53 protein-coding genes (1 of these 53 running past the window's edge) are annotated in these 55,546 nt (G+C 73.1%); 18 read left to right on the plus strand and 35 right to left on the minus strand.

The window, feature by feature from the left end; translation table 11 throughout:
• Positions 1-92 precede the first annotated feature (92 nt).
• The 3 genes from ACFW3D_RS26275 to ACFW3D_RS26285 are packed head-to-tail and all read right to left on the minus strand — an operon-like array spanning position 93 to position 2,793.
• A complete protein-coding gene (locus ACFW3D_RS26275) occupies positions 93-881 on the minus strand; it encodes an amino acid ABC transporter ATP-binding protein (protein WP_500331162.1) in 789 nt (262 codons plus the stop codon).
• Positions 878-1,825 carry an amino acid ABC transporter permease gene (locus tag ACFW3D_RS26280; protein ID WP_500507728.1) on the minus strand — a complete coding sequence of 316 codons (948 nt, stop codon included), beginning with the start codon at positions 1,823-1,825 and terminating at the stop codon, positions 878-880. Before ACFW3D_RS26280 ends, ACFW3D_RS26275 begins: the two co-directional genes overlap by 4 nt.
• A gap of 26 nt (positions 1,826-1,851) precedes the next feature.
• The gene (locus ACFW3D_RS26285) at positions 1,852-2,793 is read right to left on the minus strand and encodes an ABC transporter substrate-binding protein (RefSeq protein ID WP_500507730.1); all 942 of its coding nucleotides are present in this window, start codon (positions 2,791-2,793) and stop codon (positions 1,852-1,854) included.
• A gap of 496 nt (positions 2,794-3,289) precedes the next feature.
• Here ACFW3D_RS26285 and ACFW3D_RS26290 point away from each other — a divergent pair, with 496 nt between their 5' ends.
• Together ACFW3D_RS26290 and ACFW3D_RS26295 are read left to right on the plus strand one after the other, a co-directional pair.
• Positions 3,290-4,537: an NAD(P)-dependent malic enzyme gene (locus ACFW3D_RS26290; RefSeq protein WP_500507732.1), complete on the plus strand. Its 1,248-nt coding sequence runs from the start codon at positions 3,290-3,292 to the stop codon at positions 4,535-4,537.
• Between the two features lie 74 nt (positions 4,538-4,611).
• Positions 4,612-5,574: a zinc-binding dehydrogenase gene (locus ACFW3D_RS26295; protein WP_500507734.1), complete on the plus strand. Its 963-nt coding sequence runs from the start codon at positions 4,612-4,614 to the stop codon at positions 5,572-5,574.
• 46 nt (positions 5,575-5,620) lie between these two features.
• On the opposite strand, the gene ACFW3D_RS26300 is transcribed toward ACFW3D_RS26295, so the two are convergent.
• The 3 genes from ACFW3D_RS26300 to ACFW3D_RS26310 form a co-directional block, all read right to left on the minus strand.
• Positions 5,621-5,899, minus strand: coding sequence for a hypothetical protein (locus ACFW3D_RS26300; protein WP_500507736.1), 279 nt, complete (start codon positions 5,897-5,899; stop codon positions 5,621-5,623).
• A gap of 195 nt (positions 5,900-6,094) precedes the next feature.
• The gene (locus ACFW3D_RS26305) at positions 6,095-7,000 is read right to left on the minus strand and encodes a PadR family transcriptional regulator (RefSeq protein ID WP_500507738.1); all 906 of its coding nucleotides are present in this window, start codon (positions 6,998-7,000) and stop codon (positions 6,095-6,097) included.
• 1 nt (position 7,001) lies between these two features.
• The gene (locus ACFW3D_RS26310; RefSeq protein WP_500507740.1) at positions 7,002-7,871 is read right to left on the minus strand and encodes a DUF4097 family beta strand repeat-containing protein; all 870 of its coding nucleotides are present in this window, start codon (positions 7,869-7,871) and stop codon (positions 7,002-7,004) included.
• Between the two features lie 260 nt (positions 7,872-8,131).
• Between ACFW3D_RS26310 and ACFW3D_RS26315 the strand changes: the two genes are divergently transcribed.
• Positions 8,132-8,716 (plus strand): DUF4232 domain-containing protein, encoded by a 585-nt coding sequence (locus ACFW3D_RS26315; protein ID WP_500507742.1) that lies wholly within the window; start codon positions 8,132-8,134, stop codon positions 8,714-8,716.
• A gap of 39 nt (positions 8,717-8,755) precedes the next feature.
• Here ACFW3D_RS26315 and ACFW3D_RS26320 read toward each other — a convergent pair whose 3' ends face one another.
• From ACFW3D_RS26320 to ACFW3D_RS26365, 10 genes are all read right to left on the minus strand, one after another.
• Positions 8,756-8,932 carry a DUF6104 family protein gene (locus ACFW3D_RS26320; RefSeq protein WP_500507744.1) on the minus strand — a complete coding sequence of 59 codons (177 nt, stop codon included), beginning with the start codon at positions 8,930-8,932 and terminating at the stop codon, positions 8,756-8,758.
• 160 nt (positions 8,933-9,092) lie between these two features.
• A complete protein-coding gene (locus tag ACFW3D_RS26325) occupies positions 9,093-12,935 on the minus strand; it encodes a multifunctional oxoglutarate decarboxylase/oxoglutarate dehydrogenase thiamine pyrophosphate-binding subunit/dihydrolipoyllysine-residue succinyltransferase subunit (RefSeq protein ID WP_500507746.1) in 3,843 nt (1,280 codons plus the stop codon).
• Positions 12,936-13,139: 204 nt separating this feature from the next.
• Positions 13,140-14,237 carry a HAMP domain-containing sensor histidine kinase gene (locus ACFW3D_RS26330; RefSeq protein WP_500507748.1) on the minus strand — a complete coding sequence of 366 codons (1,098 nt, stop codon included), beginning with the start codon at positions 14,235-14,237 and terminating at the stop codon, positions 13,140-13,142.
• Positions 14,234-14,980, minus strand: coding sequence for a response regulator transcription factor (locus tag ACFW3D_RS26335; protein ID WP_431967385.1), 747 nt, complete (start codon positions 14,978-14,980; stop codon positions 14,234-14,236). The genes ACFW3D_RS26330 and ACFW3D_RS26335 overlap by 4 nt, the downstream gene beginning before the upstream one ends.
• A 61-nt stretch (positions 14,981-15,041) precedes the next feature.
• Entirely contained in the window at positions 15,042-15,725 is a 684-nt protein-coding gene (locus tag ACFW3D_RS26340; RefSeq protein ID WP_500507750.1) for a spermidine synthase, read from the minus strand.
• Positions 15,726-15,768: 43 nt separating this feature from the next.
• Entirely contained in the window at positions 15,769-16,380 is a 612-nt protein-coding gene (locus tag ACFW3D_RS26345) for a hypothetical protein (RefSeq protein ID WP_500507752.1), read from the minus strand.
• Positions 16,381-16,412: 32 nt separating this feature from the next.
• Entirely contained in the window at positions 16,413-17,738 is a 1,326-nt protein-coding gene (locus ACFW3D_RS26350) for a hypothetical protein (RefSeq protein WP_500507754.1), read from the minus strand.
• A complete protein-coding gene (locus ACFW3D_RS26355) occupies positions 17,735-18,520 on the minus strand; it encodes an ABC transporter ATP-binding protein (RefSeq protein ID WP_500507756.1) in 786 nt (261 codons plus the stop codon). Before ACFW3D_RS26355 ends, ACFW3D_RS26350 begins: the two co-directional genes overlap by 4 nt.
• Positions 18,517-19,446, minus strand: a complete 930-nt coding sequence (locus ACFW3D_RS26360; protein ID WP_500507758.1) for a zf-HC2 domain-containing protein — start codon at positions 19,444-19,446, stop codon at positions 18,517-18,519. Before ACFW3D_RS26360 ends, ACFW3D_RS26355 begins: the two co-directional genes overlap by 4 nt.
• A complete protein-coding gene (locus tag ACFW3D_RS26365; RefSeq protein WP_500507760.1) occupies positions 19,440-20,006 on the minus strand; it encodes an RNA polymerase sigma factor in 567 nt (188 codons plus the stop codon). The genes ACFW3D_RS26360 and ACFW3D_RS26365 overlap by 7 nt, the downstream gene beginning before the upstream one ends.
• 209 nt (positions 20,007-20,215) lie before the next feature.
• Here ACFW3D_RS26365 and lon point away from each other — a divergent pair, with 209 nt between their 5' ends.
• Together lon and ACFW3D_RS26375 are read left to right on the plus strand one after the other, a co-directional pair.
• Complete coding sequence (gene lon, locus ACFW3D_RS26370; protein WP_500507762.1) at positions 20,216-22,684, plus strand: endopeptidase La; 2,469 nt, start codon at positions 20,216-20,218, stop codon at positions 22,682-22,684.
• Positions 22,685-22,930: 246 nt separating this feature from the next.
• On the plus strand, positions 22,931-23,359 hold the full coding sequence (locus ACFW3D_RS26375) for a MarR family winged helix-turn-helix transcriptional regulator (RefSeq protein ID WP_245938932.1): 429 nt from the start codon (positions 22,931-22,933) through the stop codon (positions 23,357-23,359).
• Positions 23,360-23,398: 39 nt separating this feature from the next.
• On the opposite strand, the gene ACFW3D_RS26380 is transcribed toward ACFW3D_RS26375, so the two are convergent.
• Entirely contained in the window at positions 23,399-24,244 is an 846-nt protein-coding gene (locus ACFW3D_RS26380; RefSeq protein WP_500507764.1) for a hypothetical protein, read from the minus strand.
• Positions 24,245-24,600: 356 nt separating this feature from the next.
• Between ACFW3D_RS26380 and ACFW3D_RS26385 the strand changes: the two genes are divergently transcribed.
• From ACFW3D_RS26385 to ACFW3D_RS26405, 5 genes are all read left to right on the plus strand, one after another.
• Complete coding sequence (locus ACFW3D_RS26385; RefSeq protein WP_500507766.1) at positions 24,601-27,240, plus strand: sensor histidine kinase; 2,640 nt, start codon at positions 24,601-24,603, stop codon at positions 27,238-27,240.
• Complete coding sequence (locus ACFW3D_RS26390; protein ID WP_500507768.1) at positions 27,240-27,755, plus strand: roadblock/LC7 domain-containing protein; 516 nt, start codon at positions 27,240-27,242, stop codon at positions 27,753-27,755. The genes ACFW3D_RS26385 and ACFW3D_RS26390 overlap by 1 nt, the downstream gene beginning before the upstream one ends.
• The gene (locus ACFW3D_RS26395; RefSeq protein ID WP_500507770.1) at positions 27,755-28,180 is read left to right on the plus strand and encodes a DUF742 domain-containing protein; all 426 of its coding nucleotides are present in this window, start codon (positions 27,755-27,757) and stop codon (positions 28,178-28,180) included. Before ACFW3D_RS26390 ends, ACFW3D_RS26395 begins: the two co-directional genes overlap by 1 nt.
• 1 nt (position 28,181) lies before the next feature.
• A complete protein-coding gene (locus ACFW3D_RS26400) occupies positions 28,182-28,784 on the plus strand; it encodes a GTP-binding protein (protein WP_500507772.1) in 603 nt (200 codons plus the stop codon).
• A gap of 73 nt (positions 28,785-28,857) precedes the next feature.
• Positions 28,858-30,093 (plus strand): styrene monooxygenase/indole monooxygenase family protein, encoded by a 1,236-nt coding sequence (locus ACFW3D_RS26405; RefSeq protein ID WP_500507774.1) that lies wholly within the window; start codon positions 28,858-28,860, stop codon positions 30,091-30,093.
• Here ACFW3D_RS26405 and ACFW3D_RS26410 read toward each other — a convergent pair.
• The gene (locus ACFW3D_RS26410) at positions 30,066-30,272 is read right to left on the minus strand and encodes a hypothetical protein (RefSeq protein ID WP_500507776.1); all 207 of its coding nucleotides are present in this window, start codon (positions 30,270-30,272) and stop codon (positions 30,066-30,068) included. The genes ACFW3D_RS26405 and ACFW3D_RS26410 overlap by 28 nt on opposite strands.
• A gap of 261 nt (positions 30,273-30,533) precedes the next feature.
• Between ACFW3D_RS26410 and ACFW3D_RS26415 the strand changes: the two genes are divergently transcribed.
• Positions 30,534-31,967, plus strand: a complete 1,434-nt coding sequence (locus tag ACFW3D_RS26415) for a selenium-binding protein SBP56-related protein (RefSeq protein WP_500507778.1) — start codon at positions 30,534-30,536, stop codon at positions 31,965-31,967.
• A 643-nt stretch (positions 31,968-32,610) separates the two neighbouring features.
• Here ACFW3D_RS26415 and ACFW3D_RS26420 read toward each other — a convergent pair.
• The 7 genes from ACFW3D_RS26420 to ACFW3D_RS26450 form a co-directional block, all read right to left on the minus strand.
• Entirely contained in the window at positions 32,611-33,636 is a 1,026-nt protein-coding gene (locus ACFW3D_RS26420) for a zinc-dependent alcohol dehydrogenase family protein (RefSeq protein ID WP_500507780.1), read from the minus strand.
• Positions 33,637-33,724: 88 nt separating this feature from the next.
• Entirely contained in the window at positions 33,725-34,309 is a 585-nt protein-coding gene (locus ACFW3D_RS26425) for a TetR/AcrR family transcriptional regulator (RefSeq protein ID WP_500507782.1), read from the minus strand.
• 133 nt (positions 34,310-34,442) lie between these two features.
• On the minus strand, positions 34,443-35,591 hold the full coding sequence (locus ACFW3D_RS26430; protein WP_500507784.1) for a C40 family peptidase: 1,149 nt from the start codon (positions 35,589-35,591) through the stop codon (positions 34,443-34,445).
• A gap of 126 nt (positions 35,592-35,717) precedes the next feature.
• Complete coding sequence (locus ACFW3D_RS26435; protein WP_500507786.1) at positions 35,718-37,298, minus strand: chitinase; 1,581 nt, start codon at positions 37,296-37,298, stop codon at positions 35,718-35,720.
• Between the two features lie 152 nt (positions 37,299-37,450).
• A complete protein-coding gene (locus ACFW3D_RS26440; protein WP_500507788.1) occupies positions 37,451-37,717 on the minus strand; it encodes a DUF8847 domain-containing protein in 267 nt (88 codons plus the stop codon).
• A 34-nt stretch (positions 37,718-37,751) separates the two neighbouring features.
• Positions 37,752-38,504 (minus strand): TetR/AcrR family transcriptional regulator, encoded by a 753-nt coding sequence (locus ACFW3D_RS26445; RefSeq protein ID WP_500507790.1) that lies wholly within the window; start codon positions 38,502-38,504, stop codon positions 37,752-37,754.
• Positions 38,505-38,534: 30 nt separating this feature from the next.
• Positions 38,535-39,437 carry an AurF N-oxygenase family protein gene (locus tag ACFW3D_RS26450; protein ID WP_500507792.1) on the minus strand — a complete coding sequence of 301 codons (903 nt, stop codon included), beginning with the start codon at positions 39,435-39,437 and terminating at the stop codon, positions 38,535-38,537.
• Positions 39,438-39,489: 52 nt separating this feature from the next.
• Here ACFW3D_RS26450 and ACFW3D_RS26455 point away from each other — a divergent pair, with 52 nt between their 5' ends.
• Positions 39,490-40,575: a ferritin-like domain-containing protein gene (locus ACFW3D_RS26455; protein ID WP_500507794.1), complete on the plus strand. Its 1,086-nt coding sequence runs from the start codon at positions 39,490-39,492 to the stop codon at positions 40,573-40,575.
• A gap of 18 nt (positions 40,576-40,593) precedes the next feature.
• Here the strand turns inward: ACFW3D_RS26455 and ACFW3D_RS26460 are convergent, their stop codons facing one another.
• On the minus strand, positions 40,594-42,057 hold the full coding sequence (locus ACFW3D_RS26460; protein ID WP_500507796.1) for a penicillin-binding transpeptidase domain-containing protein: 1,464 nt from the start codon (positions 42,055-42,057) through the stop codon (positions 40,594-40,596).
• Complete coding sequence (locus tag ACFW3D_RS26465) at positions 42,054-43,436, minus strand: FtsW/RodA/SpoVE family cell cycle protein (RefSeq protein ID WP_500507798.1); 1,383 nt, start codon at positions 43,434-43,436, stop codon at positions 42,054-42,056. The genes ACFW3D_RS26460 and ACFW3D_RS26465 overlap by 4 nt, the downstream gene beginning before the upstream one ends.
• Positions 43,437-43,523: 87 nt before the next feature.
• Here ACFW3D_RS26465 and ACFW3D_RS26470 point away from each other — a divergent pair, with 87 nt between their 5' ends.
• The 3 genes from ACFW3D_RS26470 (at position 43,524) to ACFW3D_RS26480 (ending at position 46,227) form a co-directional block, all read left to right on the plus strand.
• Positions 43,524-44,219 (plus strand): pentapeptide repeat-containing protein, encoded by a 696-nt coding sequence (locus tag ACFW3D_RS26470; protein ID WP_500507800.1) that lies wholly within the window; start codon positions 43,524-43,526, stop codon positions 44,217-44,219.
• A gap of 59 nt (positions 44,220-44,278) precedes the next feature.
• Positions 44,279-44,866, plus strand: a complete 588-nt coding sequence (locus ACFW3D_RS26475) for a pyridoxamine 5'-phosphate oxidase family protein (RefSeq protein ID WP_500507802.1) — start codon at positions 44,279-44,281, stop codon at positions 44,864-44,866.
• A 143-nt stretch (positions 44,867-45,009) separates the two neighbouring features.
• Positions 45,010-46,227 (plus strand): transglycosylase family protein, encoded by a 1,218-nt coding sequence (locus ACFW3D_RS26480; protein ID WP_500507804.1) that lies wholly within the window; start codon positions 45,010-45,012, stop codon positions 46,225-46,227.
• An 81-nt stretch (positions 46,228-46,308) separates the two neighbouring features.
• Here the strand turns inward: ACFW3D_RS26480 and ACFW3D_RS26485 are convergent, their stop codons facing one another.
• Both ACFW3D_RS26485 and ACFW3D_RS26490 read right to left on the minus strand, forming a co-directional pair.
• Positions 46,309-46,749 (minus strand): SRPBCC family protein, encoded by a 441-nt coding sequence (locus ACFW3D_RS26485; protein ID WP_500507806.1) that lies wholly within the window; start codon positions 46,747-46,749, stop codon positions 46,309-46,311.
• A 60-nt stretch (positions 46,750-46,809) separates the two neighbouring features.
• Positions 46,810-47,844 (minus strand): ATP-grasp domain-containing protein, encoded by a 1,035-nt coding sequence (locus ACFW3D_RS26490; protein WP_500507808.1) that lies wholly within the window; start codon positions 47,842-47,844, stop codon positions 46,810-46,812.
• A gap of 284 nt (positions 47,845-48,128) precedes the next feature.
• Between ACFW3D_RS26490 and ACFW3D_RS26495 the strand changes: the two genes are divergently transcribed.
• Positions 48,129-49,112: an alpha/beta fold hydrolase gene (locus ACFW3D_RS26495; RefSeq protein ID WP_500507810.1), complete on the plus strand. Its 984-nt coding sequence runs from the start codon at positions 48,129-48,131 to the stop codon at positions 49,110-49,112.
• A gap of 46 nt (positions 49,113-49,158) precedes the next feature.
• Here ACFW3D_RS26495 and ACFW3D_RS26500 read toward each other — a convergent pair whose 3' ends face one another.
• A complete protein-coding gene (locus ACFW3D_RS26500) occupies positions 49,159-49,863 on the minus strand; it encodes a 4'-phosphopantetheinyl transferase family protein (protein ID WP_500507812.1) in 705 nt (234 codons plus the stop codon).
• Positions 49,860-50,285, minus strand: a complete 426-nt coding sequence (locus ACFW3D_RS26505) for a RidA family protein (protein WP_500507848.1) — start codon at positions 50,283-50,285, stop codon at positions 49,860-49,862. Before ACFW3D_RS26505 ends, ACFW3D_RS26500 begins: the two co-directional genes overlap by 4 nt.
• Positions 50,286-50,428: 143 nt before the next feature.
• Here ACFW3D_RS26505 and ACFW3D_RS26510 point away from each other — a divergent pair, with 143 nt between their 5' ends.
• On the plus strand, positions 50,429-50,644 hold the full coding sequence (locus ACFW3D_RS26510) for a DUF6296 family protein (protein WP_500507814.1): 216 nt from the start codon (positions 50,429-50,431) through the stop codon (positions 50,642-50,644).
• 219 nt (positions 50,645-50,863) lie between these two features.
• The gene (locus ACFW3D_RS26515; protein ID WP_500507816.1) at positions 50,864-51,694 is read left to right on the plus strand and encodes an acyl-CoA thioesterase; all 831 of its coding nucleotides are present in this window, start codon (positions 50,864-50,866) and stop codon (positions 51,692-51,694) included.
• A 115-nt stretch (positions 51,695-51,809) separates the two neighbouring features.
• Here ACFW3D_RS26515 and ACFW3D_RS26520 read toward each other — a convergent pair whose 3' ends face one another.
• From ACFW3D_RS26520 to ACFW3D_RS26535, 4 genes are all read right to left on the minus strand, one after another.
• Complete coding sequence (locus tag ACFW3D_RS26520; RefSeq protein WP_500507818.1) at positions 51,810-52,904, minus strand: S1 family peptidase; 1,095 nt, start codon at positions 52,902-52,904, stop codon at positions 51,810-51,812.
• A gap of 355 nt (positions 52,905-53,259) precedes the next feature.
• Positions 53,260-54,198 carry a serine hydrolase gene (locus tag ACFW3D_RS26525; RefSeq protein ID WP_500507820.1) on the minus strand — a complete coding sequence of 313 codons (939 nt, stop codon included), beginning with the start codon at positions 54,196-54,198 and terminating at the stop codon, positions 53,260-53,262.
• 128 nt (positions 54,199-54,326) lie between these two features.
• Complete coding sequence (locus ACFW3D_RS26530) at positions 54,327-54,956, minus strand: alpha-ketoglutarate-dependent dioxygenase AlkB (protein ID WP_500507822.1); 630 nt, start codon at positions 54,954-54,956, stop codon at positions 54,327-54,329.
• A gap of 33 nt (positions 54,957-54,989) precedes the next feature.
• Positions 54,990-55,546, minus strand: the 3' portion of a protein-coding gene (locus ACFW3D_RS26535; RefSeq protein WP_500507824.1) for a sigma-70 family RNA polymerase sigma factor. Its footprint extends 334 nt past the window's final position; only the last 557 of its 891 coding nucleotides appear in the window; its start codon lies beyond the right edge, outside the window; it ends in the stop codon at positions 54,990-54,992.

A 55,546-nucleotide genomic window follows, 5' to 3' on the forward strand; every position in this document is an offset into this window, starting at 1 on the left:
CTCCCGCCCGGGGCTTTTCGCCCCCCCCCCCCGGGGGGGGGCTCCGGGGGGGGGGGGGCCCCCGCCCGCCCCCCCCCCTCACGCACGCGCGGTCAGAGGACCTTGGAGAGGAAGGCCTTGGTGCGGTCGTGCTGCGGGTCGGTGAGCACGTCGCGCGGGTGGCCGGACTCGACGACGACGCCGTCGTCCATGAAGACCAGGGCGTCGCCCACCTCGCGGGCGAAGCCCATCTCGTGGGTGACCACGATCATCGTCATGCCGTCCTCGGCGAGGCCCCGCATGACGTCCAGGACGTCGCCGACCAGCTCCGGGTCGAGCGCCGAGGTGGGCTCGTCGAAGAGCATCAGCTTCGGCTCCATCGCCAGCGCGCGGGCGATGGCCACCCGCTGCTGCTGGCCACCGGAGAGCTGGGCGGGGTAGTGCCCTGCCTTGTCGCGCAGGCCGACCCGGTCCAGCAGGGCCAGCGCCCGCTCCCGGGCGACGGCCTTGGCCTCCTTCTTCACCCGCACCGGGGCCTCGATCACGTTCTCGATCGCGGTCATGTGGGGGAAGAGGTTGAAGCGCTGGAAGACCATGCCGATGTCGCGGCGCTTGGCGGCGACCTCGCGGTCCTTCAGCTCGTAGAGCTTGTCGCCCTTCTGCCGGTAGCCGACCAGCTCGCCGTCGACCGAGAGCCGGCCGCCGCTGATCTTCTCCAGGTGGTTGATGCACCGCAGGAAGGTGGACTTGCCCGAGCCCGACGGGCCGATCAGGCAGAACACCTCACGCGGGGCGACCTCCAGGTCGATGCCCTTGAGGATGTGGGCCAGGCCGAAGTGCTTGTGCACCGCCTCGGCCTTGACCATCGGGTGGGCGCCGGTGCCCTTGCTGAAGTCGGTCATCGTGCCACCTCCGGGCGGCGGAAGGTGCCCAGGTTGGCCTTGACCCGCTGCCACGGGGTGGGCGGCAGGTTGCGGGTCGTGCCGCGGGCGTAACGGCGCTCCAGGTAGTACTGGCCGACCGAGAACACCGAGGTGAGGACGAGGTACCAGACCGCGGCGAGGAAGAGCATCTCGACGGTGGCACCGGTGGTGTTGCCGATGTCGGTCGTGGAGCGCAGCAGTTCGGCGTACTGGGCGGCCTGCGCCGCCAGCGACGAGGTCTTCAGCATGTTGATGAACTCGTTGCCGGTCGGCGGGACGATCACCCGCATCGCCTGCGGCAGCACCACACGGCGCAGGTTCTGGCCCTGGGTCATGCCGAGCGCGTGCGACGCCTCGGTCTGGCCCTCGTCGACGGACTGGATGCCGGCCCGCACGATCTCGGACATGTAGGCGGCCTCGTTCAGACCCAGGCCGAGCAGCGCGGCCATGAAGGGGGTCATGAACTGGTTCATCTCGTCCTTGTAGAAGCCGAGATTGATGACCGGGAAGATCAGCGCCAGGTTGAACCAGATCAGCAGCTGGACGTAGACCGGCGTGCCGCGGAAGAACCAGATGTAGCCCCAGGCCACCGAGGAGGTCACGGGGTTCTTGGACAGCCGCATCACCGCGAGGACGATGCCCAGGACCAGGCCCAGCGCCATCGAGACCACGGTGATGATGACCGTGTTCCGCAGGCCCTTGAGCACCGCGGAGTCGAACAGGAAGTCCGGGATCGCCCCGTAGTTCACGTTCGCGTTGGCGAACGCGTTGACCAGGAGCCCGAGCACGACGAGCACCAGGATCGCCGAGATCCAGCGGCCGTAGTGCCGTACGGGGATCGCCTTGATGGCCTCCGGGCGGGAGGCGGCGGGCGGGGTCCCGGCCGGGGTGCCGGCCGGGACCTTGTCATTCGCTTCGGACATGGAGGGAAGCCTCTTGCTGTCGTGACTCAGGAGCCGCCGTTGATCTTGGCCTCGGTGACGGCGCCGTCGGTGACGCCCCACTTCTCCAGGACCTTGGTGTAGGAGCCGTCCTGGATGACGGCGGTCAGCGCGGCCTGCAGCGCGTCGCGCAGCTCGGTGTTGGTCTTGGAGACCGCGATGCCGTACGGGCCGGCCTCGACCTGCTCGCCGGCGAGCTCGAAGTCGTTGCCGCCGCCGGAGGTCTTCACGGCGTACGCGGCGACCGGGAAGTCGGAGACGTCGGCGACGACGCCGCCGGCCTTCAGGCGGGTCTGCGCCTCGGTGTCGGTGTCGAAGGGCTCGATCGACATCGGCTTGTCGCACTTCTGGGCCTTGAGCAGGTCCTGGGAAGTGGTGCCGCGCTGCACGGCGACCTTCTTGCCGCACAGGTCCGCGAGGGACTTGATGCCCTCCGGGTTGCCCTTCTTCACGATGACGGAGGAGCCCGCGGTGAAGTAGTCCACGAAGTCGACGCCCTCGCCGACCTTCTTGCCGGTGGAGGAGTCGACACCCTCCTGGCGGTCCTTGGTGTCGCTCATCGCCGACATCACCATGTCGTAGCGCTTGGCGCGCAGACCGGTCAGCAGGGTGTCGAAGGTGCCGTTGTTGAACTCGACCTTCACGCCCAGCTGCTTGGCCATGGCGTCGGCCAGGTCGGGGTCGATGCCGACGTTCTTGCCGTCCTTGACGAACTCCACCGGCGGGTACGCGATGTCCGAGCCGACCTTGAGCACGCCCGCCGACTGCACCGACTTCGGCAGCTTCTCGAAGAGGGGCGCCTTGGACGCGCCGCTCGACGCGGACGGGGAGCCGCCCTTGTCCGTCTGGTCGCCGCAGCCGGTGAGGACGAGGGCACCGGCGACCGCGATCGCTCCGACCGCGGCGAAGCGGCTCGTCACGGTCGAGCGACGGGTGGTACGTGCGGTCATGCTGGTTCCTCCTGCGGGAATCCTGGGAGCAGCCGATCTTCCGGGCACACGCGTTCGTGTGTCGCGTACGCGTGTGATCTCCGCATCTTGCCATCCGGACACGTCCTCATGGGGGTCCGGATGTGTCAAAATCGCATAACGGGCGATCCCCTGGCCCCCACCAGGCCGGTACACCAAGGCCGGACCCCGGTGGGGCCGTGCCGCGAAGTTGCGTGCATCACTTTCCTTGTCCCGCTATTCGGACGACTTGTTGCGTTGTGCGCGGAAGCTCCCGATGTGCGACGCCGTGGTGCGGCGAACGGACTCGTCAGCGGAAACCGTCTTCCGGTACAACAGACCCTCACCCCTCACCGGGGGCCCCTCGGCGTGCGTGCGGCGCGCCTGGCCTCCGTCGCGCCCGGGACCACTCGAGTCCGGGAGTACGGAAGCCGAGCCCACCTATCCCCTGTTGTAGGGGGTAGTACCCTCATAGACAATTCGGACAAAGGGGTCAACAGTGGCAGCGGAGATTGTCAATCCTCGCACCGACAGCACGGACAGCACCGACAGCACCGAACGCACGGAGAGCACCGACGGCGACGGCCCGGATAGCCCCGTGGACCCGGTGTTCGCCCTTCACCGCGGCGGCAAGATGGAGGTGACCGCGACCGTCCCGGTGCGCAACGCCGACGACCTGTCGCTCGCCTACACGCCGGGCGTCGCCCGGGTGTGCACCGCCATCGCCGAGCAGCCCGAGCTGGTCCACGACTACACGTGGAAGTCCAAGGTCGTGGCCGTGGTCACGGACGGCACGGCGGTGCTGGGCCTCGGGGACATCGGCCCGGAGGCGTCCCTGCCGGTGATGGAGGGCAAGGCGATCCTCTTCAAGCAGTTCGGCGGCGTGGACGCGGTCCCGATCGCGCTCGCCACCACCGACGTGGACGAGATCGTCGACACCGTCGTGCGCCTCGCCCCCTCCTTCGGCGGGGTGAACCTCGAGGACATCTCCGCCCCCCGCTGCTTCGAGATCGAGCGCAAGCTGCAGGAGCGCCTGGACATCCCGGTCTTCCACGACGACCAGCACGGCACGGCCGTCGTCACCCTGGCCGCGCTGCGCAACGCCACCCGGCTGACCGGCCGCGCGCTGGGCGAGCTGCGCGCGGTGATCTCCGGGGCCGGTGCCGCCGGTGTCGCCATCGCCAAGATCCTCGTTGAGGCCGGCATCGGGGACGTCGCCGTCACCGACCGCAAGGGCGTGGTGCACGCGGGCCGCGAGGACCTGAACGCCGCCAAGCGCGAGCTCACCACGTACACCAACCGGGCCGGGCTCACCGGGACGCTGGAGGAGGCGCTCGCGGGCGCGGACGTCTTCATCGGCGTCTCCGGCGGCACGGTGCGGGAGGAGGCCGTCGCCACCATGGCGAAGGGCTGCTTCGTCTTCGCCATGGCCAACCCCACCCCTGAGATCCACCCCGACGTGGCGCACAAGTACGCGGCCGTCGTCGCCACCGGGCGCAGCGACTTCCCGAACCAGATCAACAACGTGCTCGCCTTCCCCGGCATCTTCTCGGGCGCGCTGCAGGTGCGGGCCTCCCGCATCACCGAGGGCATGAAGATCGCCGCGGCCGAGGCGCTGGCCGCGGTCGTGGACGGCGAGCTGTCCGCCGACTGCGTGATCCCCTCGCCGTTCGACGGGCGCGTGGCCCCCGCGGTCTCCGCCGCCGTCGCCGCGGCCGCCCGCGCCGAGGGCGTCGCCCGGCGCTGAGCGCCGCCGTACGCCCGCAGACCACGCCGCCGCGCGGTTACGCCGGGGCACCACACGGCGCTAGCGTCAAGGTCATGTTCGCTGCCTACGCCGCCCGAATCGACCGCGACCAGCCGCTGAACGGCCTCGAACTCGGGGAGCGCCCCGAGCCGGAGGCACGGCCCGGCTGGAGCACCGTCACCGTCAAGGCCGCCTCCCTGAACCACCACGACCTCTGGTCGCTGCGCGGGGTGGGGCTCGGCGAGGAGAGCCTGCCGATGATCCTCGGCTGCGACGCCGCCGGGATCGACGAGCACGGCAACGAGGTCGTCGTCTACCCCGTCGTCGGTCTGAGCGGGCACGGGGTCGGCCCCGACGAGCCCCGCAGCATCCTCACCGAGAAGTACCAGGGAACCTTCGCCGAGAAGGTCTCCGTTCCCACCTGGAACCTGCTGCCCAAGCCGAAGGAGCTGTCCTTCGAGGAGGCCGCCTGCCTGCCCACGGCCTGGCTGACCGCCTACCGGATGCTCTTCACCAACGCGGGCGTGCGCCCCGGTGACTCCGTGCTCGTCCAGGGCGCCGGCGGCGGTGTCGCCACGGCCGCCATCGTGCTGGCCAAGGCCGCGGGCCTGCGGGTCTTCGCCACCAGCCGGGACGAGGCCAAGCGCAAGCGGGCCGAGGACCTCGGCGCCGACGCCGCCTTCGAACCGGGCGCCCGGCTGCCGCAGCGCGTGGACGCGGTCATCGAGACCGTGGGCGCCGCGACCTGGTCCCACTCGGTCAAGTCGCTGCGCCCCGGCGGCACGCTGGTGATCTCCGGCGCCACCTCGGGTCCCGACCCGAAGTCCGCCGAGCTGAACCGGATCTTCTTCCTGGAGCTCAAGGTCGTCGGCTCGACCATGGGCACCAAGGACGAGCTGGCGGACCTGCTGAGCTTCTGCGCCCTCACCGGGGTGCGTCCGGTCGTCGACACCGTGCTGCCGCTGGACCGGGCCCGCGAGGGGTTCGAGAGGATGGCGGGCGGCGAGCTGTTCGGGAAGGTCGTTCTGACGTTCTGACGCTCTGACGCTCTGATGGTTCGGCGGCCCGGCGGCCTCGCGCCGGTCAGGGCCGCCGAGCCCGCCGGCTGAGGGGGAAGTGGGCGAGCACGCACAGCAGGGCGGCTGCGAACAGGACGTCCGCCGTCGTCACCGAGGCGTCTTTCGACAGAACCGCCACGACGAGTGCGGCCGTCAGGCACAGTTGCCCCGCGCCCCACAGCTGCGGGCGCAGCACCTGCCAGGCCCGCCACGCGAGCACCCGGCCGGTGGCGATGGCCACGGCACCCGAGACGAAGCCCCAGAGCGCGCACAGGCCCACCACGGCCAACATGGTGATCTTCACGGGGCAGATCCTGCCGCGGCTCCCGGCGCTGCGCCAGAGGGGTTGCCCGCTGCTGGCCGGGCGTCCACGCGGACGTCGGCGGCGAACGGCGGGAACAGGCGCGGCAGCGGGTTCCCCGGACCCGCGGGACGGCGCGGGTGACGGAGCGTCCCCGGCGGTACGGGGCGACCGTGCGGCCGCCCCGTGCGCGGGGCCCTAGTCCCGGTCCTTGTGTCCGCCGCGCAGCACGACGCCGATGTGCGCCGCCGCCGTGGAGAGGTGGCGGCGCACCTCGCGCAACTGCTCGGCGTCCACGCCGTTGTCGCGGGCCGCGTCACGGACGTCGTCACGGAAGCGGTCCAGCAGGCGTTCCAGGTCCCGGGCCGGGTCCTCGGTCACGGCGGCGTCCTCCGCGCCCCACTCGGGGGCCTCTGCGGGTTCGGGCTTCACGTACGGCGGCCAGGCGGACGTACGGCCGCCGAACTGGCCCAGCTCCCGGGTGAGTTCCGCCAGCCCCTCACGGACGCCGGTCTGCCAGTCGCCGCGCCGGACGTGGTCCTGGACCTCCTCCTGGACGCGGCGCGCGATGCGCTGCATCTCGACCCGGGCGGCGTCCTGGGCGTCCCTGGCGGCCCGTTTGGCGGTGCGGGCCTCCTCGCGGGCCTGCCGGATCTCCTCCTTCGAGCGGCGCATCTGCTCCTTCCAGTCCGCCGGGGAGGACTTGGGCTGGGTGCGCGACGCCTGCTGGGCGGCCGCCCGGATCTCGCGCCGCAGGTCTCCCGCCGCGCCGCGGACGTCCTCGCGGATCTCGGCGGCGAGCGTGGAGACGGAGTCGCGGATCTCGTTCTCCAGGTCGGCGATCTCATCGCTGCGGGAGGCGAGTTCGGCCCGGCCCGCGTCGGTGATGGAGTACACCTTGCGGCCGCCCTCGGTGGAGTGGGTGACCAGGCCCTCCTTCTCCAGCTTGGCCAGCCGCGGGTAGACGGTGCCGGCGGAGGGGGCGTACAGGCCGTGGAAGCGCTCCTCCAGGAGCCGGATCACCTCGTAGCCGTGACGGGGGGCCTCGTCCAGCAGCTTGAGCAGGTAGAGGCGGAGCCGGCCGTGGGCGAAGACGGGGGCCATCTCAGACGTCCTTCCGGAACGGATCCGTGTCCGCGGGCCCGTGGTCCTCCTGCGGCGGACGGCGCAGCAGCGCGATCGCGCCGGAGACCGTGGTGGCCTTCAGCCGGGAGCCGCCGGACCCCATCCGGCCGGAGATCCGCTTGGCCCCCCACTGCCCGCTGACCCGCAGCTCGTCGAAGGCGCAGGAGACGTCGCCGCTGGTGGTGTTGGCGTCCACCTCGGCGTCCCCGGGGTCGGGGATGCGGATCGCGATCTCCCCGGAGACCGAGGTCAGACGGACGTCGGTACCGCTGCGCGGGTCCAGGTCGAGCACCATGTTGCCGCTGACCGAGTCGGCCTTGACGGTGGCGCCGCTGCCCTCGACCACGGTCAGGTCGCCCGAGACGGTGTTGACCCGCAGGTCGCCGGAGACCGCCTGGGCCTCCACGTTCCCCGCGACCGTCTCGGCGGTCACCGGGCCGGCCTGGCCGACCAGCGTGATGTCGCCGTTGACGCCCCGTACGGCGGTGCGGTCGGAGATCCCGGAGACCACGGCGCTCGCCCCGACCACCCCGACCGACACGTTGGTGCGCTGCGGGACCGCGAGCGAGACGACGGCGTGGCGCCGCCAGCCCTTGCGGTCGAGCCACTTGAGCAGGCCCTTCCAGGGCAGGTCCTCGTAGGTGACGGTGAGCGTGCCGCCCTCCTGCGACACGATCAGCGGCGGGCCGTCGAGCTCGCTCACCTCCAGCCGGGCCGGGCCCTCGTCGACGCCGACGACGTTGACGGCGCCGTTGACGATCCGGACGTGCAGGGTGTCGACGTATCCGTCGAAGACCATCTTGTGCGGCTCGGTGACCGTCCACTCCCGTGAGCCGGGTGTTCCGCTCATTTCGCCCCTCCTTGGGATCACCCGGGCACGCCGGGGCAACGCCGACAACGCAACATATCGCGTCTCTCCGATAGACACGATATATCGCGTAGATCGGAAGTCAAGGGAGCACTGTGCGCGCCCCCATGGCGGTTCGGGGCGGAACGGCGCCCCCCTGGCGGCCGGTTGTGCGGCGTACGGGTGAGGTCCTTCACGCGGGACGCGGCGCCGTGCGCGCCGTGACGGGCCGTACGGGGTGCCGGGTGATGTGCTCGTCCCTCATGCGCCCCTCGCCCCCCACGCGCCCCCGCGCCGCCGCCACCGTGGCCACCGTCCTGCTCCTGACGGGCCTCGGCGCCGCCGCCTGCGGCACCCGGGCCGAGCCCGGCGCGCCCGCCGCCGAGGTGAGCCCGGCACACGCCCGGGCGAGCGCCTGCACGGCCGGCACGACCGAGGTGCGTTTCCTGGTCGCCGCCGTCCACGCGACGGAGTGGCAGCCCGCGGTCGCCAGGGTCGAGGTCACCAACACCTCGGGCGCCACCTGCACGCTGGCCGGTGCCACGACCCTCACCGCGAAGGACGACCAGGGCAAGGCCGCGCCCGTGCGGACGGACAACGCCGCCGCCGGCACCGAGCCGGTGGACCTCGGCCCCCACGCCACGGCCGTCGCCGACGTCCGCTACACCGACCTCAACTTCGAGGGCACCCCCTCGGCGCGCGAGGTCTGCGCCGTCCAGGCCTCGCGCGTGGAGATCGCGCTCCCCGACGACGTGGCCCGGACCGTCGCGGTCACCGGGGCCGACGGCGCTCCGGCCGTCCTCAGCGTCTGCGGGGAACAGGTGAGCTTCGGCGCCTTCCGCGCCTGAGGCCGGGGGCCCGGTGGCGGAGGGCCCTGCGGCGTGGGGTCACTCGTCCTCGTCGTCGAGCCGGGCCAGCCAGGTCGCCAGCCGCTCCACCGGGATCTCGAACTCCGGGTTGAGGTCGACGAACTCCCGCAGCCGCTCGGCGAGCCACTCGAAGGTGACCTCCTCCTGGCCGCGCCGGTTCTCCAGCTCCTCGATGCCGCGGTCGGTGAAGTACAAGGGGTGCTCCGGATCAGGGTCGAAGGATGACGTACCAGGCCAGGATAGGTACTCCCGCGCTCCGGACCCGGGGGCTCCCCCTCCTCGCGGACCCGCGTACGCGGAGGGCCCCGCACTCGGTGAGTGCGGGGCCCCTCGCGTGGTACGGCTCAGCGGTGCGTCAGAGCTCGAAGACCTCGTGCACCAGCTGCTCCTGCTCCTGCTGGTGCCGCTTGGCGGAACCGACCGCCGGGGACGAGGAGGACGGACGCGACACACGACGCAGCCGGTCGGCGTTGTCGGGCGCGGCGCCGAGCACCAGGTCGAGGTGGTCGATCAGGTTGAGGGCGATGAACGGCCAGGCACCCTGGTTGGCCGGCTCGTCCTGGGCCCAGACGTACTTCTGGGCCTTGGTGAACGGGGCCAGGGCGGCCTGGATCTCCAGGCCCGGCAGCGGGTAGAGGCGCTCGATGCGGATGAAGGCGGTGTCGAAGGCGCCGCGCTTCTCGCGCTCGGCGACGAGGTCGTAGTAGACCTTGCCGGAGCAGAAGACGACCTTGCGGACGTCCTCGGGCTTGACGGTCGTGTCGCCGATGACCGGCTGGAACTGGCCGGAGGTGAACTCGTCCGTCCGCGAGGTCGCCGCCTTCAGGCGCAGCATCGACTTCGGGGTGAAGACGATGAGCGGCTTGTGGTGCGGGTTGTGGACCTGCCACCGCAGGAGGTGGAAGTAGTTCGCCGGGGTGGTCGGGACCGCGACCGTCATGTTGTTCTGCGCGCACAGCTGCAGGAAGCGCTCGATGCGGGCGGAGGAGTGGTCCGGGCCCTGGCCCTCGTAGCCGTGCGGCAGCAGCAGGGTGACGCCGGAGGTCTGGCCCCACTTCTGCTCGGCGGAGGAGATGAACTCGTCGACGACGGTCTGGGCGCCGTTGACGAAGTCGCCGAACTGGGCCTCCCAGGCGACCAGCGCGTCCGGGCGGGCCAGCGAGTAGCCGTACTCGAAGCCCATCGCCGCGTACTCGCTGAGCAGCGAGTCGTAGACGTTGTAGCGCGCCTGGTCCTCGGACAGGTACAGCAGCGGGGTGTAGTCCTCGCCGGTCTCCCGGTCGACCAGGACGGCGTGCCGCTGGCCGAAGGTGCCGCGACGGGAGTCCTGGCCGGCGAGACGGACCGGGGTGCCCTCCATCAGCAGGGAGCCGATGGCGAGGGTCTCGCCCATGGCCCAGTCGATGGTGTCGTCCTCGACCATGGCCGCGCGGCGCTGCAGCTGCGGCATCAGACGCGGGTGGACGGTGATCCGCTCCGGGATGTTGACCTGCGAGGCGGCGATCCGCTTCACGGTCTCCTGGCTGATCGCGGTGCCCACCGGCACGGGGAACTCCGGACCGGCGGCCTGGGTCTCCTCCTGCTGCGCGGCGGCCGGCGCGGTCGCCTCGCGGACCTCGGTGAAGACCTTCTCCAGCTGGCCCTGGTAGTCCTGCAGGACCTGCTCGGCCTCTTCCAGGGTGATGTCGCCGCGACCGATGAGGGACTCGGTGTAGAGCTTGCGCACCGAGCGCTTCTTGTCGATCAGGTCGTACATCAGCGGCTGGGTGAAGGACGGGTTGTCGGCCTCGTTGTGACCGCGGCGGCGGTAGCAGATGAGGTCGATGACGACGTCCTTGTTGAACGCCTGGCGGAACTCGAAGGCGAGCCGCGCGACGCGGACCACGGCCTCCGGGTCGTCGCCGTTGACGTGGAAGATCGGCGCCTCGATCATGCGCGCGACGTCGGTGCTGTACATCGACGAGCGCGAGGACTCCGGGGCGGCGGTGAAGCCGACCTGGTTGTTGATCACCACGTGCACGGTGCCGCCGGTGCGGTAGCCGCGCAGCTGCGACATGTTCAGGGTCTCCGCGACGACGCCTTGGCCGGCGAAGGCCGCGTCGCCGTGGAGCACGACCGGCATGACGGTGAAGTCCGTGCCGCCCTTGCCGATGACGTCCTGCTTGGCGCGGGCGATGCCCTCGACGATCGGGTCGACCGCCTCCAGGTGCGAGGGGTTGGCGGCCAGCGAGACGGTGATCTGCTCGCCGTCCAGACCGGTGAAGGTGCCCTGGGCGCCCAGGTGGTACTTCACGTCGCCGGAGCCGTGCATCGACTTCGGGTCGAGGTTGCCCTCGAACTCGCGGAAGATCTGCGCGTACGACTTGCCGACGATGTTGGCGAGCACGTTGAGGCGGCCGCGGTGGGCCATGCCGATGACGACCTCGTCCAGACGCGACTCGGCGGCGGCGTCGATGACGGCGTCGAGCAGCGGGATGACGGACTCGCCGCCCTCCAGCGAGAAGCGCTTCTGGCCGACGTACTTGGTCTGCAGGAAGGTCTCGAAGGCCTCGGCGGCATTGAGCCGGCGCAGGATGCGCAGCTGCTCGTCGCGCTCGGGCTTGGTGTGCTGGCGCTCGACCCGGTCCTGGATCCACTTGCGCTGCAGCGGGTCCTGGATGTGCATGAACTCGATGCCGACGGTGCGGCAGTACGAGTCGCGCAGCACGCCGAGGATGTCGCGCAGCTTCATCAGCGACTTGCCGGCGAAACCGCCGACCGCGAAGTCGCGCTCCAGGTCCCACAGGGTGAGCCCGTGCTCGGTGATGTCCAGGTCGGGGTGCTTGCGCTGCTTGTACTCCAGCGGGTCGGTGTCGGCCATGACGTGGCCGCGGACCCGGTAGGAGTGGATCAGCTCGAAGACGCGGGCGGCCTTGGTGACGTCGTCGTCGTGGCTGGCGTCGATGTCCTTGAGCCAGCGGACCGGCTCGTAGGGGATGCGCAGCGCCTTGAAGATGTCGTCGAAGAAGTTGTTCTCGCCCAGCAGGAGCTGGTTCATGATGCGCAGGAACTCGCCGGACGCGGCACCCTGGATGACCCGGTGGTCGTAGGTGCTGGTCAGCGTCATGACCTTGGAGATGCCCAGCTTGTTCAGGGTGTCCTGGGAGGTGCCCTGGAACTCGGCGGGGTAGTCCATCGAGCCGACGCCCAGGATCACCGACTGCCCGGGCATCAGGCGCGGCACCGAGTGGACGGTGCCGATGCCGCCGGGGTTGGTCAGCGAGACGGTCACGCCGGAGAAGTCGTCCATCGTCAGCTTGCCGACGCGGGCGCGGCGGACGATGTCCTCGTAGGCCTGCCAGAACTCGAAGAAGTTCAGGGTCTCGGCCTTCTTGATGGCCGCGACGACCAACTGGCGGTCGCCGTTGGGCTTGACCAGGTCGATGGCCAGGCCCAGGTTGACGTGGTCGGGCTTGACCAGCGTCGGCTTGCCGTCCTTCTCCGCGAACGACCAGTTCATCGCCGGCATGATCTTCAGCGCCTGCACCATGGCGTAGCCGATGATGTGCGTGAAGGAGACCTTGCCGCCACGGGCGCGCTTGAGGTGGTTGTTGATGACGATGCGGTTGTCGAACAGCAGCTTCACCGGGATCGCGCGCACGGACGTGGCCGTGGGCAGCTCCAGCGAGGCGTTCATGTTCTTCGCCACGGCCGCGGACGGGCCGCGCAGCGTCACGTACTCCGGACCCTGGGGCGCCTCGGTGGCCGGGGCGGCCTTGGCCGTCGGCTGCGGCTGCGCCGGAGTGGGCTTCTCGGCGACGGGCTTCGCGGGGGCAGCGGCGGCGGGCGCGACCGGGGCCGGGGCGACCGGGGCCGGGGCCACCGGAGCGGCGGCGGGCGGAGCCGGAGCGACCGGAGCGGCGGCGGGCGTCACGGGCGGCGCGACCGGTGCTGCGGCAGCGGGCGCGGCCGGAGCGGCCGGCGGCGCTGCGGGGGCCGCCTGAGGCTGGCCCGAGGCGACTGCGGAACCCGTATCCGCCCCCGGCTTGTAATCGGCGAAGAAGTCCCACCAGGCTCGGTCGACCGAGTTCGGGTCCTGGAGGTACTGCTGGTAGATCTCATCGACAAGCCACTCGTTAGGCCCGAATCCCGCGGCAGGGCCCTGGCCCTGCCCATCGGTTTCGGTCGGGACGCTCGAGCTACTGGGGTGTGGCGACACGGCGGCAACCGCCCTCTTCCGCTTCACAAGGTGATGGACAGCGGAAATAAAGGCTACGCCTACCTGAGCGTTTCCTGCAGGCGGGGAGGCCAGTCGTCGCCTAAGTCACATCGGAAAGGCGGTTTCGGGGCGGAGTTTGGCGGGAATGGGGTGCTGAATCGACTGGTCCGGTTGCCTCTGGCAACGTCTGCCCTGGCAGGAGCGTCAAGCCGATGCCGCGGCGGACCCCGGGAGGGTGACCCGGATCCGGCAGCCGCGAGGCGATTCGGCCACCGCGATCCGTCCGCCGTGGAGGTCCACGGCCCAGCGCGCGATCGCCAGCCCCAGCCCCGTCCCGCCGTCGCCCGGTCCCGCGGTGCCGCGGTTGAAGCGTTCGAAGACGCGGGTCCGCTCGGCCTCCGGTATCCCCGGGCCCTCGTCCAGGACCTCCAGGTCGAGGCTGCCGGGACCGCCGCCGCGGCGGGCGCGGATGGTGACCCGGCCGCTGGGCGGGCTGTGCTTGACGGCGTTGTCGATCAGGTTGGCGACCACCTGGTGCAGCCGCTCGGCGTCCGCGTACGCGGTCAGCTCCGGCGGCGAGACGTCCAGGTGGAGGTGGACGTCCTTGCGGGCCCGCCGGCCCGGCGCCTGGCCGTCCTGCAGGCCGAGGCCGGCGGTCTTGATCACGGCCGACAGATAGGGCCAGACCTCGAAGCGCTTGGCGTCCAGCGGCACGATGCCGTTGTCCAGGCGGGAGAGGTCCAGCAGGTGGGCGACGAGCAGGCTCAGCCGCTCCGCCTGCTGCAGCGCGGTGCGCATGGTCTCGGGGTCGGCCTCGGAGACCCCGTCGACGACGTTCTCCAGGACCGCGCGCAGCGCCGCGATCGGGGTGCGCAGCTCGTGCGAGACATTCGCCACCAGCTCCTTGCGGTGCTGGTCGACGGCCTCCAGGTCGGCGGCCATCCGGTTGAAGGTCTCGGCGAGCTCGCCGACCTCGTCGCGGCGCACCGCGGTGACCCGCCGGCTGTAGTCGCCGCGCGCCATGGCGCTGGCGACCGAGGTCATCTCGCGCAGGGGCGCGGTCAGCCCGTGCGCCACCAGTTGCGAGATCAGCAGCGAGGCGATGATCGAGAAGATCGTGATGATCCGGATCTCGGTCGCGGAGTGCATCGCCACGAAGATCAGGCCCGTGGTGATCAGCACGGAGGCGAGCACCAGGTACTGCAGTGCCGCCTTGATCGACCGGAAGGGGTCGTACGGCCTCAGCGCGGCCCAGACACGTTCCCGCAGCTTCGGCGGGCGCGGCGCGCCGTAGGGGCTCACGGCGTGGGCGTCTCGAGCGCGTAGCCGACGCCGTGCACGGTACGGATGCGCTCCGCGCCGATCTTCCGCCGCAGCGCCTTGACGTGGCTGTCGACGGTACGGGTGCCGGAGGCGTCCGCCCAGTCCCACACCTCGGCGAGCAGCTGCTCCCGGGAGAGCACCGCGCGCGGCTGCTGGGCCAGGCAGACCAGCAGGTCGAACTCGGTCGGGGTGAGGTGCACATCGGCACCGCGGACCCGGACCCGGCGCTGGGCGTTGTCGATCTCCAGGTCGCCGAGCTGCATGTTGGCGCCGCGCGGGTCGCGGGCGGCGATCGTGGCGCGCTCCACGCGGCGCAGCAGCACGTGCACCCGGGCGACCAGCTCGCGCAGCGAGAAGGGCTTGGTCATGTAGTCGTCGGCGCCGACGCCGAGCCCGACCAGCATGTCGGTCTCGTCGTCGCGGGCGGTCAGCATCAGCACCGGGACCGGCCGCGAGGCCTGCACGCGGCGGCAGACCTCCAGGCCGTCGTAGCCGGGGAGCATGACGTCCAGGACGAGGAGGTCGGGCTGCCAGGAGGCGGCGGTCTCCACGGCGGCGGGGCCGTCGCCCGCGGTGCGGACCTGGAAGCCCTCGGCCCGCAGGCGCACCGCGATGGCGTCCGCGATCGTCGCGTCGTCCTCCACCACCAGCACGCGGCGCTGTGCGCCGGGGGTGGCCGCCACCGCTGCGGCGTCGGCGGTCGTCGGCTGTGTGCTGTCCATGTGGGGTCCCCCATGGTCGTTTGCGTTGCGCAGCAGCGTACGGGGCGGGACGACGCCGCGGCTATGCGGGATTGATTGCCAGGTGCACGACATCCGGAACGCCCCGATTCACCGGGATCTCGATGGTCCGGACCTGCGTGAACTGCGCCGACCTCAGTGCGTCGTCGAACGCGGCGGACGGCTGCGCCGACCATACCGCCAGTACGCCACCGGGTTCGAGCCGCGCCCTGCAGGCCGCGAGGCCCGCCGGACCGTACAGCCCGGCGTTGCCCTCGGTGACCGTCCAGTCGGGGCCGTTGTCGATGTCCAGGCACAGCGCGTCGTACCTCACGTCCGCGTCCCGGACGTACGCCACCAGATCGCCCTCGACCACGCGGACCCGCGGGTCCTGCAGCGCGTTCCCGGAGAAGGCCCCCAGCGGGCCGGCGCGGTGCCAGTCGACCACGGCCCGCTCCCGCTCGGCCACGGCGATCCGCGTCCAGCGCGGCTCGCCCGCCGCCCGCGCCAGAGAGAATCCCACCCCGAGCCCGCCGATCAGCACCGACAGGTCCGCCCGGTCCGCAGGGAGGGCGGCCAGCGCCGCGTCGACCAGCAGCCGTTCCGAGCGGCCGTCGGAGGTGTCCATCAGGAAGGTGCCGTTGGCGATGATCTCGTAGCGCCCGCCGCTGCGCCGCAGCGCGATCTCCCCGTACGGCCCGTCACGACGGTCGAGCGTGACGGGCCGTTCCTCATCGTTCGCGTACATGGACCCAGCGTAATGAGGTGATCCTCCGGGCCGGACGGGGTTTTTACCCGCGGCCGTCCGGGGCCGGTCCCCGGAAGGCCACCAGGGCGGCGCCGCCCGCGAAGAGGACGGCGGCGGTCGCCCAGGCCGCGGGCTGCGCGCCCGGCTGCATCGACCAGGCCCACACCGCGGCCGCCCCGCCCGGCGTACGGGGAGCCGCGAGATAGACGCCGCCGCCGTAGAACACCGGCGGCAGCCAGCTCAGCCGGGCACCCAGGACGGCGGCGCCCGCGGCCGCGAGCCCGGTGAAGCCGAGGACCCCCCGGACCATCGTCGGAGCGCCGAAGTGGTCCGGGTCCCCGGGGAGCGCGGCGCCCAGCCAGAGCACCGCGGGACCGGTGAGGGCGAGCAGGTGCACGGCCCGCCACCGCCACCACGGCAGCGGCGCGCCGCGGTCGACCTCCCGGGAGTGGGTGTGGAGCGAGACGCCGATGACGGCCGCCGCGAGGACCGGGGCGAGGACGACCACCGGGACGCGGGAGCCGGTGTCGAAGAACGGCCGGCCGACCAGCCAGTCCGCGCTCCACCGGGAGGCGGCGAAGAGGACGGCCAGCGCGGCGGCGGCGCCGGTCAGGCCGCGCGAACGGACATAGAGCGACAGAAGGGAAGGGGTCATCGTCAGGGCTCCTCGACGGGTCCGTTGGGGGCTCACGGCGCCGGGACCGCGCCGGTGTCGCAGGCCCGGACGCCGGCCAGGTAGCGGCCCAGCCATGCGCGGCGGTCGTCGGGCGTCATGGCGCGCAACCGCTCCGCCGCCGCCCGCGCGAGACGGTTCCCCGCCCGGTCGGCGGGGAAGAGGGGACGCCCGAGGCGCAGCCACTCCTGGGCGGCGTACTCGTTGGCGTAGGCGCGCGTATCGGTCCGTTCCCTCTCGCACGGCACCGTGGAAGTGACCGCGTACACGAAGTCCCGGTAGAGCATGCCGTCGTCGCCGAGGCGGCCTCGGAAGACGCCGGCGTACAGCTCGAACCGGACCTCTCCGGCCGGTATGGCGCCGCCGGTGCCGCCCTCGCGGTACCGGACGGGCGCCCCCGGGACGCCGTCCAGCCTGGCGTCGATGCGGTCCACCACCGCCCGCACGGCGGGCAGCGCCGAGCCGTGCACCGCGCGGACGCACACCGCGGGGGTGCCCTCGTCGCACACGAGCGCGGAGGCGGCGGGGTCGGGGCGCCACACGCCGTCGCCGCTCCGGTACAGGACCGACGCGGCGGCGACGGCGACGACCAGAGGCAGGACGGCGAGCACCCGCCGCCGGGCGTGACCGGCCAGCAGCGCGGCGGCGGCCGGCCCCGCGTACCACACCGCCGCGACGGGGGCGGCCCACCAGACCGCGACGTCACCGCCGGGTCCGGCGTACGCGGGGCTGAGCAGCGCGGCGCCCGACTCGGCGTAGGCGCCGATGGCGAGCAGCAGATACCCGGCGATCGCGAGCAGCGGCGCCGTGAACCGCCAGGGCAGTGCCCGCCCCGCCGCGAAGCCGAGCGCGCCCATGGCCCCGAGCGCCACGGCGTCCGCGGCGGCCAGGTCCCAGGCGGGGTGCCCGTAGGACGCGTACGGCAGCAGCACCCCCAGGCATACGGCGGTCGCCGCCAGGTGGCCCAGCACCGGCCAGACCATCGACGGCAGGGCCGCCGTCAGCGCCCTGCTCAGCGGCGACCGCGCGGCCGAGGCGAGCAGGTCGCCGGTGCCGCGCCGCCGCTCGCGACCGCCCTGCCAGCAGCCCGCGGCGAGGGCGAGCGGACCGCCGAGGAGCAGGCCCGCCCCGCGGAGCGCCGCCTGGGTCGTCGTCCAGGTGTCGAACAGCGAGTACCGCCTGGCCAGCACGGCGACGATCACGGTCACGGCCAGTACGGCGCCCGTCCACGGCCCGGGACCGCGCAGCAGCTCGGTACGGCGGGCCCGGGGGACACGCTGCGCGCGGGGCGCGGCGGGAGGCGTCCGCGGAGGGGTGGTCAGGGTGTCCGTGGCGCTCATACGGCGGCCTCCCGGACGGTGGAGGTCGCGGAGCGGTGGCGGCGCAGCGCCGAGGTGTAGCCGCGTTCGATCGGGCTGTCCCCGGCCGCGTCGTCGTCCCCGGCCGAGGCCAGTTCGGCCGGGGTGCCGCGGAAGGCGATCCGGCCGCCGTCGAGCAGCGTCACGTCGGTGCAGGCGGTGGCCACGTCCTCGACGAGGTGGGTGGAGACCAGGACGGTCGCCGTGGCGCCCACTTCCCTGAGCAGGGCGCGGAACGCCACCCGCTGCTCCGGGTCGAGGCCGGCGGTCGGCTCGTCGAGCAGCAGCAGGTACGGGTCGTTGACGATGGCCTGGGCGATGCCGACCCGGCGCACCATGCCGCCGGACAGGGTACGGAGCCTCGCGTCGGCGCGGTCGCCGAGGCCGACCCGTTCCAGTGCGCGGTCGACGGCCGCCGGTACCGCGGCCGCGGGCATCTCCTTCAGCCAGGCCACGTACGCCACGAACTCGCGCACGGTGAAGCCCGGGTAGTAGCCGAACTCCTGCGGCAGGTAGCCGAGGCGCCGCCGGATCGCGGTGCGGCCGGGCCCGGTCGCCGGATCGTGGCCCAGCAGTTCCAGGCGGCCCGCCTGGTGTCCGGCCACGGTGGCCAGCACCCGGATCAGCGAGGTCTTCCCGGCGCCGTTGGGGCCGAGCAGCCCGTGGACCCCGCGCCCGACGCGCAGGTCGAGGGCGTCCAGCGCGGTGGTCCTGCGGTGTCTCACGGTCAGACCGTCGACGGAGACCGTCGTTTCGGTGCTCATGTGCGCTCCAGGTGGTCGAAGGCGGTACGGCGAAGGGTCAGGAGAAGGGCGCAGGCGGCGCCGGCCGCGGCCCAGGCGGGCTGCGCGGAGGAGGAGAGCAGCAGGGGTGCGGACGCGGGCGGGAGTCCGCAGAGGACGACCGCGCCCAGCCAGCCGCCGGTCACCACGGCGGCGGCCCGGTGGCAGCCGGTCCAGCTGCCCAGCGCGAGCGTGGCCCCGGTGAGCACGAGGCCCGGCAGCAGCCACGCCACCGCCGCACCCGTGCCCGCCAGGACGCCTCCGGCGGCGGTCAGCAGCGGTACGCACACCGCCAGCACGGCTCCGGTGCGCGTCAGCAGCAGCCGCAGCCCGCCGGAGGGCGTCGACGCGGCCAGTTCGTGGGCGGGGTCGCCGTACCTCCCGTACGCGAGGGCCACACCCACCGGCGGCAGCGCGGGGGAGAGCACCAGCAGCCAGGGGCGCCCCTGCGGCGCCCCGCCGAAACGCGTCAGGGCCACGGCCACCGCCAGTGTCAGCAGCACCGACCCCACCCAGGCTGGACGCAGCGTGCGCGCGGAGCGGATCGCGGCGAGCCAGGGCCGGGCAGCGGCCGTCCGAGGCCGGGCCTCCGCCGTCAGGACCTCGGCCGTCCGGGCTTCGGCCGTCCGCGGCGCGGTGCGCGCGGCCGCGGTGAGCAGGGCGTCCCGGACCTCGGAGAGGACCGCTCCGCCCGCGCCGGCGCGGACCAGCGCGGAGATCCGGGCGGAGCAGGCCGCGCACGACTCCAGGTGCTTGTCCACCGACCAGGCGGCGGTGTCGGCGAGGGTGCCGTCGGCGTAGGCGGCGGCCGTGTCCTCGGGTACGTGCCAGGCGCCGCGGTTCCGGCGCGGAGCCGAGCGAGGGGTCGACGGCGAACGCCGGGGGCGCCCCCGGGCAGGGGTCAGCATGCGGTTCCTCCCGCGGGGTCGAGGGCGGCGAGGGCGGCGCGCAGTTCGCGGCGCGCCCGCGAGGCCCGGGTCTTGACGGTGCCTTCGGGTATCCCGAGCAGGTGCGCGGCCTCCCGCGTGGTGAGGCCGTCGATCACGGTCGCCCGCAGGACGGCCCGCAGTTCCGGGGAGATCCGGTCGAGCGCGGCGCCCACGTCGCCGTACTCCAGCCCGGCGAGGACGTGCTCCTCGGCGGAGGGCGCGGTGCCGGGCTCCTCCGCGGCCAGCAGTTCGCGGGTGTCGGCCCGCACCGCGGCGCGGCGGGCGTCCGCCAGCCGACGGGCGGCGATCACCCACAGCCAGCCGCCCGCGGTCCCGCCGCGGTGGGTGCCCGCCGAGCGCCAGGCCGCCATGAAGGTGTCCTGCAGCACCTCCCGGACGGTCTCCGGGTCCGGGCAGCGCCGCGTGAGCCGGGCGTGCAGCCATCCGGAATGGCGGTCGTACAGATCTGCGAGGGCCTGCGTGTCGCCCCGGGCGATCGCGCGCATCAGCGCGTCGTCCCCGGGCGGCTCGTGGCTCATGGGCCGGAAGAGTCTCACGCCCCTCTATCGCCACCGCTGCCCCGCGCGGTTCTCGGCAGGGGGCGGCCAGGACGCCCGACGGCGCCCGCGCGGGGCCCGGGAAAGGTGCTCCGCGGCCGATCGCTCAGAGCGAACACGGCCCAGGGAACACCGGGGGCATCAGATGCATTGAGTCTGCATAGCTCAACTTGATTGCTTAGGGAGAGATAATGGCTCAGTCGTCTTCGTCGGCGTTCGCGCCGCTCACCCTGCCCGTCCTGCCCCTCGACGACTCGGTGGTCCTGCCCGGCATGGTCGTGCCGGTGGACCTGACCGACGCCGAGGCGCGCGCCGCGGTCGAGGCGGCACAGGCCGCCCAGCGGTCCGGACAGCCCGGACTCGGCAACAAGCCGCGGGTGCTGCTCGTTCCCCGGGTGGACGGGGACTACGCGGGCGTGGGCACGCTGGGCACCGTGGAGCAGGTGGGACGTCTGTCGGACGGCGATCCCGGTGCCGTCATCCGCGGTGTGAGCCGCGTGCGCATCGGCGCCGGCACGACCGGTCCCGGCCGTGCCCTGTGGGTGGAGGGCACCGAGCTCTCCGAGCCCGCGCCCGCCGAGGCTCCCGGCACCGTCGCGGAGCTCATGAAGGAGTACAAGGCCCTGGCCACCAGCTGGCTGCGCAAGCGCGGCGCCTGGCAGGTCGTGGACCGCGTCCAGCAGATCGAGGACGTCTCGCAGCTGGCGGACAACGCCGGCTACTCCGGCTTCCTCACCACCAGCCAGCGCATCGAGCTGCTGGAGACCCTGGACCCGGTCGCCCGGCTGAAGCTGGCCACGCAGTGGCTGCGTGACCACCTGGCCGAGCAGGACGTCGCGGAGACCATCCGCAAGGACGTCCAGGAGGGCATGGAGAAGCAGCAGCGCGAGTTCCTGCTGCGGCAGCAGCTGCAGGCCGTCCGCAAGGAGCTGGCCGAGCTGAACGGCGACCCGGAGGACGAGGCGGACGACTACCGTTCCCGCGTCGAGGCCGCCGACCTGCCCGAGAAGGTGCGCGAGGCCGCCCTGAAGGAGGTCGAGAAGCTGGAGCGGTCCAGCGACGCGTCCCCCGAGGGCAGCTGGATCCGCACCTGGCTCGACACCGTCCTGGAGCTGCCCTGGAACACCACGACCCAGGACGCCTACGACATCCCCGGCGCGCGGGCGGTGCTGGACGCCGACCACGCGGGTCTGGACGACGTGAAGGAACGGATCACCGAGTACCTGGCCGTGCGCAAGCGCCGCACCGACCGCGGTCTCGGCGTCGTCGGCGGGCGCCGCGGCGGCGCGGTGCTGGCCCTGGTCGGCCCGCCCGGCGTCGGCAAGACCTCGCTCGGCGAGTCCGTGGCCCGCGCGATGGGGCGGAAGTTCGTGCGCGTCGCGCTCGGCGGCGTCCGCGACGAGGCGGAGGTCCGCGGTCACCGGCGCACGTACGTCGGCGCGCTGCCCGGCCGCATCGTCCGGGCGATCAAGGAGGCCGGGTCCATGAACCCGGTGGTCCTGCTGGACGAGATCGACAAGGTGGGCTCCGACTACCGCGGCGACCCGGCCGCGGCCCTGCTGGAGGTCCTCGACCCGGCGCAGAACCACACCTTCCGGGACCACTACCTGGAGGTCGAGCTGGACCTGAGCGACGTGGTGTTCCTCGCTACCGCCAACGTCCTGGAGGCCATCCCGGAGCCGCTGCTGGACCGCATGGAGCTGGTGCGGCTGGACGGCTACACCGAGGACGAGAAGGTCGTCATCGCCCGTGACCACCTGCTGCCGCGCCAGCGGGAGCTGGCCGGGCTCGGCGAGGAGGAGGTGACGGTCGACGAGGCGGCCCTGCGCAAGCTGGCGGGGGAGTACACCCGCGAGGCGGGCGTGCGCACCCTGGAGCGGTCCCTCGCCCGCATCCTGCGGAAGGTCGCCGCGAAGCACGAGCTCGGCGAGCGCGAACTGCCGTACACCGTCACGCCGGAGGACCTGCGGGCGCTCATCGGGCGGCCGCACCACGTGCCGGAGTCCGCGCAGGACCCGCAGGAGCGGCGCACGGCGGTGCCGGGCGTGTCCACGGGCCTGGCGGTGACCGGCGCGGGCGGCGACGTCCTCTACATCGAGGCGTCGCTGGCCGACCCGGAGACCGGCGGCAGCGGGCTGCAGCTCACCGGTCAGCTGGGCGACGTGATGAAGGAGTCCGCGCAGATCGCGCTCTCCTTCCTGCGCTCGCACGGCGCCGAACTGGAGCTGCCGGTCGGCGATCTGAAGGAGCGCGGCGTCCACATCCACGTCCCCGCGGGCGCGGTCCCGAAGGACGGTCCGAGCGCGGGCGTCACCATGACCACCGCTCTGGCCTCGCTCCTGTCGGGGCGCCGGGTCCGCACCGACGTGGCGATGACCGGCGAGGTGTCGCTGACCGGGCGGGTGCTGCCGATCGGCGGCGTCAAGCAGAAGCTGCTCGCGGCGCACCGCGCCGGGATCACCACCGTGGTGATCCCCAAGCGGAACGAGGCGGACCTGGACGACGTCCCCGCCGAGGTCCTGGAGAAGCTGGAGGTTCACGCGGTCTCGGACGTCCGGCACGTGCTGAAGCTCGCCCTGGAGCCCGCCGTCACCGGCGCGGACTCCGGCCTGGAGGACGGCCCCGCGCCGTCGGCGGCGGAGCCCTCGGTCGCGGCCTGAGCGAGGCCCCGACCGGGTGAACGGAGAGCGGCCCCTCCCACGGCCTGAGGAGGGGCCGCTCTCCGCGCGTGCGGCCGTCGGCGGGACACCAGATGTGGAAGTGCCCCTGGTCACGTGGTTGGTCCGCGCCTGCGAAATACTGGGGGCGCTGCGCACAGGGCGGCCGGAGACGAGACGTTTTCACGACGGAAGGCGGGTGACCAGGTGGCCGGAACCGCCGGCTCCCCCAGGGAGGCGGATCCCGTGATGGAGGCGCTCGAACGCGAGCTCACCGTCCTGTTGCGGCGTGCCCGTGCCTCCTCCGGCGAGATGGCCCGCGAGGTCCATCCCGACCTGGAGCCCGCCGCGTACGGGATCCTCGCCCGGCTCGCCGAGACCGGACCCGAGCGGGCCACCGTGCTCGCCGGCTACTTCGGCGTCGGCAAGGCCACGATGAGCCGTCAACTGCGCGCCCTGGAGGACCTCGGGCTCGTCCGGCGCGAACCGGACCCCGCCGACGGACGGGCCTTCCTGGTGCAGCTGACCACGGAGGGCGCCGAGCGCTTCTCGCGGGTCCGGCAGGCGCGCCGGGCCCGCTACGTCAACCGGCTCAGCGGCTGGGACCGCGACGAACTGCGCGAACTGGCCCGGCTGCTGGGCCAGCTGAACTCCTCGCAGGAGCAGGAGGGCGCGTAACCCGCGCGGCCGTCCGCCCGGCGTGCGGCCCCGCCGCCGTCACCACTGCGCCAGCACCGCGGTCGCGTCGTCGCGCACCTTGCCGCGCGGGAAGCGGGTGCCGTCCGGGTCCGCGGACTCCGCCGCGCGCACACGGCGCAGCAGTTCCCCGGCTCCGGCCTTGCGCAGCAGGGTGAACGTGCCCTGCCAGTCCTGCTCGTGGAAGACCTCGACCAGACGGGCGGCGCCGTCCGTCAGGGCCGCGACCGCGCGGACCCGGGAGCGCGGCCGGGTGCCGGTGACGGCGCGGTCCGCGACCGCGGGGTCGGCCGCCGCGGTGAAGAACCCGCCCTCGGTGTTGCGCAGTGCCTCCACCGCCCGTCCGTACTCCGCGGCGGCCCCGGCGCGGGCCGCCGTGCCGCGCGGCAGGGCGCGCACCGCGGCGCGCAGCGCGGGCACCGGAGCGGGCAGCCGGTCCAGCCGGTCGTCGCGTACGGCACCGACCTGACCTGCGGTGTCCTCGATGAGCAACACCGAGTCGGATAGCACCAGATGCTCCACGCTGTCCGCATTCCACCGGACCGCCACCACGGTGGCCTGCGGGGTGCGGCGGTGATAAAGGTCACAGGTGTCGCGGTGCGCGTCGGCGGTGCGCAGGACGGCTTCCGCGAGACACTGCGCCAGGCTCGGGGCCGCGGGCGAAACGGACAGTTCGATCATGGATCCGCCCAGCCGGGCGACGTACCAGGGCACGTCGTGCCGGCATCCCGTGGGGCCGTCGGGAGGGGTGACGCCGTCCAGCAGGACCAGTGAACCGCCGCCGCCTGACGCGGGCATGGCCACGGCCACGAAGTCCTCGTTGGGGCGTCCGGGGCTGCCGGGCTCGGTCGCCGTCTCGATGCGCATGCGGCCAGTCTGCAGCAGCCGCCCGGGGGAGCTGTTCGAACCCCGGGGGTGCCCGCCGGCAGTTACCGGTGAGTGAAGGGGCGCATCCTGCCAGGGCGGCGGCTCCGATGCCAGTTTCGGGACCGGCCGACGGGGGACGCGCGCGCAACGATCCCGCGGGGGAGTTGAACGTCAACTTGTCCGTGCGATTCACTCGTTCGAGTGTCGAGGCGGGGGACGCACATCTGCAGTCCGGGCCGGCCTGAGAAGGTCGGGACGATGCCGGGATGGGGCCAGACGTTGCCGTGCTCGGCGCTCGGCCGATGTGTCGTCATCTCGGGACCAGTGGACCAGGCGAGACGGGATAGCGAGCACCGGTGCGAACACGACGTAACCCGCGGACCAAGCGCGTACGGCAGAGACTGCTGGGCGCCCTGCTGATCTGCGCCGTCACGGTCCTGGCCGCCTCCGCTCCTGGCATTGCCACGGGCGTGCGCGATCTGGCCGAGGCACAGCGGCTGGTCGGCATGGCGCGGCTCGAGGCCCAGGCGGTCTCGTTGTCCCACGCCCTGGCCGACGAACGTGACGACATGGCCGTCTTCGTGGCCGGCGGCCGCTCCACCGAGGGCGGCACCGGCGTCTCCGAGACGCAGCGGGAGCGGGTCGACCGTCAGACCGAGGAAGTGCTGACGGCGGCGGCCGAGGCCGACACCGACGACGCCCCCGCCTTCGCCGACGCGACCGCCGAGGTCGTCCGGCGGCTCGGGGAACTCCCCGACGTCCGGCAGAAGGTGCTCTCCGGTCCCGGCTCCGCGGAGGCCGCCGTCGCGGCCTACGACCCGGCGATCCGGGCGCTGAACGGGGTCGGTTCCGCCGTCGCCCGCTCGCTGCCCGCCCGTGGTGCCTCCGCCGACACCACCGTGCTGCCCGAGCTCGCCCGCGCCGTCGACCAGGCCTCCGTCCAGCGCGGCCTGCTGGTGGGCGCGCTCACCGCGGGCGGCGGGGAGTCCGGCCTGGTCGGCGCCGCGCGGACCGCCGCGGTCAGCGAGCGGTCCGCGCTCGCCGACTTCCGCGGCGGGGCCTCGCAGGCCGCGGTCGAGCAGTACGACCAGACGGTCACCGGCTCCGACGTCAAGGCCGCCGACAAGCGGCTGAGGCAACTGCTGGACGGCTCCTCGCTGTCCGCCGCCGACCGCGCGCTCAAGCCGGCGACGGTCCGGGCGGCGCTCTCCGCACGGATCGACATGATGCGCGGCGTGGAGTCCTCGCTCGCGGCGGCGGCCGCCGACCGCCTCGCCGCGCTGCGCGACGACGACGTGACGGCCCTCGAACTCCACGTCGCCCTCGCCTCGGTGTGCTTCCTGCTCGTCCTCGGCGTCGGCGTCTCCACGGCACGCTCCATCACCCGCCCGGCCGCCGCGCTCAATCGCTTCGCCCGCGGGGACGTCCCCGCCGGCGAGCAGGTCAGGATCGTCGGCTCCGACGAGTTCGCGGCGACGGCCCGGGCGATCAACGCGCTCCGCGCGGAGACCGCCGGGCTGCGCGGGCGCGTCGCCACGCAGGACGCGGAGCACACCAAGCTCCAGGGCGTACGGGACGCCCTCGCCGCGGAACGCGATCTGCTGCACGGGCGGCAGGACGCGCTCACGACGCGCCTGGGCACCCTGCAGGACAACGTGCACGGTACCTACGTCAACCTGACGCTCCGCACCCTCGGTCTGGTCGAGCGCCAGCTCACGCTGATCGAGCGGCTGGAGGATCTGGTCCACGACCCGGACGAGCTCTCCCAGCTGTTCAAGCTGGACCACCTGGCCACGCGCATGCGCCGCAACAGCGAGAACCTGCTGCTGCTCGCGGGCGCCGAGCACGGCCACGCGCACCCCAAGCCCGTTCCACTGGTCGACGTGGCGCGCGCCGCCGTCTCCGAGATCGACAAGTACGAGCGCGTCCGCATCCACCAGCTGCCCGCGGGACGCATCGCCGGGTTCGCCGCCGACGACCTCAGCCACCTGATCGCCGAGCTCCTGGAGAACGCGTCCGCGTTCTCCCCGCCGGAGACCGAGGTGGAGCTGTCCGGCTGGATGCTGGAGAGCGGCGAGCTGATGCTGTCGGTGGAGGACCAGGGCATCGGCATCCCCACGGCCCGGCTGGACGAGCTCAACACCCTGCTGGCGCAGGCCGATCCGGCGGAGCTCACCTCCGTCGCCGAGGCCACCGGCATGGGCGTGTACGTCGTCGCCCGGCTCGCCGCCCGGCACGGCGTCCGCGTGCAGCTCCGCGACGCCAAGCGCGGCGGCACCACGGCCGTGGTGGTCGTCCCGACGGCGCTGACCGCGCCCGCGGAGGACCCGGACGGCCCGCAGACCCCCGTGGAGGCGGCCGTCGCGGGCGAGCCGTGGCAGCCGCGCAAGGCGCTGCGCCGGGCCCGCGAGGAGCGGGCCGGGGAGCCGGAGCACACGGCGCCGGCGCCCGTGGCGGGTGTGGCGTCCGAGAAACGCGAGGTGCCCGCGGCGGAGCCGGCCGGCGAGGCATCCGCTGCGGCGCCCGACGAGGTGGCCGTCGAAGGGACCGGCGGAGCCGCCGAGCCCGGCGGCGACGCCATCGAGCACGCCCGCGCCGACCGGTCCGCCCCGGCCGTGACGCCGGCTCCCGAAGCCGCGCCGGCTCCGGCACAGGCGGCGGCCGCGGCCGCCGCGGAGGTGCCGGAGGACGGGGTCGCCCTCACCGCCAAGGGGCTTCCGCAGCGGGTGCCGCGGTCCACGGGGCTCTCGGGCGAACCGCAGGACCGCGGACGGACCCGCCAGGGGGGCGGGGTGGACCCGGAGGAACTGCGGCGCAAGCTCGGCGGCTTCGCCCAGGGCCTGCGCGACGGCCGGGCGGACGCCCGGGCCGAGACGCAGGAGATCCGGCGCGGCCTGCCCGCGCCGAGGAAGGCCGCGGACGCGGCCGCAGCAGAGGGCAGTTCGGGGGGACACCAACAAGTCGAAGCCGAAGGCGTCGAGGAGGCACGCGGTTGATGTCGGCCGGTACGGACACCCAGAGTGAACGGGGCCTGAGCCACGAGGCACGTAACCTCCAGTGGCTGCTGAGCAATTTCGTGGAGGACGTGCCCGGGGTCCGCTCCGTGGCCGTCGTGTCCTCGGACGGACTGCTGCTGCTGACCTCGGAACCCGAGGACGAGGCCGACACGGCGGACGAAGGAGCGGCGGACGGCACCGCCGGACGGCCCAAGGGCCCGGCGGGCACCTCCGCCGACCTGGCCACGGTGGTCTCCGGCATCGCGTCGCTGACCGACGGCGCCGCGCGTCTGATGGACGGCGGCGGTGTGCGGCAGACGGGCGTGTCGATGGAGAACGGCAGCGTGTTCGTGATGACGATCGGGGACGGTTCGCTGCTCGGCGTCCACGCGGACGCCGAGTGCGACATGAGCGTGGTGGCCTACCACATGGCCCTGTTCGTGGGCCGGGCCGGCCATGTGCTCACCCCCGCGCTCCGCACGGAGCTGCGCCAGGCGATCGAGGAGAGCCGCTGATGCGCCGTCCGGTGATCCCCGCGGCCCAGGCGGCCGCCGTCCTGCCGGTACGGGGTGCCGGGCGCAGGGCCGCCCGCGTGCGGCCGTACGCGCTGACCGGGGGCCGTACGTCCTTCGGCCACGTGCTGCTGGTGGAGACCTTCGTCGCGACGATCGACGGCTCCGCCGAGCGCCGGGAGCTGACCTCGGGCAGCTGGGCCGAGCGCGTCATGCCGGAGATGCGGGCCATCGTGGAACTGTGCCGCCGGATGCGTTCGGTGGCGGAGATCTCGGCGCTGCTGCGCATGCCGCTCGGTGTGGTCCGGGTGCTGCTCAGCGACCTGGCCGATCAGGGAAGGATCCGCGTGTACGGGACCGGGCACGGGCCCGGCGCCCCGGATCGCGCGCTGCTGGAGAGGGTGCTCGGTGGACTTCGCAGGCTCTGACATGTCGTCCCTCGCGGAAGAAGACGGCCTGCAGGAGTGGCAACTGGACGTGAGCCACGCCCCCACCTCGACCAAGATCGTGGTGGCGGGCGGCTTCGGGGTGGGCAAGACCACCTTCGTCGGCGCGGTCTCGGAGATCACCCCGCTCACCACCGAGGCGGTGATGACCCGGGCCAGCGAGGACATCGACGACCTCGGTTCCACCCCGGACAAGACCACCACCACGGTGGCGATGGACTTCGGCCGCATCACCCTCGACCGGGAGCTGGTGCTCTACCTGTTCGGCACCCCCGGCCAGCAGCGGTTCTGGTTCATGTGGGACGACCTGGTGCGCGGGGCGATCGGCGCCGTCGTCCTCGCCGACACCCGCCGGCTGGCCGACGCGTTCCCGGCGCTGGACTACTTCGAGAGCAGCGGGCTGCCCTACGCCGTGGCGGTCAACCGCTTCGAGGGCACCACGGCCTACGAGGAGATCGACGTCCGCGAGGCGCTCGCCGTGCCCGACGAGGTCCCGGTGGTGATATGCGACGCCCGCGACCGCCAGTCGGTGATCCAGGTGCTGCTGGCCCTGGTCAAGCAGGCCCTCGTCGCCCAGCCGGAGTAGCAGTCTTCCGGGGGAGTCGTGGGGACGCCCGCCGGACGCACCCAAGCCGCACCGCACGAGAGAGCATGCCGCCTTGCGCAAGATACTGATCGTGGGAGCCGGCCAGTCCGGGCTCCAACTGGCCCTCGGCCTGCAGTCCCGGGGATACGAGGTCACCGTCATGTCCAACCGCACGGCGGACGAGATACGCCAGGGGCGTGTCATCTCCACCCAGTGCATGTTCGGCACGGCGCTGGCGCACGAGCGCGATCTCGGCGTCAACTTCTGGGAGGACCAGACCCCCCGGATCGAGGGCCTGGGCGTCTCCGTCGCCGCCCCCGACGGATCCCGGCCCATCGACTGGGTCGGACGGCTCGACGCGTACGCGCAGTCCGTCGACCAGCGGGTGAAGATGGCCGGCTGGCTGGAGACCTTCGTCGAGCGCGGCGGCAAGCTGGTCGTCCACGGTGTGACCGTCGGGGACCTGGACTACTTCGCCCGCGCCTACGACCTGGTGATGGTCGCGGCGGGCAAGGGCGAGCTGGTCTCCATGTTCGGCCGGAACGCGGAGCGCTCCCCGTACGACAGCCCGCAGCGGGCGCTGGCCGTCGCCTATGTGCACGGCCTCGCCCCGCGCCCGGAGCACCCCGACTTCCACGCGGTGCGGCTCAACATGGTGCCCGGCGCCGGTGAGCTCATCGTGATCCCGGCGCTCACCACCTCCGGCCCCTGCGACATCCTCTTCTGGGAGGGGCTGCCGGGCGGTCCGCTCGATGTCTTCGACGGCGTGAAGGACCCGCAGGAACACCTGCGCATCACCCTGGAGCTGATGGAGCGTCATATCCCCTGGGAGTACGACCGCGCCCGCGGGGTCGAGCTGACGGACGCCGGCGGCACCCTGGCCGGGCGTTTCGCGCCGGTGGTCCGGCACCCCGTCGCGGAACTGCCCTCCGGCGGGCTGGTGCTGGGCGTCGCGGATGTCGTCGTCGCCAACGACCCGATCACGGGGCAGGGCTCCAACAGCGCCTCCAAGTGCGCGGCCGCCTACCTGGACGCCATCGTCGAGCAGGGCGACAAGCCGTTCGACCGGGACTGGATGGAGTCCGCCTTCGCCCGCTTCTGGGCCACCGCCGAACCGGTGACCAAGTGGACCAACGCCCTGCTCGGCCCGCCGCCGGAGCACGTCCTGGGCCTGATCGGCGCCGCCGGGCAGCTGCCGGCCGTGGCGAACCGCTTCGCCAACGGCTTCGACGACCCGTCGGACTACGAGGCGTACTTCTACGACCCGGAGGCGACCAGCGCCTACCTGGCCTCCGTCGCCGGAGCCTGACCGCTCCACGGCGCCGGCGGCGCACGCCGCCGGCGCAGGAGGACGATCCCGGTGAGCGCGAAGGTGAGACGGCTCAGACCGGTCAGGGTGACGACCTCGTCCTTCCGCACCAGCAGGGCGTCCGAGCCGGCGGCGGCGATCGAGTAGCACAGCCGGTCGACGGGGAGCGCGGCGTTCACCGGTACACACGTCACGAGCGGGGCCGCGACGAGGACGGTCGCGGCCCTCGGGCCGAAGGGACGTGGCGGCACCCGGTCCCGGCCCCGGGGCGGCCGTGGCGGGCCGCTCCCCTTCCGCCGTGGCAGGGTCCGCGGGGCTGTGAAACGCTCGTCGTAGGGGACATCTGTCCGGCGTCCGCACAAAGATCCCGCACGGGTGGGCCCGGCCGTGCGCCGCGCAAGGCCCCTGGCCGGGGCTCCTGTACGGGAGAGGGAACGGCCATGACGACGACCGAGCACGACCGCGACGGCCACCTCGACCCCACCCTGTACCGCACCCCGGCGGACGCGGTCGCCGCGCCACCCGAGGGGCTCGCCTACGTCGTCGGCTTCGACCCGGCCGGCGCGCTCCCGGACGCGCTGTTCACCGTCGTCACCGACCCGGGGTCCCCGGCGTACGGCCGGGTGGCCGCCCGGGTCGATCTGCCCGACCGGGGCAACGAACTGCACCACTTCGGCTGGAACGCCTGCTCGAGCGCGCTGGCCCACGCCGGCCACAGCCATGCCGCGCGGCGCTACCTCATCGTCCCGGGACTGCGTTCCTCCCGGCTGCACGTCCTCGACACCGTCCCCGATCCGGCCCGCCCGCGCCTGGTCAAGGTGGTGGAGGCGGGGGAACTGGCCGCCCGGGCCGGGTACTCGCGGCCGCACACCCTCCACTGCGGTCCCGACGGCGTGTTCCTGTCCTGCCTGGGCGGCGCGGACGGCGCGGACGGCGCGGACGGGCCCGGCGGCGTCGCACTGCTGGACCACGAGACCTTCGACGTGCTGCGCGCCTGGGAGAGCGAGCGCGGACCGCAGCGGCTCGCCTACGACGTCTGGTGGCACCTGCGCCAGAACATCGCCGTCACCAGCGAGTGGGGCAGCCCCTCGATGATCGAGGACGGGCTCGTCCCCGAACTGCTGCTGGACCGCCGCTACGGGCACGCGGTGCACTTCTGGGACCTGGAGAGCGGCCGGCACCTGCAGCGCGTCGACCTGGGCGACCGGAACCAGATGGTGCTGGAGCTGCGCCCCTCCCACGACCCCGAGGCGACCTGGGGGTTTGTGAACACCGTCGTCGACGTCGAGGACCTGTCGGCCTCGGTGTGGCTGTGGAACCGCGAGGGCGAGGAGTTCACGGTCCGCAAGGTGATCACCCTGCCCGCCGAGCCCGCCCGGGCGGAGGACCTGCCCCCGGCACTGCGGCCGTTCGGCGCCGTGCCCCCGCTGATCACCGACATCGACCTGACGGTGGACGACCGGTGGCTCTACGTATCCGCATGGGGCACCGGCGACCTCCTCCAGTACGACGTGCGCGACCCGCTCCGGCCGAGCCTGACCGCGTCCGTGCGGCTGGGCGGCATCGCCGGCCGGGGGACCCATCCCGCGGAGCCGGACGTCCCGCTCAGCGGCGGATCGCAGATGGTCGAACTCAGCCGCGACGGACGGCGCGTGTACGTGACGAACTCCCTCTACGCCGCCTGGGACGAGCAGTTCTACCCCGAGGGCATCGACCCCTGGATGATCAAGCTCGACGCCGACACCTCGGGCGGCGGGCTCGGCGTCGACGGCGGCTTCTTCCCGCACGGCACCGACTTCGGGGGACTGCGGGTGCACCAGACGCGCCTGCAGGGCGGCGACGCCTCCTCGGACTCGTACTGCTACCGCCGCTGACCGGGTGGGTGGGCCGGCTGGGCGGTGCCGCCGGTGGGCGGGTGCGGGTACGTCTCGCGCCCTTCGGGCGCAAAGCGGCGGGCTGCGGACGGGGAGGGTGGGGGCGGCCCTTCGCGGCGGTGTGCGGGGTTGGTCCTCGGCGGGGGTTCAGGCGCCGGAGCGGGGCCGGTTGCTCGTACGGTTGCGGTCTCGTTGCCGTCCGCGGGTGCAGATGGCCGGTTGCGACGCCCACCGTTCGTGGGTGGCGCGCCCGCCGTGACCTGCGTCTGCGGGTGCTTCCTCGACATCGGGCTCTGTTCCGCCGAACATGTCGGCGAAAGTGGGCCCGATCTCCTGCAGAACGCTCGGCAGCACCCCGAATCAGCGGCAGTCGCCGGTTACGGCGGGCGCGCCCACCACCGGCAGTGGGCGTGGAAGCGGCCATCTCTACCCGCGGACGGCAACGAGACCCGCGCCACCGGAAAGGCACCCCGATCCGGCGCCTGAACCCCCACCACTAACCGGCCCGCACCCTGCGGCGAAGCCCCGGACCGCCACCCTCTCGTCCGCAGCCGCATCCTTGCGACCGAAGGGAGCGAGACGGCGGGACAGCCGAGCCACCCACCCGCCTGGCACCGTCACCCGGTGCTGTCACCCGGTGCTGTCACCCGGATACGTCGACGTCGACGACGACCTTGCCCCGGCCCTCGCCGCGCTCCACCACACCGTGCGCCTCGGCGGCCGTGGCAAGGGTGAAGCGGCGCGGGTCGACCAGCGGCCGCAGGGCACCGGCCTCGGCGAGGGCGGCGGCCTCGCGCAGGATCTCGCCGTGGTGCTCGCGCCCGCGGCCGGTGAGCATCGGCAGCAGCGTGAAGACCCCCGAGTAGCTGGCCCCGCGGAAGGACAGCGGCGCGAGGCTGTGGCTGCCCCAGCCGAGGGCGCTCACCACGTGGCCGGTGTAGGTGCGCACCGCGGCGAAGGAGGCGTCGAGCGTCTCCCCGCCGACGGTGTCGACGACGACGTCGAAGCCCTCGCCGCCGGTGTGCTCGGCGACGTAGGCGTCGACCGGGGTGGTGGTGCGGTCGATCGGGGTGGCCCCGAGAGCGGCGATGGTCTCCAGGCTCCGCGGCGAACCGGTGGCGAAGACCTGTGCGCCGCGGGCCCGGGCGAGCTGGACGGCCACGTGCCCGATACCGCCGGCGCCGCCGTGGACCAGCACCTTCTGCCCCTCGTGAACGCCGGCCCGGTCCACCAGGCCCTCCCAGGCGGTGATGAAGACCAGCGGGAGCGCCGCGGCCTGACGCATCGTCAGAGCTGCGGGCTTGCGGGCCAGCAACCGGGCGTCCACGGCCGCGTACTCGGCCAGCGACCCCTGCAGGTCGCCGACGCCGCCGGTCATGCCGAAGACCTCGTCGCCGGGCTCGAAGCCGGTGACGTCCGCCCCGGCCTCCTCGACCACGCCGGCCAGGTCGAGGCCGAGCACCGCGGGCGGCCGGGTGCGGGCGTGGGCGGCCTTCCCGGCACTGATCTTGGTGTCCAGGGGGTTCACCCCGGAGGCCGCGATCCGGACCAGCACCTGGCCGGGGCCCGGGACGGGGGTGCGGATCGCGCCCAGGACGAGGGGGCTGCCGAACTCTTCCAGCAGGACCGCGCGCATGGTGGCGCCCACCGGGGGGCGGGAGGAGGTCATCGGATGTCCTTTCGAACAGACAGGTCTGTTTGATTCAGCTCGGAGGAACGCCCTCGTCGCCATGGCGCGGACGAGGGCGGGGCCGGGATCAGGCTGCGGGCGGGCAGGCCCGGTCGACCGCGGCGCGTGCCGCGGCCTTGGCGGCGGCCGGCATCGCCGGGTCCTGCTCGAGCTTGCCCGCGGCCAGCGTGCCGTCGACGAGCAGGGTCAACTGCAGCGCGAGCTCGTCCGGGTCCGCGGCTCCGGCCGCCTCTGCCAGCGTGCGCACCCATGCCCGCACGGCCCGCTTGTGCGCCACGGTCACCTCGTGCGGCAGGCTGCCCGGCTCGCTCTCCGCGGCGGCGTTGATGAACGGGCAGCCGTGGAAGCCGTGGCGCTCGTACGAGGCCGAGACCGCGTCGAACAGGCCCACCAGCTGCTCGCGGGGATCGTCCCCGGCCGCCAGCGCGGCGGCGCGCAGCCTGCCCCGCCAGGAGTCGTCGACCCTGCGCAGGTACGCGGCGGCGAGCTCGTCCTTGGAGGGGAAGTGCACATAGAGCGTGGACTTGGCCACGCCCGACTCGGCAATGATCCGGTCGACCCCCACGCCGCGCAGACCGTGCGCGGCGAACAGCGTCTCGGCCGTGGTCAGTATGCGCTCGCGCGCCGGGAGGCGCTTCGCCGTCGTGGGCATGGTGCTCACCGTGATCCTCGCCGGGGCCCGGCGGGCCCCTCACGGCAAAACTAACAGACAGGTCTGTCCGATGCCGGCGAGACCCCGGTCACACCGGTGCCGGCGCCCGTGGGTACGGGCCGCCGGCGCGGCTTCAGGAGCGCGAGGCGGTGCCGAGCGGGGTCGGGTCGTGGGCCGACTTGGGGGCGACCGGGGAGACGTAGTGCTTCATCGACGGGTCGTCCGAGTCGGGACGGACCGCGCCCAGGACCGGGTTGGCCGCGATCGGGGAGATCTTGACGACGCCGCCCGGGCGCGGGGCCTGGATGACCATGCCGTTGCCGATGTACATCGCCACGTGGGTGGCGCCGGGGAAGTAGACCACCAGGTCGCCGGGGCGCAGCAGGTTCAGCGGGACGTGCGGCAGCTGCTTCCACTGCTCCTGGCTGGTGCGCGGAATGGTGGTGCCCGCGTGCTCCCAGGCCTGCGAGGTGAGGCCCGAGCAGTCGTACGCCTTCGGGCCCTCGGCGCCCCACACGTACGGCTTGCCGAGCTGGGCGTAGGCGAAGCTCAGCGCCCGGTTGCCGGACTTCGACGGCGTGAGCGCCACGCTGCCGAGCCTGCCGGAGCGCAGGAAGGCGGCCTGTGCCTGGTCGATGCCCTGCTCCTCCAGCTTCTGGAGGTCCTCGATCTGGGTCCCGGTCAGGCCGGCGAGGATCCGTTCGACGTCGGCGAGCTGCCGCTCGATCTCCTCCTTGGCCTCGCGCTGCTTCTTCTCCAGCTGCTCCGAGCCGTCCAGCGCGTGCTGCTGGGCCCGGTTGAGCGCGGCGATCCGCTTCTCGCCGTTCTCCAGCTGGGCGACGAGCTCGGCCTGGCTGCCCGCGGCGCGGTCGAGCATGTGCCCCTGGGTGAAGGCGTCCTGAGGATCGTCGCTGAGCAGCAGGTTGAGGTACGGGGAGACCCCGCCCGACTTGTACTGCTCCCGCGCCAGCTGCCCGGCCAGGGCGCGGGCGTCGCTGAGCTCGGTGCGCTCCTCGGCGAGCTGCCGGTCGAGGCGGTCGGCCTTGCCCTGGTTCTCCTCGAGTTCGACCTTGGCCTGGTCGTAGGTCTCGGTGGCCTGCTCGGCCTTGAGGTAGAGGTCCTGCAACTGCTCCAGCAGCACGACGAGCGTCCGGTTGTCCGGCGTGGGATCGTCGGGTGCGGCATAGGCCTGGGCGGGGATCCCCAGGGCCGCGGCGGCCAGCAGCGCCCCGCAGACGAGTGCCCTGCGCACCCACTCCTTGGGTCGGTGTGCTGCTGACATTCCGTCACCTCCGCCTGTCCGGCCTATACCTGCGGGTAGATCCTTACATGATCGGGTCGGCAGCGACAGAGGGACGGGCCGGAACGAGGGGCTCCACCGGCCGTGGAGCCACCCGTTCGTCCGGCGTCAGCCGAAATAGCCGTCGAAGTTCCGCTGGAATTCCCAGTTGCCGAACTTGTCCCAGTTCACCGACCAGGTCATCAGCCCGCGCAGCGCGGGCCAGGTGCCGTGCGTGGCGTAGCCGCCGCAGCCGGTCTTCTTGGTGAGGCAGTCCAGTGCCCTGTTCACCTCGGCCGGGGTGGTCCAGCCGTTGCCGGCGTTGCTGCCGGCCGGCAGGCCGATGGCGACCTGCGAGGGGGAGAGCGGCGGGAACACCCGGGAGGTGTTGCCCGCGACCGGGAAGCCGGTGAGCAGCATGTCGGTCATGGCGATGTGGAAGTCCGCGCCGCCCATCTGGTGGTACTGGTTGTCCAGCCCCATGATCGGCCCGGAGTTGTAGTCCTGGACGTGAAGGAGCGTCAGATCCGCGCGCAGGGCGTGGATCACCGGCAGGTACGCGCCGGCCCGCGGATCCTGGGCGCCGTTCGGGCCGGGGCCGTAGAACTGGTAGCCGAGCTGGACGAAGAAGGTCTCGGGAGCCATGGTCAGTACGAAGGCGCTGCCGTACTTGGCCTTGAGGGTCTTCAGCGCGGAGATCAGGTTGACCACGACCGGGGTGGTCGGGTTCCGGAAGTCGGTGTCACCGGCGTTGAGGGAGAGGGAGTGGCCCTCGAAGTCGATGTCGAGGCCGTCCAGCCCCCAGGTGTCGATGATCCTGCTCACGGAAGCGACGAAGGCGTCGCGGGCGGCGGTGGTGGTGAGCTGGACCTGGCCGTTCTGCCCGCCGATGGAGATCAGCACCTTCTTGCCCTGCGCCTGCTTGGCCTTGATCGCGGCCTTGAAGTCCGCGTCGGACTCCACGTTCGGGCACTCGGCGACCGGGCAGCGGTTGAAGCGGATGTCGCCGGAGGTGGTGGAGGTGGGCTCGCCGAAGGCGAGGTCGATGTAGTCCCAGCTCGCCGGGACGTCGGCCATGCGGACGTAGCCCGAGCCGTTGGCGAAGCTGGAGTGCAGGTAGCCGACCAGGGTGTGGGAGGACGGTGCCGGATCGGTCGGGGTGGGGGTCGGTGTCGGCGTCGGGTCGGTCGGCGTCGGGTCGGTGGGGGTCGGGCTGGGCGTGGGGCCGCCGGGGCCGGTCAGCGACAGGTCGTCGGCGTAGTACGTGGGCTGCGCGTACCAGCCGTGGACGTAGACCGTCGCGCTGGTCTGGTTCGGGCCGGTCGTGAAGCTCACGTTCAGCTGCTGGTAGGCGCCGCCGGTGCCCGGGGTCCAGGTGCCGGCGCCGCCGTCCACGCCTATGTAGACGTAACTCCCCTTCACCTGCGCGGAGAAGGTGTACGCCGTGTTGGGCGCGACGCCCACCGTCTGCTTGCACTGCGCGGTCCCGGTGCCGCCCGGGCTGCCGGCGAGGGCGTGACTGCCGCTCTTCGCCTGCCCGGTCACCACTTGTGTGGTGCCGGAGTCGCAGCTCCAGCCGGACAGGTTGCCCGACTCGAAGCCTCCGTTGGCCAGGAACTCACCGGCGTGCGCCGTGGGGGCGAGGGCGACCAGCCCGCCGAGGACGGCGGTGCAGGCGAGGGTCGCCGTCGCGGCGACGAGGTGTCTCATGGGGGCCGCTCCTTCGGGGGCGAGAAGAAGTGCGCATGACAACTCGCAGCAAACAGGTCTGGACCAATCCTGTCAATGGTCCGGACCATCCCCGTGGCCGGTCACCCGGATCACCCGTCCGGCGGCGCTCGCCCGCGCGACCGCCCCGGCGGTCACCCCCGCCGCTTCGACCAGGGCCAGCGCGGCTTCTCCGGCCGGTTCCCCTCCGGGTCGTAGACGAAGACCCAGCGCGTACGGCGCTGCGCGCGCGGGCCGGGACTGGGCTCGCGATGATAGACGTGCACGACGGGGGGTGCGCCGTCCTCCTGCGGCACCGGCACCTCGTACACCTTCGGGGGCTGCCCCGTGATGCCGGTCAGCACTCCCAGCACGCGGCCGTCCAGCGGCCCTCCGACGAATTCCGTGTCCTCATGCCTCACGGGCTCAGGGTAGGCCCTGCGGAGGGCGGCGCGTTCAGGAAACGGCAGGTGGGAGCAGATGTGCGACTGCCTGGGCCAGCGGGGTCACCCGGCGGGCCAGGTCCCCGGCGGGGCTGCCGGCGCTCTCCCGCTCCAGCGCGGCCAGCGCCACCTCGGCGGTCTCCTGGTCGGTGGTGGAGCTGACCAGCAGCAGCGCGATGAAGTGGTCCACCAGCCACCGCCGCAGCTCCTGGGCGGGAGGCCGCTTGCCCTCGTCCAGCCAGGTCAGCGAGACGGCCTCGACGCTGGCGATCCAGGAGCGCACCATCATCGCCAGCCGGGGCCCGGGGTGCGGGGCCCCCAGGTGCATCAGGATCTGCTCGGCCGCGCTGCGCCGGACGCCGTCCACGATGGCGTCGGTCCGGCTGGTCTCGGCCACGCTTCCGCCGCGCAGCAGCGCGGAGTACGCCGCGTCGTGCTCGTCCACGTAGGCGAGGTAGCGGTCCAGCGCGTTGGACAGGCGCTGGGTCATCTCGCCCGCCGCGGGCTCGACGAAGCAGGCCCGCAGCTCCTCCGCGGCGTTGCGCATGGCGGCCTCGTACAGCTGCTGCTTCCCGCCGGGGAAGTAGCGGTAGACCAGGGGGCGGGAGACCCCGGCGGCCGCGGCCACGTCGTCGACCGAGACGTCCTCGGGCCTGCGGTGCCCGAAGAGGTCCACCGCGGCGGCGAGCAGCTGGGTACGGCGCTGCTCGACGCTCAGCCGGCGGTAGGCGGGAGCGGCGGGCGCCGGCGTCGAACGGCCGTTCATGGACGCCAGCGTATCCGCCCGCGCGACGGGCTACCCGAGAAGCCCCGAGGTGCGCCACATGCGCCGTACGCCCGGACCCTCGAACATGCCGATCTCGTCCAGGAAGTCCATCAGCTTCCGTGCGGCCTGCCGCATCACGTCCCGGCGGTGCGGACTGGTGCGGGCCAGCTCGGCGGCGTACCGGGGGTCCAGTCCCACCGAGGCGTAGACCTGCGGGCTGATCAGCGACCGGGCGATCACCCGGGCGGCCTCGGCGGAGGAGACCCGGGTGAAGGCGAGCTCCCAGCGCGGCGCCGAACTCATCTGGCGGCGCAGCTCCTCGCGGGCGTAGCGGATGTGCCGCGCCTCCTCGACCACGTGGATGCGCGTGACGCCGCGGGCCAGCGGCTGCACGCGCTCGTCCGGGAAGGTCAGCCGCTGCATCCAGTCGAGGATCTCCTCGGCGAGCAGCGTGCCGGTGAAGGAACCGGGGGTGGTGGAGACCGTCTTCAGCACCCGGCCGAGGTTGTGGTCCAGGCGCGAGGGCCGGTACACGGGGGTGCCGAGCCGGGTCACCAGCCGCGCGAACATCTTCGAGTGGCGGCACTCGTCGGCGATCTCGGTCAGCGCGTAGCGGACGTGTCCGCTGGTGGGGTCCAGGTCGTAGGAGTGCCGCAGCAGCAGCTGCATGAGGATGATCTCGAACCAGATGCCGATCGAGGCGAGCGACGCCGACTCGTGCCGGCTCAGCTCGATCCGCTGCTCCTGCGACATCTGCTTCCACAGCGGGGTGTCGTACAGGGAGCACAGCTCGGGCGGCCAGAACCACTTGCCGTCCTCGAACGGGGCTTCCCAGTCCAGCTCGGTGTCGGGGTCGAAGGAGTGCTTCGCGGAGGCGTCGAGCAGCCGCTCCGCCACTTTCTCACGCGTTGCAAGAGGGGTGCCAGCGGTCATGCTCTTATGAGACTGTGTGTCAGCAAGCCCGTCAAGAGTCGAGGAGACGCCAATGCCGTCGCAGGACAACTTGTGGGAGATCCCGGCTTCCGGAGCCGCCCGCTTCTCCTGGGAGTACGACGACGGGCGCGACCGGCTGCTCGCCCTCTACCAGAAGGGCAAGGACAAGCAGTGGGACGCGGTCACCCGCATCGACTGGGACATCGAGGTCGACCCCTACGACCCGCTCGGCGTGCCGGACCAGAACATGACCGTCTACGGCACCCCCTACTGGGACCGGATGTCCGAGCGGAACAAGCGCGACATGCGACGCGCCTACGCGTCCTGGCAGTTCAGCCAGTTCCTCCACGGCGAGCAGGGCGCCATGGTCTGCGCCGCCCGCATCGTGGAGTCGGTGCCCGATCTCGACGCCAAGTTCTACTCCGCGACCCAGACCATGGACGAGGCCCGGCACGCCGAGATCTACTCCCGCTTCCTGCGCGAGAAGGTCGGCATGGTCTACCCGATCAACGACTCGCTGCAGGCCCTGCTCGGCGACACCCTGCGCGACTCCCGCTGGGACATGCCGTACCTGGGCATGCAGGTGCTCATCGAGGGCCTGGCGCTGGCCGCCTTCGGCATGCTCCGCGACACCACCGACAAGCCGCTGCCCAAGCAGATCCTCACCTACGTCATGCAGGACGAGGCCCGGCACGTCGCCTTCGGGCGGATGGCGCTGCGCGACCACTACAAGCAGCTGTCCGACGCCGAACTGCGCGAGCGCGAGGAGTTCGTCATCGAGGGCTGCTACCTCATGCGCGACCGGCTGCGTGGCGCCGAGGTGCTGGAGGACTTCGGCATCCCGCGGCGGGAGGCCGAGGAGCTGAGCGAGCGCTCGGAGTACCTGCAGCTTTTCCGCAAGCTGCTGTTCAGCCGGATCGTGCCGTGCGTGAAGGACATCGGGCTGTGGGGCGAGCGGCTGCAGCGCGCCTACGTCGACATGGGCGTGCTGGAGATGGGCGACTCCGACCTCGACCTGCTGATGGCCCAGGACGAGGAGATCGCCGAGAAGCTCGACGCCGAGCGCTTCGCCAAGGAGGAGACCGCACGGGCCGCCGAGGTCGAGGAGGCCGTCGCGCTGGGGGCCGCCGAGGACTGACCGGGCCCGGGCGGGGGGTCAGTGCCCCAGCACCGCGCGCATCACGGCGCGGGCGACCGGGGCCGCCTTGCCGCCGCCGCTGATGTCGGCGCGGTCCGCGGCGGCGTCCTCGACGACGACGGCGACGGCGACCTTCGCCGGGGCCCCGCGGCTCTCCCTCGCCCAGGAGATGAACCAGGCGAACGGGTTCCCGCGGTTGTCCTCGCCGTGCTGCGCCGTGCCCGTCTTGCCGCCCACCACGACTCCGGGCAGCGCGGCGTTGCGGCCCGTTCCGTGCCGTACCACGGCGACCATCATGTCCTGCATCGCGAACGCCACGGCGGCGTCCATCACCTGCCGGTACGCCCGCTCGCCGGTGACCTCCAGCGGAAGGCCGCCGGCGTCCGTGGTCCGGTCCACCAGGTGCGGGTACATCAGCGTGCCGTCGTTGGCCACGGCCGCGGCGACCATCGCCATCTGCAACGGGGTGGCCCGGGTGTCGTACTGCCCGATGGACGACAACGCGAGCTGCGCCCGGTCCATGCGGCGGTCGAAGACGCTCACCGCGGGGTGCGACGGGACGCCGATGGAGGGGTCGTTGAAGCCGAAGGCCTCGGCCGTCTCGCGCATCGCCCGCAGTCCCACGTCGTCGCCGAGCTTGCCGAAGACGGTGTTGCAGGAGACGACGTACGCGTACCTCAGCGGCGCGTCCGCGCAGCCCGCCGACGCCGACTCGTTGCCCAGCGTCGTCGTGGAACCCGGCAGGGGGTAGGGGTCCGGGGAGTCGGTGGGCCGGTCGACGTCGGTGACCACCCCGGAGACCAGCGCCGCGACCGCGGTCACCGTCTTGAAGGTCGAACCCGGTGGATACGTCTGGCGCAGCGCCCGGTTGAGCATCGGCTGGTCCTCCGCGGTGACGAGCCTGCGCCACGCGCCGAGCGCCTCCGGGCCGGTTCCGGCGATCGCGCCCGGGTCGTAGGAGGGAGTGCTGACCAGCGCCAGGATCCGGCCGGTCGCCGGGTCGAGAGCGGCGACCGCTCCCTTCTTGCCGCCCAGCGCCTTGTACGCCGCCTGCTGCGCGGCCGGGTCGATGGTGGTGCGGACGTGGCCCGGGCGCTGCGGCCGCCTGCTGATCGCGTTCCACAGCGGGAGCGCGGACAGACCGGGGGAGGAGCCGGACAGGATCTCGTCCTCGGCGGCCTCGAGCAGGGCCGTGCCGTACGTCTGGGAGGAGAAGCCGGTCACCGGGGCGTAGAGCGGGCCGTCGGCGTAGGTGCGGACCCAGTCCAGCTGGGCGCCGGTGGACCGGGAACCGGTCACGGGCCGGCCGCCGACGAGGATGTCTCCGCGCGGCTGCCCGTAACGCTCGATCGGCACCCGCCGGTTGGCGGGATCGGCGTCGTACGCGGGGGCCCGCACCACCTGGATCCGGATGGCGTTCACCAGCAGGGCCACCAGGAGCAGCAGGCACAGTGCCGCGGCCCGGCGGGCGTGCGGGATCACGCGGCGTCCGCCCGGCCGGCGTCCGGGCCGGGCAGCGGGCGGCGGGCGGTGTCGCTGAGCAGGATCAGCAGCGCGACGATCACCCAGTTGGTGACGACCGACGAACCGCCCTGCGCCAGGAAGGGCATCGCCATCCCGGTCAGCGGGATCAGGTCAGTCACCCCGCCGGCGATCACGAAGACCTGCAGCGCGATGATCGAGGCCAGCCCCACGGCCAGCAGCCTGCCGAACGGCTCGCGGATCGCCAGCCCCGCCCGGTAGCCGCGGGCCACCAGCAGCCCGTACAGCAGGAACAGTGCGGTCAGCCCGGTCAGGCCCAGCTCCTCGCCGGCCGTGGCCAGGATGAAGTCGGACTTGGCCGCGAAGCCGATCAGGATCGAGTGCCCCTCGCCCAGGCCCGCGCCGAGCAGCCCCCCGGCGGAGAACGCGAACAGCGACTGCGCCAGCTGGCCCGGGCCCTGGCCCGCCTCGATGCTGGCGAAGGGGTGGAGCCAGTCCGCCACGCGGGAGTGGACGTGCGGTTCGAGGGTGCCGACGAGGAAGGCGCCGGCCGCCGACAGCAGCAGCCCGATCGCGATCCAGCCGGTGCGCCCGGAGGCGACGTAGAGCAGGATCACGAAGAGGCCGAAGAACAACAGGGAGGTCCCCAGGTCGCGTTCGACGACCAGCACGCCGAGGCTGATCGTCCAGACCGCCAGCACCGGGCCGAGCACCCGCCCGGTCGGCAGCTGCAGCCGGCGGAACCGCCAGACCCGCCGTCCGGCGTACGCGAGCGCGGCGCGGTTGTCCGCCAGGTACGCCGCGAAGAACACCGCCAGCAGCACCTTCGCGAACTCGCCGGGCTGGAAGGAGAAGCCCGCGACCCGGATCCAGATCCGCGCGCCGTTCACGGCGGGGAAGAGGCTCGGCGCGATCATCAGCACCAGGGCCGCCACGACGCCGAGGTACGCGTACCGGGCCAGGGTGCGGTAGTCGCGCAGCAGCAGGACGACCGCGGTGAACAGGGCCACGCCCAGACCCGACCAGATCAGCTGCGCCGGGGCGGCGTCGTCGGGGGTCTCCAGGTCGAGACGGTAGATCAGGACCAGGCCGAGGCCGTTGAGCAGCACCCCGATCGGCAGCAGCAGCGGGTCGGCGCAGGGGGCGCGCAGGCGCACCGCCAGATGGGCCACCAGCGCCAGGCCGCCGAGCGCCGCGCCGTAGCCGGCCGCGCCCTGCGGTACGGCGCCGTCGTGCGCCAGGCCCACGGCGCAGTAGCCGTAGACCGGGATCAGCACCGCACCGACCAGCAGCGCCAGCTCGACGCCCCGGCGCCGGGGCAGCCGGACGGCGGGCACGGCGAGGGCCGGCGGCGAGGTCCCGGGGGCGGGGGCGGTCATGGGACGCAACGTAGCAAGACATCGCGGACAAATCGTTCATATTCGTGAAGGGTGGCGCTGTCACAGGGGGCCGCTAGCGTGACCGCCATGACCTTCGAGGCACCGCAGTCCCTGTCCGAGCTGCCGTACGCGCAGGCGCTGGAGCCGTTCGACGAGCCCGGTCTGGGCGTCGAGGAGCGCTACGACACCGTCCACTTCGCCGGCCTCACCCTCGACGAGCAGGACGCCGGCGGTGCCGTCTTCCTGGAGTGCGCGATCACCGACACCGTCCTCGAGGGCGGCAGCCTGCGAAGGGCGCGCTTCAACGAGGTCTGGCTGCAGGGCGACCGCTTCGTCGGCACCTCCGCCGCCGAGACGAACTGGATGGACGCCACCGCCGAATCCTGCGTGCTCGCCGGGGTCGAGGCCTTCGGCGCGGTGCTGCGCCGGGTGGTCTTCCGGCGCTGCAAGTTCGACTCCGTCAACCTGCGCGCCGCCCGGCTGACCGAGGTCGTCTTCGAGGACTGCGTGCTGCGCGACGTCGACCTCGGCGGCGCCCGCCTGAAGGACGTCTCCTTCCCCGGCACCGCCCTGGAGCGCCTGCACCTCGGCCGTGCCGAGCTCGACGCCACGGACCTGCGCGGGGCCACCCGCCTCGACCTCGCCGACGGCCACGACTCGCTGCGCGGCGCGGTCGTCGGCAGCGCCCAGCTGCTCGACCTGGCCCCGGCGCTCGCCGCCTCGCTGGGTATCGACGTCCGGGACGGCGAGGACGACCGCCCGCGCCGTCCCCGGAGGCGCTGACCCGCCCGCGGCCGAAAAGGTGCGGCGCGAGCCCGGGCCGCCGCCGGAGAATCGCAGGCATGGGAAAGACGTACGAACGCATCGACGGGCGCCTGCGCGCATTCATCGAGGAACAGAAGGTCTTCTTCACCGCCACCGCGCCGCTGTCCGGCGACGGGCACGTCAACGTGTCACCCAAGGGCCTCGACGGTTCCTTCGCCCTCCTCGACGACCGCACCTTCGCCTACGCCGACCTCGGCGGCAGCGGCGCCGAGACCATCGCCCACCTGCGGGAGAACGGCCGCATCACCCTGATGTGGTGCGCGTTCACCGGGCCGCCGACCATCGTGCGGGTGCACGGGCGCGGTGAGCCCGTGTTCCGTGACGACCCGCGATGGGACGAGCTCCTTCCCCACTTCTCCGACGACATCCGCAAGCGGACCGACCTCCGTGCCGTCATCCTCGTCACCGCCGAACGCATCAGCGACAGCTGCGGGTTCGCCGTCCCCTACATGGACTTCCGGGAGGAACGGCCGCTGCACACCCAGCGCTTCTCCCGGGAGACCGAGGAGTCCTTCAGCGACTACTGCGCGAGCAAGCCGTACGTCGAGGTCAGTCTCGACGGCCTGCCGGGGCTGCCGCTCCCGCTGCCGCCCCGAACCTCCTGAGGGCGCGGCGCCCGCACCGACGCCAACCCGGTTCCGGGGCGCACGGTTTGGGACGACAGAGTCTCAAAAGCACCCTTGCGGCGACAAGATCCTTCTGTCGTACTTGTACGGCCGTGTGTCCGGAGCCGAGAGGTGGTCCCCCCATGCCCGTACGGTCCGTGCGCGGTCGCCACCGCAGACCCCAGCCGCCGAGCCGGCTCTCGCCGGTGTCCGTGGCCGTCACCGCCGCGTCCGGCGCGGGGCTCGCGCTGCCGTTCATCGCAGCCCCGGACGCGGGCGCGGCCACGGCCGGGACGTGGGACAAGGTCGCCGCGTGCGAGAGCAGCGGCAAGTGGCACATCAACACCGGCAACGGCTACTACGGGGGGCTGCAGTTCGCTCAGTCGACGTGGAAGGCGTACGGCGGTGCGAAGTTCGCCGCCCGGGCCGACCTGGCGACGAGGGCCGAGCAGATCGCGATAGCCGAACGCGTCCTGGACGGGCAGGGTCCCGGGGCGTGGCCCGTGTGCTCGCAGCGCGCCGGGCTCTCCCGGGGCGGGCAGGAAGCGCGCGACGAGCCCAGGCGCGAAGCGGCGGCCCCGGCGAAGAAGGACGGAAAGAAGACCGAACGGAAGACGGAACGGAAGACGGAACGGAAGACCGGGCCCCGGACGGACCGTCACCCCGCCGCGCAGGGCGGGTCGTACACGGTCGTCAGCGGGGACACGCTCTCCGGCATCGCCGACGAGCAGGACGTGAAGGGCGGCTGGCAGCGGCTCTACGACGTGAACCGCCCCGTCGTCGGAGCCGACCCCGACCTCATCCTCCCCGGGCAGGAACTGTCCGTGCCCGGTGCGAAGTCCGCGAAGCCGGCGAAGTCCGCGAAGCCGGCCGGGTCCGGGAAGTCCGGCGGGACCTCCAAGCCCGCGAAGAGCACGAAGTCCGCGGAGCGGCGCGCCGCACCCGCCTCGGCCGCGAAGGCGTTCGTCGCCCCGGTGGGCGGAGGGCTCGGCACCCCGTACCACCGCAGCGGATCCCACTGGGCCAGCGGCTACCACACGGGCCAGGACTTCACGGTGCCCACCGGCACCTCCGTCAAGGCGGTCGCCGCGGGCACCGTCGTCGAGGCCGGCTGGGGCGGCGCCTACGGCTACCAGGTGGTGATCCGGCACCACGACGGCATGTACACCCAGTACGGCCACCTGTCCTCGCTGACCGTCCGCGCCGGCCAGTCCGTGACCGCGGGCCGCCAGGTCGGCCGCTCTGGCTCCACGGGCAACACCACCGGACCGCACCTGCACTTCGAGGTCCGCACCGGCGAGGGGTACGGATCAGACGTCGACCCGGTCGCCTACCTGCGGCGGCACGGAGTACGGCTGTAGACCCGGTCGTCGCGGTCCGCGCGGCCCCGGTGGGCCGCACGGACCGGGCGGAGCGCGCGGCGCACGCGGAGTGCCGACCGGCTAGTGCTCGCGCTCGACGAGGTCCTTGAAGCGTTCGAGGTCGTCACGGACCGTGCGCTCGATCGCGCTGACCTGGGCGAAGCCCTTGGGGCCGCCGAAGGCGTCGCGGATCTCGGCGGGGTCGTACTCCATGCGCACCTGGACGCGGCTGTGCTGCTCGTCGATAGGGAGGACCGAGCACGTCCCGGTGATCTCGGCACCGCCGCTGGTGCGCCAGGTCATCTCCCGGGTGTCGCTCCGGGCCTTGGTGCGGTCGGAGAACTCCGCGTCGAGCGAGTCGCTGCCGGTCCCCGACACGCCGAGCCGGGCCTTGCCGTCCCCGGCGGCGCTGGCCTCCCGGACGCCCCCGACGAACTGCGGGTAGTCCTCCAGGCGGTGCAAGTGCTGCCACGCCACCTCGGTCGGAACGTTCAGGTCGATCTGCTCTTCGAGTCTGCTCATGAGCTGTCACCTGCCTTCCTCCCTCCAGCCTGCCCCTTGCCCCCGGCTGACGCCACGCGCTCACGCCACGCTGACCTCCGGGACATCAGGAACCCCAGGAGCGTCCGGGACCTCGGTGACCGCCTCCGTCACGGCGACGCGGCCGCCGAGGCGGGGGGCGGTGCGCAGGCCGGCGTCGCCCTGGGTGAGGAGGCGGACGGCGGCCCAGGGGAGGTTCACGCCGGTGAAGGCGGTCTGGAAGATCCCCGCGGAGGGACGCGGGTTCGCCTCCAGCAGGACGGGCTCGCCGTTGCGGTGGCGCAGCTGCACATTGGAGAGGTAGGCGAGGCTGAAGTGGCCGACGAGGCGGCGTGCGATCTCCGTGATCCCCGGGTCGTCCAGCAGCAGCCGGTAGCGTCCCTCCTTGGCCCGCGGGATCGCGGCGAGCAGCTGTCCGCCCGGGGCGGACAGGCAGTCGACGCTGACCTCGGGGCCCTCCAGGTACGGCATGACGATCATGCGGGGGACGTGCTCGCCCTCGGCGGCGGCCTGTTTCATCGCCTGGGCGACCGCGTCGACCGAGGCCATCGGCCGGGCCGGGGCGAGCAGGTCGCGGATGACCATCGGCCGGTCCTCCAGGATGCGGAAGCCGAAGGCCGAGTACTCGCCGGCGGGCTTGATGCACAGGGTCTCGCCGGTCGCCGCGAGCTCGTCCACGGCGGCCCGCAGTCCGTCGGCGTCCCGCACCACCCGCCACGGCGGCACCGGGATGCCGGCGCCGAGCGCCTGCTCGTACGTACGGCTCTTGCTGGTCAGCACCTTGACCGAGGCGGCGGGCGAGCACATCAGCCGGGTGCCCGCGGCGGCGAACGCGTCGGCCCGCCCGGCCAGCGCGGTCAGCCGGCGCGGCGGCACGAGGACGTCGATCCCGTGCCGGCGGCAGAAGTCGAGGGCGAAGTCGGCGTAGGCGTCGTCGCCGACGTGACGGGGCTCCACCTCGGCCACGTCGCACGCGGCCAGGGCGGGTGCCGAGGGGTCGACGTTGGTCCCGTAGATGCGCACGTCCACGGAGTCGGGGTTGCCGCGCAGCATCCGCATCACCTGGGTGGTGGCCACCCCCGCGCTGCTGAGCCATATTCGGAGGGCTATCGGACGCTCCCCTCATGCATGGGAGGCGGCAGGAAGGCATGCGGGAACGCACGGTCCTCCGGCCGTCCGGGATCTTGTGTGAGGCGGATCATATCCGCGTTCGATGACGCCGGTGTTGCGCGTCCGCGGAGCGCAGGGGAAGAGCCGACGACCCGCCGTCACTCGTCCGTCCCCCGGGAACGAGCGCGACCGCCGGGACGGGCCAAGGCTGGGAGACGACAGCAGTCCCTCCGGCCGGAAGAGAGAACAGCATGGCTGGGCCGTCCTCCCCCGCTCCGCTGAACCGACGTCACATAGCGCGCGCGGGCGCGCTCGTCGCGGCGCTCGCCTCGACGGCGTTCGCCGCCGGTCCCGCCCTCGCCTCGACGGTCGCCGACGGCGCCGCCGGCGGAGCCCGGCCGACCGTGGTGCTGGTGCACGGCGCCTTCGCCGACGCGTCGAGCTGGAGCCCGGTCGTCGAGCGCCTCGAGAACGCCGGCTACAAGGTCGTCGCCCCCGCGAACCCGCTGCGCGGGCTGATCGGCGACTCCACCTACACCGCCAGTGTGCTGAGGAGCATCGACGGCCCGGTCGTGCTCGTGGGCCACTCCTACGGCGGCGCGGTGATCAGCGGCGCCGCGGCGGGCAACCCGAACGTCAGGGCGCTGGTGTACGTCGCCGCCTTCATGCCGGACGCGGGGGAGACCCTGGGCGGGCTCTCGGCCCGGTTCGCACCCAGCGCCCTCGCCTCGGCGCAGCGTCCCGTGCCGTACCGGGACGGAGCGGGCAGCGGCACCGACATCTACATCCGCGACTCCGTCTTCCGCAAGGTCTTCGCCGCGGACCTGCCCGCCTCGGCGACCCGGCTGATGGCCGCCGAGCAACGGCCCATCGCACTGCGGGCGTTCACCGACAAGGCGCCTGGAGCGGCGTGGCGGACCATCCCCTCCTGGGCGCTGGTCGCCACCGGCGACCACGCCATCAACCCCGCACTTGAACGCTACGAGGCGCGGCGGGCGGGCTCGCACACCGTCGAGGTGGACTCCTCGCACGTCGCGATGCTCTCCCACCCCGACGTGGTCGTGCGGATGATCCGCGAGGCCGCCGACAGCACCGCCTCCGGTTCGGCGGAACGCCCCGCGCTCGCCGACACCGGCCCCCGGGACAAGGTCCTCACCGGCGTGGGCGGCATCGCGAGCGTCGCCCTCGTGGCCGGCGCGGTGCTCGTCGCGGCGGTGCGCCGCTACCGCCGCTGAACGACGGTGCGGTGGGGGTCCCCGCCCCCACCGCGGCCGGTGCTCCTCAGCCCAGCCGTACGGCGACGGCCGCGCGGTGGCCGGCGCCGACGGCGACGTCGGAGAGCGACCAGCCCTCGGGGCCGGCGTCGGGGTCGGGTCCGGAGCCCACGTAGTCCTCGGACGGATCCCTGGCCAGGCCCGTCCCCAGGCCCTTCAGGTACGCCTCCTTGCGGGCCCAGGCCCGAGCGAAGGCCTCACGGCGCTCCACCGGGGGCAGCACCCCGAGTTCGTCCACCTCCGCCGGGTGCAGCGAACGCCACACGCCGTCCACGGCCTCCTGGTCGGGCAGCGCCTCCACGTCGACCCCCACCGGGCTCGCGGCGAAGGCCAGCAGTGTCAGCTCCCGTGAGTGGGAGAGCGAGAAGTGCGGGGCACCACCCCGCACCGCGGGCCGGCCGTGCGGGCCGCCGCAGGCGGGGCAGGCCTCCCGGGTCAGCGGCACCGAGCCGGGCGGGGTCCCCAGGTACGCCGCGAGCAGCAGGCGCAGCGCCACATGCGCGGTGACATAGCTGGTGCGGTCGCGGTCGAAGCGGAAGGCGGAGGCCCGCTCGCGCTCCTCCCGGTCCAGCAGCCCGGGCGCCAGGTGGACGGCGGCGGCCGCGTTCGCCGCCGTGTCCACCAGGCACAGCCGCGGCGGATCGCCCGGGCCGGGCGGGGTGAGCCGCCGGGCCGCCGCCGTAACGGAGAACCGCTCCGGGACCAGTGTCACGGCCGGCCCGCAGGGGCCGTGGACGCGGTCGGGACGATCGCGAACGCCTCGACCTCCAGCAGCAGTTCGGGCCGGAAGAGCGCGGCCACCTGCACCGCCGAGCTGGCCGGGGGCCGCTCGGTGTCGACGTACGCGTCGCGCGCCTCGCGGACCGCGGGCAGGAAGGCGACGTCGGTGACGAAGAAGGTCAGCTTGACCACGTCGCCCCAGCCCGCCCCGGCGGCCTCGAGGCAGCGGTCGAGGTTGGCGAAGACCTGGCGCGCCTGCGCCGCCGGGTCGCCCGGCCCGACGAGTTCACCCCGCTCGTCCACCGCGATCTGGCCCGAGACGGCGACGAACCGGCCCTCGCCCCACACCACGTGGCTGTAGCCGGTGCCCGCGAGGACACCCTCCGGAGCGGCGACGTGGGTGAGGTGGGTCATGCGGTCCCCCTTGATGATCGACACCGCTCCATGCTCTCCCACGGGGTCGATCCGGCGCCACAGCGGACGTCATGACCGGTGTCATTGGCCAGGGATTCTCTGGGCATAAATCGTCATATGGGCGGAGACAGGAGGTTCCCGTCATGAGTCATGCCGAAACCTACGAACTGACCTTCCCCGTCTCCGGCGACACCGTGGTCGTCAAGCGCACCGAGCGCAAGGGTGCCGGAGGGCACCCGGTGTACAGCGACGACACGGGCATCGTCCAGGCGGAGATCAGTGACCAGGGGGAAGTCCGCATGGTCGCGACGGGCGGGCACCAGCGCCACGACGTCCCCTCGCGGGCCACGCCGCACTGAGTCCTTCCACCGTGGTGGTGCGGTCGGGCCCCGACCGCCCCGACCGCCCCGACCGCCCCGGCGGCCACGGTCGCCGTCCGTGACCGAGTGGACGGTCCCCCGTGGGCGGGGCCCGGGCCGACGTCGCCGGCCGGGTTCGCGGCCTGGTCGATTTGAGTATCCAACTCACTGCATTACCGTGGACCGGGACACCGGACCCGCATCCCCCAGGGGGACGTCATGCCAGGCTCGACCACGGACACGGACGCAGTCCCGGACCCGGGTGCGGAGACCGCGGACTGCACCTTCCGCATCGACCGTTCCTGGTGGTCCTGGAACGGGGCGCAGGGGGGCTACGTCGCCGCCCTCGCGCTGACCGCCATGTGCGACGACCTGGCCGCGCGGACGGGGGAGCGCCCTCCGGTGCGCACCCTCGGCGCCCACTTCCTGACCCCCGTCGACGAGCGCCCGATCCGCCTCGCGGCGCGGCCCCTTCGTGAGGGCCGCCGTACGCCGGTCTCCTGCGTCACCGCCTTGCAGGACGGCTCCGCCGTGCTCACCGGCACCGCCGTGTTCGGGCGGAGCGAAGGCGGTCCCGCCCACGCCGGCACCCCAGCACCCGCCGTCCCCGCCCCCGGTGCCTGCCCGCCGCTCACCCTGCCGCGCTCGCTGGCGGCCTTCGCCGCCCACCTGGAGATCCGCCCGGCCGGCGAGGCGCGCCCCCTGGCCGGCGGGGAGCGGGCCGAACTCACCGCCTGGATGCGCTTCGCCGACGGCCGCCCGCTGGACCCGCCGGCGCTGGTCGTCCTGGCCGACGCCCTGCCGCCCGCGCTGTTCGCCGTGTGGACCGAGCCCCGACCCGTGCCGACGGCCGAACTGACCGTCCACTTCAGCGACGCCCTGGACGCCGCGCCCGCCGAGGGCTGGGCGCTGGTCCGCAGCCGCACCGAGCACGCGGGCGGCGGCTGGGCCGTCGAGGACAGCGCCGTGTGGGCCGAGGACGGCCGGCTGCTCGCCCTCGCCCGCCAGGCGCGCGCCGTGCGCGACTTCCGCCCCGGCCGCCCGGGCTGACCCGCCGGTCCGCGCCCGTCCCCATACGTGCGGCGGCGCCGGACCCCCTCCCGGTCCCGGGGAGGGGCGTCCGGCGCCGCCGCACGGCCGTCGCGGGCCGTGGCGCCGTGAGGGGTCAGCCGATCTCGGCCCCGTACACCTGGAGCGCGTCCGTCACCGGCTGGAAGAACGTCTCCCCGCCGGCGGTGCAGTCACCGCTGCCGCCTGAGGTCAGGCCGAGGGCGGTGCTGCCCGAGAAGAGGGCGCCGCCGCTGTCGCCGGGCTCGGCGCAGACGTCGGTCTGGATCAGCCCGGAGACCGAGCCCTCCTGGTAGTTGACGGTCGCGTCGAGCCCGGTGACCGTGCCGTCGTGCACCTGGGTGGTGCTGCCGCTGCGCCGTACGGCCTGGCCGACGGTCGGAGTGCCCGCCGAGGTGATCTCCTGCGTCGAGCCGTCGTAGAGGTCGACCGCGCTGGGGTGGTCGACGCCGGTGCCGGTGTACTTCACCAGCGCGTAGTCGTGGCCGGGGAACGTCGCGGCCTCCACCGAGCCGATCTCCGGGCCGCCGGAACTGTCCGACCAGCTCTTGATGTCCACGCCGCAGTGGCCCGCGGTCAGGAAATACGGCTGCCCGTCCTTGACGACGTTGAAGCCGAGCGAACAGCGCGCCCCGGAGCCGAAGATGGCGTCGCCGCCGGCGAGGAAGGGCTTGAACTCGCCCTTCGACTTGTGAATCCGGGCCGTCCCGGCGCCGAGGCCGTCCACCGCCTCGCCCAGCCGGACCATCCCGGCGGCCGACACCGTCCGGTCGGCCGTGACGACCACCTGGTTGGTCCGCGGGTCGACGGACCAGGCGGTGCCGGGGATGCGGGCCCGCAGGCCCAGGGTGCGGGTGGCGGAGCGCAGTTCGGCCATGGTGTTGGCGACCGTCCTCGGCACGGCGCCCGCCGCGCGGACGGTGTCCGCGGCCTCGGCGCCGAGCACGTTGACGACGAGCCGGTCGCTCCCGGCTTCGTAGTACGAGCCCGCGGTGTCCTCGGTGCCCAGCTCCGAGGTGAGGTGCGCGGCCAGGGCCGCCGCGGCGGAGGGCGTGAGGCTCCGGGGCGTGGGCGCGGGCGCCGGGCCCTGCGCGGCGTTGGCGTGCGGCAGCACGATCAGTGCCGCCAGTACGGCCGTCGCCCCGCCGCCCGCGAGCACGGCCTTCCGCCTGGATATCCGACGATGCTTCAAGTCCTGTACCTCCGTGTGGGGGGATGGGTCGGCTCAACTACCGCCAACCCGGAGGAATTTGCTGTCCCAGGCGTCACATTCCGAAAAGAATGCGTGTCCACGCCAAGCAACGCCGTCGAGTATTCCGAGGCCGTTCCGTGACCGGCAAGGCGGGATTCCGGTCTCCACAGCCGCCTCACAAGACATCCCGATTCCGGGTGTGGAACCTTTCATTCCGCCGTGCGGGAGGGCTCCCGCCGCCCTGCGCGACGGGCCGGGCACGTCCGGTGAGGACTACACCTGTCCGGTAACCGCCCCCGGAAACGCCGGCAGGCGCCCCCGCGGGGGCGCCTGCCGGTCCGTCGGGAACGGTCCGCTACGTACCCGGCGGGACCGCGGGGATCGCCTCCTGCGGCGTACGGGTCGTCGACTGCGTTCCCGCGGCGGTGGCGGCCGGGTTGAGGTCCCGGTGGACCACGCGGGCCACCGCCTCGATCGTGGCGACCCCGGCGTTCATGGTCTTGTTGTCCTGGGTCAGCACCGTGAGGGAGTAGTCGTGCCCCGAGCCGGTGAACGCGCCGAGGCTGTGCACCCGCCAGCCGTGGGTGGCGCGCGGCAGCCAGCCGTTCTTCACGTGGACCGTCACACCGCGCGGGGCGCCGGCGGGGGCGCCCCAGCGCTGCGCGGTGACCACCTTGTTCATCAGCTTCAAGATGTAGGCGCGGGAGTTGTCGCTCAGCACGGAGTTCTTCGCCGTCACCAGGTCGAGCAGCCGCTGCTCGTCCTTGGCCGTGATCTGGGTGAGCCCCCAGTAGCCGTTGCTCCCCGGTACGGTGCGGGTCATCCCCGCGGCCTTGAGGAAGCCCTTGACCTTGGCCACCCCGAGCTGCCGCCACAGCTGCGTGGTCGCGGCGTTGTCCGACTTGGTGATCATCGCCGTGGCCAGCTTGACCTCACGTGCCGTCAGGTAGCGGTTGTGCTTCTTGTTGTCCCACAGCAAGGTGGCCAGCACCGTCACCTTCACCGTGCTCGCCGAGTCGAAGCGCTGGTCCGCGCGGAGCGTGCACACCGTCTTCGTCCTGCGGTCCCGCAGCGACAGGGCCACCGTCGCCGTCCTGCCGCGCAGTGCACCGGCGATGTCCTTGCTCAGCTTGGCCGCCAGCCCGGCCTTGCCCGACGTGCACACCACCGCCGGTGCCGCCGCCGTAGCGCTGCCCGCGCCCGTCCCCACGACCGCCGTCGGCACGACCGCGCCCACCACGACCGCGGCCGCCACCGCTCTCCCGGCGCGCCGCGCCGTCCTTTCCCGCCCCATGGCCTCTCCCCGTTCTCCCCTGGACCCCGTTGCCGGGCCCTCGCAGACGTTGACTCACGGCCGCGGGGGAAAGGTTGTACGGGGCCGGCACCCGTTCCCGGGTGCCGCGGCGGGGCGGGGGAGGGGGCTCAGCGGACGTCGTGCGTGCGGAACTGGATGCTGATCCGCGGCCCCACGGCGCGCGTGCTCTTGGGGATCGCGTGCTCCCACGTCCGCTGGCAGGAGCCGCCCATCACCACGAGGTCGCCGTGCCCGAGGGGCAGCCGCATCGCGGCCGCGCCCCCGCCGCGGGGCCGCAGCGTCAGGTCGCGCGGGTCGCCGACGGAGAGGATCGCCACCATGGTGTCCCAGGTCGCCGACCGGCCCGTCCGGTCGCCGTGCCAGGCGACGCTGTCCCGGCCGTCCCGGTAGAAGCAGAGCCCCGCCGTGACGAAGGGCTCGCCCAGCTCGTCCGCGTAGTGGGCGCCGAGGGCGGCCCGGGCCTCTCCGAGGACGGGGTGCGGCAGCGGGTCGCCCTCCCCGTAGAAGGCCAGCAGCCGGGGCACGTCGACCTCCCGCTCGTACATCTGCCGTCGCTCGGCGCGCCACGGCACCGAGCCGGCCAGTTCCTCGAACAGGGCGTCGGCCCCCTGCAGCCACCCCGGCAGCACGTCGAGCCACGCACCGCTGCCGAGCGGGGTCCGCCGGAGGCCGTCCAGCGGACCGAGCAGCAACTCGTCGGTCTGGTCGAAGAGCGATCCTTGGAGTGGTGCGGTCATGGGTCCAGGGTACGCGCCAATCGAACATGTGAGCTATTGGCCGAACGCGGCCGGGTCGAGCCCCGCCAGCCGCTCCGGGTCGGCCAGGATGTCCAGCTCGACGACGAGCCCCTCCACGACGGTGAAGCCCAGGACCGACACCACCCGGCCCTCCGCCACGGTGACCACCCCCGGTGCCCCGTTCACCAGCGCCGGCCTGGCGTGCAGGGAGGCATGCCGGAAGCTGAGCGCCTGGCTCGCGACCGTCCGCGCGCCGCGCACCTCGCGGGTAACCCCCGGGAAGGCGGCGCCGGTGTCCGCGCGCAGCACGACGTCCGGGTGCAGCAGAGCCACCAGGCCTTCGAAGTCACCCGCGCGCGAGGCCGCCAGGAACGCCCCGACGACCTCCCGCTGACGGCCCAGGTCGGTGTCCGGCACCGGCGCCGCCGACTGCACCCGGCGCCGCGCCCGGCTGGCCAGCTGCCGCGCCGCCGTCGGTGTGCGCCCGAGCATCGGGGCGATCTCCTCGAAGGGCACCGCGAACATGTCGTGCAGCACGAAGGCGAGCCGCTCGGCGGGCGACAGCGTCTCCAGCACGACCAGCAGCGCCA

The organism is Streptomyces sp. NPDC058864, assembly GCF_042742985.1.
Taxonomy (GTDB): Bacteria; Actinomycetota; Actinomycetes; order Streptomycetales; family Streptomycetaceae; genus Actinacidiphila.

Coding starts and splice junctions, on each gene's coding strand:
- ACFW3D_RS26275 (WP_500331162.1), bottom strand. CDS start 881: ATGACCGACTTCAGCAAGGGCACCGGCGCCCACCCGATGGTCAAGGCC.
- ACFW3D_RS26280 (WP_500507728.1), bottom strand. CDS start 1,825: ATGTCCGAAGCGAATGACAAGGTCCCGGCCGGCACCCCGGCCGGGACC.
- ACFW3D_RS26285 (WP_500507730.1), bottom strand. CDS start 2,793: ATGACCGCACGTACCACCCGTCGCTCGACCGTGACGAGCCGCTTCGCC.
- ACFW3D_RS26295 (WP_500507734.1), top strand. CDS start 4,612: ATGTTCGCTGCCTACGCCGCCCGAATCGACCGCGACCAGCCGCTGAAC.
- ACFW3D_RS26305 (WP_500507738.1), bottom strand. CDS start 7,000: ATGGCCCCCGTCTTCGCCCACGGCCGGCTCCGCCTCTACCTGCTCAAG.
- ACFW3D_RS26310 (WP_500507740.1), bottom strand. CDS start 7,871: ATGAGCGGAACACCCGGCTCACGGGAGTGGACGGTCACCGAGCCGCAC.
- ACFW3D_RS26315 (WP_500507742.1), top strand. CDS start 8,132: ATGCGCCCCTCGCCCCCCACGCGCCCCCGCGCCGCCGCCACCGTGGCC.
- ACFW3D_RS26335 (WP_431967385.1), bottom strand. CDS start 14,980: ATGGACAGCACACAGCCGACGACCGCCGACGCCGCAGCGGTGGCGGCC.
- ACFW3D_RS26340 (WP_500507750.1), bottom strand. CDS start 15,725: ATGTACGCGAACGATGAGGAACGGCCCGTCACGCTCGACCGTCGTGAC.
- ACFW3D_RS26345 (WP_500507752.1), bottom strand. CDS start 16,380: ATGACCCCTTCCCTTCTGTCGCTCTATGTCCGTTCGCGCGGCCTGACC.
- ACFW3D_RS26350 (WP_500507754.1), bottom strand. CDS start 17,738: ATGAGCGCCACGGACACCCTGACCACCCCTCCGCGGACGCCTCCCGCC.
- ACFW3D_RS26355 (WP_500507756.1), bottom strand. CDS start 18,520: ATGAGCACCGAAACGACGGTCTCCGTCGACGGTCTGACCGTGAGACAC.
- ACFW3D_RS26360 (WP_500507758.1), bottom strand. CDS start 19,446: ATGCTGACCCCTGCCCGGGGGCGCCCCCGGCGTTCGCCGTCGACCCCT.
- ACFW3D_RS26365 (WP_500507760.1), bottom strand. CDS start 20,006: ATGAGCCACGAGCCGCCCGGGGACGACGCGCTGATGCGCGCGATCGCC.
- lon (WP_500507762.1), top strand. CDS start 20,216: ATGGCTCAGTCGTCTTCGTCGGCGTTCGCGCCGCTCACCCTGCCCGTC.
- ACFW3D_RS26375 (WP_245938932.1), top strand. CDS start 22,931: ATGGAGGCGCTCGAACGCGAGCTCACCGTCCTGTTGCGGCGTGCCCGT.
- ACFW3D_RS26380 (WP_500507764.1), bottom strand. CDS start 24,244: ATGCGCATCGAGACGGCGACCGAGCCCGGCAGCCCCGGACGCCCCAAC.
- ACFW3D_RS26390 (WP_500507768.1), top strand. CDS start 27,240: ATGTCGGCCGGTACGGACACCCAGAGTGAACGGGGCCTGAGCCACGAG.
- ACFW3D_RS26395 (WP_500507770.1), top strand. CDS start 27,755: ATGCGCCGTCCGGTGATCCCCGCGGCCCAGGCGGCCGCCGTCCTGCCG.
- ACFW3D_RS26400 (WP_500507772.1), top strand. CDS start 28,182: ATGTCGTCCCTCGCGGAAGAAGACGGCCTGCAGGAGTGGCAACTGGAC.
- ACFW3D_RS26415 (WP_500507778.1), top strand. CDS start 30,534: ATGACGACGACCGAGCACGACCGCGACGGCCACCTCGACCCCACCCTG.
- ACFW3D_RS26420 (WP_500507780.1), bottom strand. CDS start 33,636: ATGACCTCCTCCCGCCCCCCGGTGGGCGCCACCATGCGCGCGGTCCTG.
- ACFW3D_RS26425 (WP_500507782.1), bottom strand. CDS start 34,309: ATGCCCACGACGGCGAAGCGCCTCCCGGCGCGCGAGCGCATACTGACC.
- ACFW3D_RS26430 (WP_500507784.1), bottom strand. CDS start 35,591: ATGTCAGCAGCACACCGACCCAAGGAGTGGGTGCGCAGGGCACTCGTC.
- ACFW3D_RS26435 (WP_500507786.1), bottom strand. CDS start 37,298: ATGAGACACCTCGTCGCCGCGACGGCGACCCTCGCCTGCACCGCCGTC.
- ACFW3D_RS26445 (WP_500507790.1), bottom strand. CDS start 38,504: ATGAACGGCCGTTCGACGCCGGCGCCCGCCGCTCCCGCCTACCGCCGG.
- ACFW3D_RS26450 (WP_500507792.1), bottom strand. CDS start 39,437: ATGACCGCTGGCACCCCTCTTGCAACGCGTGAGAAAGTGGCGGAGCGG.
- ACFW3D_RS26455 (WP_500507794.1), top strand. CDS start 39,490: ATGCCGTCGCAGGACAACTTGTGGGAGATCCCGGCTTCCGGAGCCGCC.
- ACFW3D_RS26465 (WP_500507798.1), bottom strand. CDS start 43,436: ATGACCGCCCCCGCCCCCGGGACCTCGCCGCCGGCCCTCGCCGTGCCC.
- ACFW3D_RS26470 (WP_500507800.1), top strand. CDS start 43,524: ATGACCTTCGAGGCACCGCAGTCCCTGTCCGAGCTGCCGTACGCGCAG.
- ACFW3D_RS26475 (WP_500507802.1), top strand. CDS start 44,279: ATGGGAAAGACGTACGAACGCATCGACGGGCGCCTGCGCGCATTCATC.
- ACFW3D_RS26480 (WP_500507804.1), top strand. CDS start 45,010: ATGCCCGTACGGTCCGTGCGCGGTCGCCACCGCAGACCCCAGCCGCCG.
- ACFW3D_RS26485 (WP_500507806.1), bottom strand. CDS start 46,749: ATGAGCAGACTCGAAGAGCAGATCGACCTGAACGTTCCGACCGAGGTG.
- ACFW3D_RS26495 (WP_500507810.1), top strand. CDS start 48,129: ATGGCTGGGCCGTCCTCCCCCGCTCCGCTGAACCGACGTCACATAGCG.
- ACFW3D_RS26505 (WP_500507848.1), bottom strand. CDS start 50,285: ATGACCCACCTCACCCACGTCGCCGCTCCGGAGGGTGTCCTCGCGGGC.
- ACFW3D_RS26510 (WP_500507814.1), top strand. CDS start 50,429: ATGAGTCATGCCGAAACCTACGAACTGACCTTCCCCGTCTCCGGCGAC.
- ACFW3D_RS26515 (WP_500507816.1), top strand. CDS start 50,864: ATGCCAGGCTCGACCACGGACACGGACGCAGTCCCGGACCCGGGTGCG.
- ACFW3D_RS26525 (WP_500507820.1), bottom strand. CDS start 54,198: ATGGGGCGGGAAAGGACGGCGCGGCGCGCCGGGAGAGCGGTGGCGGCC.
- ACFW3D_RS26530 (WP_500507822.1), bottom strand. CDS start 54,956: ATGACCGCACCACTCCAAGGATCGCTCTTCGACCAGACCGACGAGTTG.